At 62.5% G+C, this 57,671-nt stretch carries 46 protein-coding genes and 1 pseudogene (2 of these 47 only partly in view); 34 read left to right on the top strand and 13 right to left on the bottom strand.

Features of this window, described 5'->3' with window-relative positions; translation table 11 throughout:
• The 5 genes from ACVOLQ_RS01695 to ACVOLQ_RS01675 form a co-directional block, all read left to right on the top strand.
• Positions 1 to 228, top strand: partial view of an efflux RND transporter periplasmic adaptor subunit gene (locus tag ACVOLQ_RS01695; protein ID WP_481526832.1) — the end only. It extends 921 nt beyond the left edge of the window; the window shows 228 of its 1,149 coding nt (coding positions 922-1,149); its start codon lies off the left edge, out of view; it ends in the stop codon at positions 226 to 228.
• Between the two features lie 9 nt (positions 229 to 237).
• Positions 238 to 3,378: a multidrug efflux RND transporter permease subunit gene (locus ACVOLQ_RS01690; protein ID WP_481526831.1), complete on the top strand. Its 3,141-nt coding sequence runs from the start codon at positions 238 to 240 to the stop codon at positions 3,376 to 3,378.
• A gap of 81 nt (positions 3,379 to 3,459) precedes the next feature.
• A complete protein-coding gene (locus tag ACVOLQ_RS01685) occupies positions 3,460 to 3,759 on the top strand; it encodes a DUF2388 domain-containing protein (RefSeq protein ID WP_313171856.1) in 300 nt (99 codons plus the stop codon).
• Positions 3,759 to 5,639, top strand: a complete 1,881-nt coding sequence (locus tag ACVOLQ_RS01680) for a DUF7844 domain-containing protein (RefSeq protein ID WP_481526830.1) — start codon at positions 3,759 to 3,761, stop codon at positions 5,637 to 5,639. The genes ACVOLQ_RS01685 and ACVOLQ_RS01680 overlap by 1 nt, the downstream gene beginning before the upstream one ends.
• Complete coding sequence (locus tag ACVOLQ_RS01675; protein WP_313171860.1) at positions 5,636 to 6,781, top strand: two-component system sensor histidine kinase NtrB; 1,146 nt, start codon at positions 5,636 to 5,638, stop codon at positions 6,779 to 6,781. Before ACVOLQ_RS01680 ends, ACVOLQ_RS01675 begins: the two co-directional genes overlap by 4 nt.
• Before the next feature lie 151 nt (positions 6,782 to 6,932).
• Here the strand turns inward: ACVOLQ_RS01675 and yeiP are convergent, their stop codons facing one another.
• From yeiP to ACVOLQ_RS01650, 5 genes are all read right to left on the bottom strand, one after another.
• Positions 6,933 to 7,499 (bottom strand): elongation factor P-like protein YeiP, encoded by a 567-nt coding sequence (gene yeiP / locus ACVOLQ_RS01670; RefSeq protein ID WP_282270790.1) that lies wholly within the window; start codon positions 7,497 to 7,499, stop codon positions 6,933 to 6,935.
• Between the two features lie 118 nt (positions 7,500 to 7,617).
• A complete protein-coding gene (locus ACVOLQ_RS01665; protein ID WP_481526829.1) occupies positions 7,618 to 8,388 on the bottom strand; it encodes an SDR family NAD(P)-dependent oxidoreductase in 771 nt (256 codons plus the stop codon).
• A 267-nt stretch (positions 8,389 to 8,655) separates the two neighbouring features.
• Complete coding sequence (locus tag ACVOLQ_RS01660) at positions 8,656 to 11,241, bottom strand: sensor domain-containing protein (RefSeq protein ID WP_481526828.1); 2,586 nt, start codon at positions 11,239 to 11,241, stop codon at positions 8,656 to 8,658.
• Entirely contained in the window at positions 11,238 to 12,131 is an 894-nt protein-coding gene (locus ACVOLQ_RS01655) for a hydroxymethylglutaryl-CoA lyase (protein WP_481526827.1), read from the bottom strand. The genes ACVOLQ_RS01660 and ACVOLQ_RS01655 overlap by 4 nt, the downstream gene beginning before the upstream one ends.
• A 48-nt stretch (positions 12,132 to 12,179) precedes the next feature.
• Positions 12,180 to 12,968, bottom strand: a complete 789-nt coding sequence (locus ACVOLQ_RS01650) for an enoyl-CoA hydratase-related protein (protein ID WP_481526826.1) — start codon at positions 12,966 to 12,968, stop codon at positions 12,180 to 12,182.
• 125 nt (positions 12,969 to 13,093) lie between these two features.
• Here ACVOLQ_RS01650 and ACVOLQ_RS01645 point away from each other — a divergent pair, with 125 nt between their 5' ends.
• The 19 genes and pseudogenes from ACVOLQ_RS01645 to ACVOLQ_RS01555 all read left to right on the top strand — a co-directional run bounded on the left by ACVOLQ_RS01645 (position 13,094) and on the right by ACVOLQ_RS01555 (position 36,136).
• Complete coding sequence (locus tag ACVOLQ_RS01645) at positions 13,094 to 13,342, top strand: FeoA family protein (protein WP_313171925.1); 249 nt, start codon at positions 13,094 to 13,096, stop codon at positions 13,340 to 13,342.
• Positions 13,339 to 15,195, top strand: coding sequence for a ferrous iron transport protein B (gene feoB, locus ACVOLQ_RS01640; RefSeq protein ID WP_481526825.1), 1,857 nt, complete (start codon positions 13,339 to 13,341; stop codon positions 15,193 to 15,195). Before ACVOLQ_RS01645 ends, feoB begins: the two co-directional genes overlap by 4 nt.
• A complete protein-coding gene (locus ACVOLQ_RS01635) occupies positions 15,195 to 15,449 on the top strand; it encodes a DUF6587 family protein (protein ID WP_313171873.1) in 255 nt (84 codons plus the stop codon). Before feoB ends, ACVOLQ_RS01635 begins: the two co-directional genes overlap by 1 nt.
• A 344-nt stretch (positions 15,450 to 15,793) precedes the next feature.
• Complete coding sequence (locus tag ACVOLQ_RS01630; protein ID WP_481526824.1) at positions 15,794 to 16,300, top strand: hypothetical protein; 507 nt, start codon at positions 15,794 to 15,796, stop codon at positions 16,298 to 16,300.
• Between the two features lie 51 nt (positions 16,301 to 16,351).
• A complete protein-coding gene (gene dapB, locus ACVOLQ_RS01625) occupies positions 16,352 to 17,083 on the top strand; it encodes a 4-hydroxy-tetrahydrodipicolinate reductase (RefSeq protein WP_313171877.1) in 732 nt (243 codons plus the stop codon).
• Between the two features lie 237 nt (positions 17,084 to 17,320).
• Positions 17,321 to 18,451: a glutamine-hydrolyzing carbamoyl-phosphate synthase small subunit gene (gene carA / locus ACVOLQ_RS01620; RefSeq protein ID WP_481526823.1), complete on the top strand. Its 1,131-nt coding sequence runs from the start codon at positions 17,321 to 17,323 to the stop codon at positions 18,449 to 18,451.
• On the top strand, positions 18,448 to 19,008 hold the full coding sequence (locus tag ACVOLQ_RS01615; protein ID WP_481526822.1) for a DUF2059 domain-containing protein: 561 nt from the start codon (positions 18,448 to 18,450) through the stop codon (positions 19,006 to 19,008). Before carA ends, ACVOLQ_RS01615 begins: the two co-directional genes overlap by 4 nt.
• Before the next feature lie 54 nt (positions 19,009 to 19,062).
• Positions 19,063 to 22,305 carry a carbamoyl-phosphate synthase large subunit gene (gene carB, locus ACVOLQ_RS01610; protein ID WP_313171882.1) on the top strand — a complete coding sequence of 1,081 codons (3,243 nt, stop codon included), beginning with the start codon at positions 19,063 to 19,065 and terminating at the stop codon, positions 22,303 to 22,305.
• Positions 22,306 to 22,313: 8 nt separating this feature from the next.
• A complete protein-coding gene (greA, locus tag ACVOLQ_RS01605) occupies positions 22,314 to 22,778 on the top strand; it encodes a transcription elongation factor GreA (protein ID WP_481526841.1) in 465 nt (154 codons plus the stop codon).
• Positions 22,779 to 22,780: 2 nt separating this feature from the next.
• The gene (locus tag ACVOLQ_RS01600) at positions 22,781 to 23,704 is read left to right on the top strand and encodes a phosphoglycerate mutase (protein ID WP_313171885.1); all 924 of its coding nucleotides are present in this window, start codon (positions 22,781 to 22,783) and stop codon (positions 23,702 to 23,704) included.
• Positions 23,697 to 25,424, top strand: a complete 1,728-nt coding sequence (gene recJ, locus ACVOLQ_RS01595; protein ID WP_481526821.1) for a single-stranded-DNA-specific exonuclease RecJ — start codon at positions 23,697 to 23,699, stop codon at positions 25,422 to 25,424. The genes ACVOLQ_RS01600 and recJ overlap by 8 nt, the downstream gene beginning before the upstream one ends.
• Before the next feature lie 452 nt (positions 25,425 to 25,876).
• Entirely contained in the window at positions 25,877 to 28,123 is a 2,247-nt protein-coding gene (locus ACVOLQ_RS01590) for a type VI secretion system Vgr family protein (RefSeq protein ID WP_481526820.1), read from the top strand.
• Between the two features lie 18 nt (positions 28,124 to 28,141).
• On the top strand, positions 28,142 to 29,761 hold the full coding sequence (locus tag ACVOLQ_RS01585; RefSeq protein WP_481526819.1) for a hypothetical protein: 1,620 nt from the start codon (positions 28,142 to 28,144) through the stop codon (positions 29,759 to 29,761).
• Positions 29,758 to 29,889 carry a hypothetical protein gene (locus ACVOLQ_RS01580; RefSeq protein WP_275452865.1) on the top strand — a complete coding sequence of 44 codons (132 nt, stop codon included), beginning with the start codon at positions 29,758 to 29,760 and terminating at the stop codon, positions 29,887 to 29,889. The genes ACVOLQ_RS01585 and ACVOLQ_RS01580 overlap by 4 nt, the downstream gene beginning before the upstream one ends.
• 18 nt (positions 29,890 to 29,907) lie before the next feature.
• Positions 29,908 to 34,347, top strand: a complete 4,440-nt coding sequence (locus ACVOLQ_RS01575; RefSeq protein WP_481526818.1) for an RHS repeat-associated core domain-containing protein — start codon at positions 29,908 to 29,910, stop codon at positions 34,345 to 34,347.
• Entirely contained in the window at positions 34,335 to 34,880 is a 546-nt protein-coding gene (locus ACVOLQ_RS01570; protein WP_481526817.1) for a hypothetical protein, read from the top strand. The genes ACVOLQ_RS01575 and ACVOLQ_RS01570 overlap by 13 nt, the downstream gene beginning before the upstream one ends.
• A gap of 148 nt (positions 34,881 to 35,028) precedes the next feature.
• A pseudogene (locus ACVOLQ_RS01565) lies at positions 35,029 to 35,294 on the top strand (transposase).
• Between the two features lie 83 nt (positions 35,295 to 35,377).
• Positions 35,378 to 35,821: a DDE-type integrase/transposase/recombinase gene (locus ACVOLQ_RS01560; RefSeq protein ID WP_481526816.1), complete on the top strand. Its 444-nt coding sequence runs from the start codon at positions 35,378 to 35,380 to the stop codon at positions 35,819 to 35,821.
• Positions 35,822 to 35,893: 72 nt separating this feature from the next.
• Positions 35,894 to 36,136, top strand: a complete 243-nt coding sequence (locus tag ACVOLQ_RS01555; protein WP_481526815.1) for an integrase core domain-containing protein — start codon at positions 35,894 to 35,896, stop codon at positions 36,134 to 36,136.
• Positions 36,137 to 36,183: 47 nt separating this feature from the next.
• Here ACVOLQ_RS01555 and ACVOLQ_RS01550 read toward each other — a convergent pair whose 3' ends face one another.
• The 8 genes from ACVOLQ_RS01550 to tssJ form a co-directional block, all read right to left on the bottom strand.
• Complete coding sequence (locus ACVOLQ_RS01550; protein WP_481526814.1) at positions 36,184 to 36,705, bottom strand: DUF7738 domain-containing protein; 522 nt, start codon at positions 36,703 to 36,705, stop codon at positions 36,184 to 36,186.
• A gap of 277 nt (positions 36,706 to 36,982) precedes the next feature.
• The gene (locus ACVOLQ_RS01545; protein WP_481526813.1) at positions 36,983 to 37,564 is read right to left on the bottom strand and encodes a M949_RS01915 family surface polysaccharide biosynthesis protein; all 582 of its coding nucleotides are present in this window, start codon (positions 37,562 to 37,564) and stop codon (positions 36,983 to 36,985) included.
• A 130-nt stretch (positions 37,565 to 37,694) separates the two neighbouring features.
• Positions 37,695 to 39,575, bottom strand: coding sequence for a TIGR02594 family protein (locus ACVOLQ_RS01540; RefSeq protein ID WP_481526812.1), 1,881 nt, complete (start codon positions 39,573 to 39,575; stop codon positions 37,695 to 37,697).
• 11 nt (positions 39,576 to 39,586) lie between these two features.
• A complete protein-coding gene (locus ACVOLQ_RS01535) occupies positions 39,587 to 40,099 on the bottom strand; it encodes a hypothetical protein (RefSeq protein WP_313172281.1) in 513 nt (170 codons plus the stop codon).
• Positions 40,096 to 42,957 (bottom strand): type VI secretion system Vgr family protein, encoded by a 2,862-nt coding sequence (locus ACVOLQ_RS01530; RefSeq protein ID WP_481526811.1) that lies wholly within the window; start codon positions 42,955 to 42,957, stop codon positions 40,096 to 40,098. The genes ACVOLQ_RS01535 and ACVOLQ_RS01530 overlap by 4 nt, the downstream gene beginning before the upstream one ends.
• A 10-nt stretch (positions 42,958 to 42,967) precedes the next feature.
• Complete coding sequence (locus ACVOLQ_RS01525; protein ID WP_313172277.1) at positions 42,968 to 43,759, bottom strand: DotU family type IV/VI secretion system protein; 792 nt, start codon at positions 43,757 to 43,759, stop codon at positions 42,968 to 42,970.
• On the bottom strand, positions 43,759 to 45,093 hold the full coding sequence (gene tssK, locus ACVOLQ_RS01520; RefSeq protein WP_481526810.1) for a type VI secretion system baseplate subunit TssK: 1,335 nt from the start codon (positions 45,091 to 45,093) through the stop codon (positions 43,759 to 43,761). The genes ACVOLQ_RS01525 and tssK overlap by 1 nt, the downstream gene beginning before the upstream one ends.
• A gap of 221 nt (positions 45,094 to 45,314) precedes the next feature.
• Positions 45,315 to 45,926 carry a type VI secretion system lipoprotein TssJ gene (gene tssJ, locus ACVOLQ_RS01515; RefSeq protein ID WP_313172273.1) on the bottom strand — a complete coding sequence of 204 codons (612 nt, stop codon included), beginning with the start codon at positions 45,924 to 45,926 and terminating at the stop codon, positions 45,315 to 45,317.
• Between the two features lie 239 nt (positions 45,927 to 46,165).
• Here tssJ and ACVOLQ_RS01510 point away from each other — a divergent pair, with 239 nt between their 5' ends.
• From ACVOLQ_RS01510 to ACVOLQ_RS01465, 10 genes are all read left to right on the top strand, one after another.
• Positions 46,166 to 46,792 (top strand): tetratricopeptide repeat protein, encoded by a 627-nt coding sequence (locus tag ACVOLQ_RS01510; protein ID WP_481526809.1) that lies wholly within the window; start codon positions 46,166 to 46,168, stop codon positions 46,790 to 46,792.
• A gap of 32 nt (positions 46,793 to 46,824) precedes the next feature.
• On the top strand, positions 46,825 to 47,325 hold the full coding sequence (gene tssB / locus ACVOLQ_RS01505) for a type VI secretion system contractile sheath small subunit (protein ID WP_313172269.1): 501 nt from the start codon (positions 46,825 to 46,827) through the stop codon (positions 47,323 to 47,325).
• A gap of 3 nt (positions 47,326 to 47,328) precedes the next feature.
• Positions 47,329 to 48,819, top strand: a complete 1,491-nt coding sequence (tssC, locus tag ACVOLQ_RS01500; protein WP_313172267.1) for a type VI secretion system contractile sheath large subunit — start codon at positions 47,329 to 47,331, stop codon at positions 48,817 to 48,819.
• Positions 48,820 to 48,965: 146 nt separating this feature from the next.
• Complete coding sequence (locus ACVOLQ_RS01495) at positions 48,966 to 49,463, top strand: Hcp family type VI secretion system effector (RefSeq protein WP_057628616.1); 498 nt, start codon at positions 48,966 to 48,968, stop codon at positions 49,461 to 49,463.
• A 120-nt stretch (positions 49,464 to 49,583) separates the two neighbouring features.
• A complete protein-coding gene (gene tssE, locus ACVOLQ_RS01490) occupies positions 49,584 to 50,075 on the top strand; it encodes a type VI secretion system baseplate subunit TssE (protein ID WP_313172264.1) in 492 nt (163 codons plus the stop codon).
• Positions 50,075 to 51,910, top strand: coding sequence for a type VI secretion system baseplate subunit TssF (gene tssF / locus ACVOLQ_RS01485; RefSeq protein ID WP_481526808.1), 1,836 nt, complete (start codon positions 50,075 to 50,077; stop codon positions 51,908 to 51,910). The genes tssE and tssF overlap by 1 nt, the downstream gene beginning before the upstream one ends.
• Entirely contained in the window at positions 51,874 to 52,959 is a 1,086-nt protein-coding gene (gene tssG, locus ACVOLQ_RS01480; protein WP_313494784.1) for a type VI secretion system baseplate subunit TssG, read from the top strand. Before tssF ends, tssG begins: the two co-directional genes overlap by 37 nt.
• Before the next feature lie 66 nt (positions 52,960 to 53,025).
• Positions 53,026 to 55,776, top strand: coding sequence for a type VI secretion system ATPase TssH (tssH, locus tag ACVOLQ_RS01475; RefSeq protein ID WP_481526807.1), 2,751 nt, complete (start codon positions 53,026 to 53,028; stop codon positions 55,774 to 55,776).
• A 21-nt stretch (positions 55,777 to 55,797) separates the two neighbouring features.
• Positions 55,798 to 56,148: a hypothetical protein gene (locus tag ACVOLQ_RS01470; protein ID WP_313172254.1), complete on the top strand. Its 351-nt coding sequence runs from the start codon at positions 55,798 to 55,800 to the stop codon at positions 56,146 to 56,148.
• A 126-nt stretch (positions 56,149 to 56,274) separates the two neighbouring features.
• Positions 56,275 to 57,671 carry the 5' portion of a type VI secretion system Vgr family protein gene (locus tag ACVOLQ_RS01465; protein ID WP_481526806.1) on the top strand. 1,351 nt of this gene lie beyond the right edge of the window, so the window shows 1,397 of its 2,748 coding nt (coding positions 1-1,397); the start codon lies at positions 56,275 to 56,277; its stop codon lies beyond the right edge, outside the window.

The following is a 57,671-nucleotide window of genomic DNA, read 5'->3' as shown; positions in this document are numbered from 1 at the left end:
CAGACCTATGCCTGGGTGATCGATGGCGATGGCAAGGCGATCATCCGCACCCTTGAGCTGGATGGCAGTGTGGACCGGCAATGGATCGTGCGCAGTGGCCTGAAGCCTGGCGAGCAGGTGGTGGTGGAAGGGCAGGAGCGACTGCAGGAAGGGCGGCTGGTCGAAACCCTGCCCTGGCAGCCGGTGTCCGCGCTGGGCAAGGCCGCCGTCGCATCCCGCACCCATTGAAGGTAATCCATGGCCCGTTTCTTCATTGATCGCCCGGTATTCGCCTGGGTGCTGGCGATCTTCATCGTGTTGGCCGGTGTCCTGGCCATTCCGCAGTTGGCGGTGGAGCGCTACCCGGCGGTGGCACCCACCAGCGTCAGCATCTATGCCAGCTACCCGGGCGCCAGCCCCCAGACACTGGACGATTCGGTGGTCGGGCTGATCGAGCGCGAGCTGTCCAGCGTCAAGCACCTGCTCTATTTCGAATCCTCGGTGGATACCTCGGGCGAGGCGTCCATCACCGCCACCTTTGCCCCGGGTACCAACCCGGAGATGGCGCAGGTGGATGTGCAGAACCGGATCAAGGCGATCGAACCGCGCCTGCCGGCCAGCGTGCGGCAGAGCGGCCTGTTCGTGGAAGCGGCGGATTCCGGCTTCCTGATGCTGGTCGGGCTGAGGTCGCCGGACGGCAGCGTGGACGAAGCCCAACTGGGCGACTTCATGGCCCGCAACATCATCGACGAGCTGCGGCGCATCGACGGTGTTGGCCGGGTCCAGCTGTTCGGTGCCGAGCAGGCCATGCGGATCTGGCTGGATCCTTCGGCATTGGCTGGCTATGCACTGACGGTGGGTGATGTGGTTGCCGCCATCGAACAGCAGAACCAGAACATCGCGCCGGGCCGCATCGGTGATTCGCCCAGCGTAGCGGGCCAACGCATCACCGTCCCGCTGGTTGCCGATGGGCAGCTGAGCACGCCAGCGCAGTTCACGGGCATCGTTCTGCGCGCGCAGGACGATGGCTCGCGGGTGCTGCTGGGCGATGTGGCGCGGGTGGAGATGGGGGCACAGAGTTACGCCTGGGGTACCCGCGAGAACGGCCAGGTGGCCACCGCTGCCGGCGTCCAGTTGCGTCCCGGTGCGAATGCGGTGAGCACCTCGTCGGCCGTGCGTGCGCGCATCGCCGAGCTGCAATCACTGCTGCCGCCGGGTGTGGAAACCAGCATTCCCTTCGACACCGCGCCGTTCGTGAAGATATCCATCCAGAAGGTCCTGCAGACCTTGCTGGAGGCGATGTTGCTGGTGTTCGCGGTGATGTTCCTGTTCCTGCAGGATTGGCGTTACACCCTGGTGCCGGCTTTGGTAGCACCGATCGCGCTGCTGGGTACCTTCGCGGTGATGTTGGCGCTGGGGTTCTCGATCAACGTGTTGACCATGTTCGGAATGGTGTTGGCCATTGGCATCATCGTCGACGATGCCATCGTGGTGGTTGAAGGCGTTGAGCGGATCATGGCCGAGGAAGGGCTGGCGCCGCGCGAGGCGACGATCAAGGCGATGCGCGAGCTGACCAGTGCCGTGGTCGGCATCACCCTGGTGCTGACCGCCGTCTTCATTCCCATGGCCTTTGCCAGCGGTTCGGTGGGGGCAATCTATCGCCAGTTCACGGTGTCGATGGCGGTCGCGATCCTGATCTCGGCGGTGCTGGCATTGAGCCTGACCCCGGCGCTGTGCGCGACCCTGCTGCGTCCGCTCGCACATGAACGGCGTCAGTGGCGTTTCTTCGATGCATTCAATCGAGGATTCGCCCGCATGAGTGGGCGCTATCATCGGATGGTGGCTGCGGTGTTGCGCCGCGGTGGGCGGGTGATGGCGGTGTTCGCTGCGCTGGTGGTGGCGCTGTTGCTGGGCTTGCAATGGCTCCCCGGTGCCTTCTTGCCGGAAGAAGATCAGGGCTATTTCATCACCTCGATGCAACTGCCGGCCGAGGCCACGGCGGAACGCACCCTTGCCGTGGTACAGGCCTACGAGTCGCATATCGCTTCGCGACCCGGCATTGCTGGCAACCAGGTCATCACCGGCTACAGCTTTGCCGGCTCGGGGCCGAGTGCGGCCATGGCGTACACGATACTCAAGGACTGGGATGAGCGCGGTGGTGCAACCGCAGCTGGCGAGGTCGCTGCGACCCTGGAGGCGATGGCGACCATCCGCGAGGGCGAGGTGATCAGTGTGATGCCGCCGGCCATCGACAGCCTGGGTAACTCCTCCGGCTTCAGCCTGGCGCTGCAGGCGCGCAGTGGCCAGACCCAAGCGCAATTGCGTGCCGCCCAGAAGCAGCTGCTGACCCTGGCGCAGGCCAGCCCGCTGCTGGCCGAGGTACATGCCGATGGCCTGCCATCGGGCAGCAGCGTGCGGCTGCAGATAGATCGCGCCAAGGCCGAGGCGATGGGCGTTGGATTCACCGACATCAGCACGACCTTGTCGGTGGCCATGGGGTCGCAATATGTAAACGACTTCCCGAACGCGGGCCGCCTGCAGCAGGTGATCCTGCAGGCGGATGCGCGGTTCCGGATGGAGATCGAGGACGTGCTCCGCTTGCATGTCCGCAATGCGCACGTTGGCATGGTTGCACTTGCCGAGCTGGTCACGCCGCAATGGGAGGAGTCACCGTTGCAGTTGCAGCGCTACCTTGGGTTTCCCGCGCTGAATGTGTCCGGTGCGCCAGCCGAGGGCGTCTCGACCGGTCAGGCCATGGCCGAGATGGAACGCCTGGCGGGGCAGCTGCCGCCAGGTTTTGCATTGCAATGGACCAGCCAGTCGCTGCAGGAGAAGACATCGGGCGCACAGGCCCCTTGGCTGCTGCTGTTGTCGATGCTGGTGGTATTCCTGGTGTTGGCTGCCCTGTATGAAAGCTGGTCGATCCCGATGGCGGTGATGCTGGTGGTGCCGTTGGGGCTGCTGGGTGCGGTGGCCGCAGTACTGCTGCGGGGGATGCCCAACGACGTCTTCTTCAAGGTCGGCATGATCACGGTGATTGGCCTGTCGGCGAAGAACGCGATCCTGATTGTCGAGTTCGCGCGCCAGCTGCAGCGGCAGGGCTTTACCGCCGCGCAGGCGGCACTGCGAGCAGCGCGGATGCGTCTGCGGCCGATCCTGATGACATCCATGGCGTTTGCCCTCGGAGTGCTGCCGTTGATGCTGGCGCAGGGAGCATCGCGGGAAACCCAGCAGGCCATCGGTACCGGCGTGTTTGGCGGGATGGTGACGGCGACGGTGTTGGCGGTGTTCTTCGTGCCGGTGTTCTATGTGGTGGTGGATTCCAGCTGGCGCTGGTTGCGGCAGCGACTGCCGGGCAGGCAAGGGCCGGCCACCGCAGCGGATCATGAACGGATCTGATGGGCAGGGTGGTCGCTGGTTCCAACCAGCGGCCACGGTCGGTACTCTTGGCGTCCTTGTTCATCCGACATTGACACGCCAATGATCCGCTCGATCCTGCTCTGCGCCTTGATTGCCCTGCCGATGTCGGCATTCGCCTCCAGTTTTGCGGGCACTTCGGCCGGCTCCGCCTCGGGTGCATCGTCCAACTCTTCGGGCAGCTCTTCCGGGGACGACAAGGTGCTGCTGGATGCGCGGGAGGATGCGGCAGGTTTCGTCGCCAGCAATGGCCAGATCCGTGGCGCATGGCTGGAAGCGGCCTTGATCCAGTTGCGCGAGCGCGACGCTGCAGCGCGCGAGGCCAGCGACATGGCGCTGGCGCGGAAGATTCTGGCCCTGTGATGAATCACCGCTGGCTGCCGCCCACGCGGTGGCTGGCGATGTTGTTGCTGTTATGCGCTGCCGCACCATTGCAGGCAGCGCTGCGCATCGAACTGCGGACGCAGGCGCTGGATCCGGCGCAGCTGCAGGTCAGCCAACAGCTGATTGATGACGTACTGGCGCGCCTGCCTGCCACGATCGAGACCAATACCGCGCTGACATTGCAGTTGCGATGGCGCGCAGACCTGCCCGCGCATGTGCAGGGCAGGGCGCGGGGGCGGGAACTGGGTCTGGACGAACGCCTGTTGCATGGATTGGTGCAGGCCGGTGCCGCCCCCGCCCCCCTGCATTCCGCCCCGGCCTGGCAGCAGGCACGGGCCGCGTTGATCCATGAACTGGCACATGCCTTGGACCGCTCGCAGCATGGCGGCTGGTCGATGCAGTCACGCCTGCTGGACCTGGCCGGTTGGCAGCAGCGGCCGTTATGGCCGGGCCGCGGGCGCAATCACTTCCACCTGCGCAGCCCCGATCCCTATGAGCTGGAAAGTCCGGCCGAGTTCTTCGCGGTAAACCTTGAACACTATCTGCTGGATTCGGATTACCGCTGCCGACGTCCGCTGCTGCACGCTTGGTTTGCCGAGAATCTGGGCGAGCCACGACAGCTGGACGGGGCACACTGCGCGCAGACCCTGCCGTTCATGCAGGCCGGTGAGCAGGAAGGGCAGGCCGATCTGCTCGATCTGGATCCGGCGCGGGTCTATGAGGTCGACTACCTGCTGGCCGAAGGCAACGAGAAACTGATGAGCCGCTGGGGCCACAGCATGCTGCGGCTGGTGGTGTGCGCGCCGGGACGTGTGCCGGGGCCGGCGTGCCGAATGGACCTGCAACACCATCTGGTGCTGTCGTTCAGGGCGTTCGTGGGCGATGTGCAGATATCCAGCTGGCGTGGTTTGACCGGGGTCTATCCGTCACGCCTGTTCGTGCTGCCACTCAGTCGGGTCATCGAGGAATACACCAAGGTCGAGTTGCGCGGGGTATCGTCCACACCGTTGCGCCTGCAGCGCGGTGAGATCACCACACTGCTACAGCAGGCGGCGCGTCTGCACTGGGATTATGACGGCCGCTACTACTTCATCAGCAACAACTGCGCGGTAGAGACAGGCAAGCTGCTCAGTGATGGTGTGCCGCGGTTGGGTGCGGCCGATCTGCTGTCGATCACGCCGACAGGGCTGCTGGACGGCCTGCGGTCCAAGGCGCTGGTCGATCCGCCACGCGAGCGGACGATGGCAATGCGTGGCGGCTACTACTTCGAGTCGGCGGCCAATCATTACGCGACGGTGTTCGCGGTCGCGCGCAAGGCGCTGCCGCTGCCCGCCACCGATGTCGGGCAATGGTTGGCGCTGCCGCCTGCGCAGCGCCGGCTATGGATGCGACAGGCCGATGAGCAGGTGCTGGCCGCGATGCTGTTGCTGGAGCAGGCCGCCCGGCGACAGGCCGAGGTCGCGGCTGGCGATGTACTCAAGCGGCGCTTGCTGACACGTGGCAAGCCATTGCCTGAGCAAGACGATTTCAATGCGTTGATGGCACGGGCCGGTGCGTTGCTGGCGCCCGGAAGCCTGCTGGCGCATAGCCCCGGGTACGGCATCCCCGGTCCGGACGAGCTGGCGCAGTTGAAGGCGGATACCGCAGCGGGCACAGGGCAGGCCCAGCAACAGTGGGCCGCGTTGCACGCGGCGGCATTGGCAGCCTTGCCCGAGGCGCAGCGCGCCGACCTGGCCCAGATCGAATCGAACCTGCTGTACCTGCGCGAACGTCTGCGTTTAGGGTACGGTACGCAAACGGGGGAGGCGGCGGCGCGCGAACAGCGGCGGCCGGGTCAGTTTTCAGGAGAACGCGGTTGAGCAGCACAGAACAGCAGCAGGCGGCCGATGCAATGATGTTGGCTGGGGATGTAGTGAAATTGAGTTCCTGCGCCATCCTCCAGCTTGACCAGGACGGCCATGTGCGCAGCTGCAACGCGGGTGCTTCAACCGTCCTGGGATATGCCTGTGAGGAAATCCGCGGACGCCCCTTTTCGGTGTTGTTCAGTGCTGCGGATTCGCAGCGCGGTGCGGCCGAGCAGGCGGTGGCACGCACGCTCGAAGAGGGCATCGATCAGCTGAGCATGGCCATGGTGCGCAAGGATGGCGGGCGGTTCCGCGCATCGGTGATGCTGGAGCGGGTCGCCGATCAGCGCGGCGCACGGGTGCTGGTGCTCATCCGTGACATCACCGAGATTTTCCAGACCCAGAAGCGGGTGCGGGAGGCGCAGGAGGTAGCGTTGCGTGCGCAGCGCCTGGATGCGGTAGGCAAGCTCACCCTGGGCCTGTCGCACGACTTCAACAACCTGTTGTCGGTGATTGGCAACAGCCTGGACATGCTGTCGCTGCGCCGCTCCGGCGACGAGAGCGTGCGGCGCATTCTGGATATCGCCCATCGGGCGGTGGAACGTGGCACCCAGTTGACCCGGCAGATGCTGGCGTTCGGCCGCGGCCAAACGTTGGTGCCCCAGCTGAGCAGGGTGGATGACCTGGTCAATGCCTCGTTGGAGTTGTATCGCCGCGTTTGTGGCGAGACCATCCAGTTGAACGTGAACCTGGCCGAGAAGCTGCCGCCAATCTCGGTGGACGTTGGGCAATTGGAGGCTGCGCTGCTGAACCTGCTCAGCAATAGCCGCGATGCCATGCACGGTGTCGGCAAGGTGATGCTGTCGGCGCGGCTTGAAAGCATCATCGTGCCTTCAGGTAACGGTGAGGCTGGCCAGTTCGTCTGCATCTGCGTCGGTGACAGCGGGCCAGGGATCCAGGCGGAGCTGCAGGAGAGCGTGTTCGAACCATTCTTCACCACCAAGAGTGTCGGTGATGGCAGTGGCCTCGGGTTGAGCCAGGTCTACGGGTTTGCAGCGCAGTCCGGAGGCACGGCGACGATTGGTACCTCGGCGCTGGGCGGGGCCGCGGTGTCGCTGTATTTTCCGGTGGCAACAGACGTTGTGCGAGCGGCGTAAGCCGCGAAACCGGCTATCTGACAGGACGCCGGATCTCCATGGATCCAGGGATCTGAAGCCTTGTCTGCTTCGCGGCTTACGCCGCACCCACAACATCGTCCACGCAATGCGGCGTGCAGCCCCCTGCCATCTGGCAGGAGGCTGCAGTCAATCAGTCCGCGCGGCCGCCGAACTCACCGGTGGTGGTGTTCACCAGGATGCGTTCGCCGTTGACGATGTATTCCGGGACCATGATTTCCAGTCCGGTGCTGAGCTTGGCCGGCTTCGGGCGCTTGGTGGCGGTGCCGCCCTTCAGTTCCGGTGGGGTCTCGATCACTTCCAGGGTCACGTGCTGCGGCATCTGCACGGCGACCGGCTGGTCGTCGATGACCTGCACGTAGATGCCGGTCAGGCCTTCGGTGATGTAGCCGGCGTCATCGCCAATGACCTCGGCGTCCAGCGTGTACGGGGTGTAGTCCTCGTCATCCATGAACACGAAGGCATCGCCGTCCATGTAGGAGAAGGTGGACTGGCGGCGCAGCAGCTCGACTTCCGGCAGGTTGTCATCGGCATCGAAGCTGGCATCGAGCTTGTTGCCGCCCGGCACGCTGTACATGATGAAGCGGAAGCGGACGTTGCCGCCACGGCCCTGCGGCGAGCTGCGCTCGATGTCGCGGATCTGGTAGACGCCGTTGTTGTACTCGACGACGTTGCCTTTCTTGATGTCGTTGGCTTTCATGGATTGAGCGCTGGTATCAGGGAATCGGGATGGGAGATTCGCAAAACCAGAAGCGGGTCCCGGGGCTGATCGGGTAGCGCTTTCGCGCCGTTCCGAGTCCCCAAGCCCCGCTCCGGAGTCACTTCGGTGCCAAACGTACGGCGCCGTCGAGGCGAATAGTCTCACCGTTGAGGTAGGTATTGCCAATGATGTGGCCGACCAGGCTGGCGAAGTCGGCCGGCTGGCCCAGGCGCGACGGGAACGGGATGGAGGCAGCCAGGGATTCCTGCACATTCTGCGGCATGCCATCGACCATCGGGGTCCAGAAAACGCCGGGGGCAATGGTCAGCACGCGGATGCCGAAACGCGCCAGTTCGCGCGCCATCGGCAGGGTCATGCCGACCACGCCGCCCTTGGACGCCGAATACGCGGCCTGGCCGATCTGGCCTTCGTAGGCGGCCACCGAGGCGGTATTGATGATCACGCCGCGCTCGCCGTCGGCGTTGGCCTCGTTGTGCTGCATCAGCTCGGCGGCGGCCTTGGCCACGTTGAAGCTGCCGACCAGGTTGACCATCACCGTGGTCTGGAAGTTGGCCAGTGGCATCGCCGCTTCGCGGCCCAGCACGCGCCCGGCACCGAGGATGCCGGCGCAGTTCATCACCACGTTCAGGCCGCCCAGGAACTCACGGGCAGCGGCGAGGTTGGCGGCGACGCCGGCCTCGTCGGTGACATTGGTGGTGAAGTAGCGGGCATTGTCGGCACCCAGTTCGGCGACCGCGGCGGCGCCCTTTTCATCATTGAGGTCGAACAGGGCGACTTTGCCGCCATTGGCAACCAGGAACTGGGCGACGCCGAGGCCGAGGCCGGAGACGCCGCCGGTGATGACGGCACGAACGGAAGACAGCTGCATTGGAACAATCCTGCTGAGTGATCCGCCGATTCTAGCTGATGCCGATCCGCGGCTAACTGATGCGTGCAGACCTGTGGGGCAGGGCCTGATCCAGCGAGACCATGAGGCATTACTTCCTGTCCTCGCCGTCTAGGTAGCCCGGGTAAGCGCAGCGCACCCGGGGAACGGGATATTGGAGGGCCTGAATTTGCTGCTGCCGAGGGCCCCGGTTGCGCTGCGCTTACCCGCGCTACAGGGTCGTTGCCGGCCCCTGTCTGGCTACGACGATCAGGCGTGAGGTGTGGGGGCTGCCAGCTCAGCCCGGGTCAGTCGTCGGCTGAAGTCAGGCGGCGACAGGCCGGGGGCGAACAGGAAGCCCTGGCCAACCGGCACGCCGAGCCCAAGCAGGAACTGGCGCTGCGCTTCGGACTCGATGCCTTCGGCCACCAGTCCCAGGCCAAGGCTGCGGGCAATGCCGCAGACAGCCTCGCAGACAGCGACATCGGAGGGATTGTCGGGTACGCCACTGATGAACAGCTGGCTGAGCTTGAGGCCGTGGATGGGCAGGGTGCGCAGGTAGTTGAGCGCGCTATAGCCCTCGCCGAAGTCATCGATGGTCAATACCACGCCCATCGCGCGCAGCTCGGCAAAGGTGCGCAGGGTAGCCGGGGCATCCTCGATCAGTACCCGCTCGGTGAACTCCAGCTCCAGCGCGCTGCCGGGCAGGTGATAGTGGTCCAGCACCTCGCGCACCTGGCGGGCCAAGCGGTCGCCACTGAACTGGCGGTAGGAGACATTGATCGCCACCCGCATCAGGCCCAGGCCTTCGCGCTGCCATTCGCGGACCTGCCGGCAGGCCTGATGCAGCACCCATTCGCCGATGCGGACGATGTCGCCGGTGTTCTCCGCATGGCTGATGAAGATGTCCGGGCGCAGCTCGCCCAGTTGGCGGTTGCGCCAGCGGATCAGCGCTTCGCAGGCGATGATCTGGCCGCTGCGCAGGTCGACCTGCGGTTGGTAGACCAGCCGGAATTCGTCACGGTCCAGGGCTTTGCGCAGGCGTCGCTCGATCTGCAGGCGGTCGCGCTGGCGACGCGCCAGCTCCGGCGAGAACAGCTGCCAGCCATTGCGATCGCGCCGCTTGCATTCGTACATGGCAAGGTCGGCGTTCTGGATCAGCTGTTGCGGGCGCACGCCGTCCCTGGGCGCGCGGGCGATGCCGATGCTGGTGGTGACCGGGAACTCGTCCTTGCCGAATTGGAAGGGGGGGATGAAGGCGCGGGTGATCGCCTCGGCCAGTTTCTCCGGGCGTCCGGGCAGGTCGCGGGCGTCGCAGGTGACAACGAATTCATCGCCGCCAAAGCGTGCCAGCAAACCTTCGGTACCAATGGCGTCGGCGATGCGGCGGGTGGCTTCGATCAGCAGCAGGTCGCCGGCGTTGTGGCCAAGCACATCGTTGACGGTCTTGAAGCGGTCCAGGTCGATGTAAAGCACTGCCACTTCGGCGTGCGAGGGATTGCCCAGCCGCGCTTCGAGGTCGGTGAGTGCCGCGTCGCGGTTCATGATGCCGGTCAGGGGGTCGGTACGCGCCTGGTTCTTGAGGGTCTGCTCGGCGTGCTTGGGCTCGGTGATGTCCTGCAAGGTACCGGCGATGCGGGTGGAGGCGAGGTCGCCGGGCTCGACCTCGCCGATCATCCGTACCCAGAAGCTGTGGCCACTGGCGCGCTGGCCTTGCAGTTCCAGTTCAAAGCCGGTGTGTTGCTCGACCACCTGTTCCATTGCCTCCTGCAGTTGCAGCCGCGACAGGCTGTTCAGGCAGGCCAGCAGTTGATCCAGATCGGTTGGCGCCGATTGCTGGCCCAGGATGCGCTGCGCTTCGCCGGTGAGGTACAGGTGCTGCTGGCCACGGTCCCATTCCCAGCCACCGATATGGGCCAGCGATTGGGCGCGGTCAAACAAGGCATGGTCGCGCTTGAGTTCGGTGATGTCACTGAACAGGCAGAACACGTGGTCCGGCAGGTCGCAGCCCGCCGAGAACACCGGCACCGTGGTGATCGATATCCAGATCATCCGCCCGTTGGGGCGGTGGTACAGGCCGATGATGGTGCTGGGAATGATCCGGCCTTCGGCGAAGGCGCGGCTTACCGGCCATTGCTCGGGGCGGAGGCGCCGGCCATGCTCATCGACACTGATCCACTCGTCATTGTTCAGTGGCACCTTGGCCGGGGCAGCGCTGCCCAGGTTGAAGATGCGGTGTGCGGCAGGGTTGGCCGAGATGATGCCGAGGTGGCGATCAAACAACATCACCCCCTTGTCGATGGACTCCAGCAGCAGGCGATAGCGGGTTTCGGCCTGCCAGCGCCGGCTCAGGTCGCGGGCAACGGCAACGATGCAGTGTTCGCCATCGTGCTCGATGGTGGCCGAGTGCACTTCCACCGGGAAACGGCTGCCATCGCCGCGCATGTTGGTGACTTCCACCACATAGGTTTCGCCACGATTGAGGGTTTCCCAGACCGGCTCCAGGTGGTCGGCAGGCAGGTCCGGATTGAGCAGTTCGATGGGCTGGCCGACGATCGCTTCGCGGGTGCGGCCATAGGCCCGGACCCCGGCGCTGTTGACGTCCAGCACCACGCCGGTAGCGCTGAGGATGCTGACCGGGTCGGGTACCGCGTCGAACAGCGCGGCGTAACGGCGTTGGGCAACGCGCCGCTCGGCCATGGCCTCGGTCAAGGCCGAGCGTGCAGCCAGCAGCGCCTGTTGCAGGGCCAGTGGCAGCGGCTGCTGCAATGCATGTTCCAGTCCAGCCAGCGCGTCGACATGCGCGGCGCGATGATCGCCGTCGTCAGATACACCCAGCTGGCTGGTTCCGGTCATGACACTGTCAAAGCCCTGCCTGTCTTGCTGCCTGTCTGCCGGCCCAGTCGTTCTGCGAGCCAGTTCCCCGTAGCGGCCAACGCCGGCAGATCCACGCCGGTACGCATCCCCATGCCGTGCAGCATGTAAATAACATCTTCGCTGGCGACATTACCACTGGCGCCGCGCGCATAGGGGCAGCCGCCGGTGCCGGCCACCGCCGAGTCCACCACTCGCACGCCTTCCTCCAGGCAGCTGGCGATATTGGCCAAGGCTTGGCCATAGGTGTCATGGAAATGCACCGCCAGGGCGGTCACCGGCACTTCGGCAGCCACCGCCTGCAGCATCGCGCGGGCCTTGAGCGGGGTACCGACACCGATGGTGTCGCCCAGTGATATTTCATAGCAGCCCATGGCATGCAGGCGGGCAGCCACGCGGACCACGTCGGCCAACGGCACTTCGCCCTGGTAGGGGCAGCCCAGTACCGTGGAGACATAGCCGCGCACGCGCACGCCATCAGTCTTGGCACGGGCCAGGATCGGTTCGAAGCGCTGCAGCGACTCGTCGATGCCGGCATTGGTATTGGTGCGGTTGAACTGCTCCGATGCCGCAGTGAACACGGCAACCTCGCTGACGCCTACCGCCAGGGCACGTTCGTAACCCTGTTCGTTCGGCACCAGTACCGGGTAACTGACGCCGGGCTTGCGCTGGATACCGGTAAATACCTCGGCGGCGTCGGCCAGCTGCGGCACCCATTTCGGGCTGACGAAGCTGGTGGCTTCGATGCTGCGCAGGCCGGTAGCCGAGAGCCGGTCGATCAATTCGATCTTGTCGGCGGTGGCGACCTGCTGTTTCTCATTCTGCAGGCCGTCACGCGGGCCTACTTCGACGATGCGGACGAAATCATTCATGGAGCGGTCTTTGGCTGGAAGAGGGCGCGGGTTGGGCTGGAGCGCAGATTACTTCGCCACCCAGCGCGGGGGGCGCTTCTCAAGGAAGGCCGACAGCCCTTCGCGGCCCTCATCGGAGGCGCGCAGGGCGGCAATCAGGCCCGCATTGGCGCGGTCCAGTCCGTCGCGGTCACCCCCGGCGCCATGGACCTCGCGGACCAATACCTTGGCTGATGCGGCGGCAATCGGACCGGCCTTGCCCAGCAGGTTGAGCTGGGTCTGCACGGCGGCATCCAAGGCATCGGCGGCCACTACCTGGTGAACCAGGCCCATCTGCTGTGCGGTAAGGGCGTCGAAATGCTCGCCGGTGGCGAACCAGCGACGTGCCTGGCGCGGGCCGATTGCCGCAATCACGTAAGGAGAGATGACCGCGGGCAGCAGGCCGAGCCGGCTTTCGGTCAGCCCAAAGCGCGCGCTGTCAGCGGCAATGGCGATGTCGCAGCAGGCCACCAGGCCGACGCCGCCACCGAAGGCGGCGCCCTGTACGCGGGCGATGGTCGGCTTGGGCAGTTCGTCGAGGGTGCGCATCAGCCCAGCCAGTGCCAGTGAGTCGATGCGATTCTCCTCCTGGCTGGCGGTGGCCATCGCCCGCATCCACTGCAGGTCGGCACCGGCGGAGAAGGAGGGGCCGGTACTTGCCAGTACCACGGCTCGAACGCCCGGGTCGGCGCCCAGACTGGACAAGGTCTCGGTCAACGACTGGATCAGTGCCGCATCGAAGGCGTTGTGCAGGTCCGGTCGGTTCATCGAAAGGGTCGCTATCGCGCCCTGCTGCTGCACGAGCAGTGCATCGCTCATTGGTAATGCCTGTTTTAACGGAAATCCGGCGAATCATAGCGGTGCAGGGGTGGGACGCCATGACGCAGCGCGGCGATGCTAGAATTGATAACCATTCTTATCAACTCTACATAGGCGCCCATTCAGTGACGTTGTCAGATTTGCCGCTGCATGCTTCAGCGCGGGTGGAAAGCGTTCAGGACCTGCATGCAAACGATGCCATTGCGCGTCGTCTGCGCGAACTCGGCTTTGTGAACGGGGAGGAGGTCCGCTTGGTCGCACGTGGCCCGGTGGGCGGTGAGCCGCTGCTGTTCCAGGTGGGCTTCACCCGTTTTGCGCTGCGTCGTAGCGAGGCCGCACGGGTCCAGGTCAGCGCACAGGGAGCACAGGCATGAGTACCGCGATCGCCCGGCTGGCGCTGGTAGGTAACCCGAACAGCGGCAAGACCGCACTGTTCAACCAGCTCACCGGCAGCCGCCAGAAGGTGGCCAATTACACCGGCGTCACCGTGGAGCGCAAGGAAGGCCGCATGCGCGGACCGTCCGGGCAGGAATACGCGGTGCTGGATCTGCCCGGCGCCTACAGCCTGCATCCGGCCAGCCTGGATGAGGCCATCACCCGCGATCTGTGCCGGGGCTTCTACCCGGGCGAAGCTGCCCCGGATGCGCTGATCTGCGTGATCGACGCCACCAACCTGCGCCTGCACCTGCGCTTCGCGCTGGAAGTGCGCGAGCTCGGCAAGCCGATGGTGGTGGCGCTGAACATGGTCGATGCAGCACGCAAGCGCGGCATCGAGATCGACGTGCCGGCGCTGGAGAAGGCGCTGGGCGTGCCGGTGGTGGAAACCGTCGCGGTGCGCCACAACGGGGCACGCGCGCTGGTCGAGCGCATCGATACGCTGATGCCAAAGCTCGACGCCATGTCGGTGCATGCGGCCGAGCCCGGTGTGGATTACCACGTGCAGGTGCGCGACATCCTGGCCTCGGCGGTGCGCATGCCAGCGCCCACCGCCAAGGTGGACGACGCGTTGGACCGCTGGTTGCTGCACCCGATCTACGGCCTGCTGACCCTGGCGGTGGTGATGTTCCTGATCTTCCAGGCGGTGTATGCCTGGGCGACACCATTGATGGACGGCATCGAGGCAGCCTTTGGCTGGCTGGGACCGGTGGTGGCCGAGAAGCTGCCGGAAGGACCGCTGAGCAGCCTGCTGGTGGACGGCATCATTGCCGGTGTCGGCGGCGTGCTGGTGTTCCTGCCGCAGATCCTGATCCTGTTTGCATTCATCCTGGCATTGGAGGAGTCGGGCTATCTGCCGCGCGCTGCCTTCCTGCTGGATCGGATGATGGCCTCGGCCGGTTTGTCCGGGCGCTCGTTCATCCCGCTGCTGTCGAGTTTCGCTTGCGCGGTGCCGGGCATCATGTCCACCCGCTCGATCCAGGATCCGCGGGATCGCCTGGCCACCATCCTGGTGGCGCCGCTGATGACCTGCTCGGCGCGCTTGCCAGTGTACGCCTTGCTGATTGGTGCCTTCATCCCGGCCAAGACTGTGTGGGGCGTGTTCAACCAGCAGGGGCTGGTGCTGTTTGCCCTGTATGTGGCCGGCATCCTCAGTGCGTTGGTGATGTCGTGGACGATGAAGAAGTTCCGTCGCGACAAGAGCGAACATCCCTTGATGCTGGAGCTGCCGTCCTACCGCCTGCCCAATCCGCGCGACCTGCTGGTGGGTCTGTACGAGCGCGCGATGATCTTCCTCAAGCGCGTGGGCGGCATCATCCTGTCGCTGACCATCCTGCTGTGGTTCCTGCTGTCCTACCCGGGTGCGCCGGAGAATGCGACGATGCCGGCCATCGATTACAGCTTCGCCGGCCAGATCGGTCATGCGATGGCGGTGATCTTCGCCCCATTGGGTTTCAACTGGCAGATCTGCATTGCCTTGATTCCGGGCATGGGCGCGCGCGAGGTGGCGGTGTCTTCGCTGGCCACGATCTATGCCTTGTCGGCGGCCGATGACGACGCGGCCATCCAGGCACTGACCCCGGTGATCAGCGATGGCTGGAGCCTGGCGACCGGCTTGTCGCTGATGGTGTGGTTCATCTACGCGCCGATGTGTATCTCCACCCTGGCCACGATCAAGCGTGAGACCAACTCGTGGAAGCAGATGGCGTTTGCCACCGTTTACCTGTTTGGTGCGGCGTATCTGGCGGCATTTGTGACCTACCAGGTCGCCGTGGCCTTGGGGGCGGGCTGATGGACAAGGGGCTGCTGCTTCAGTACCTGATCATCGCTGTGGCGGTGTTGGTCAGTGCCTGGGTGGTGCTGAAGAAGCAGTTCCCGGGCGTATTGCGCAAACTGCGAGGCCTGCTGGCGCTATGGCTGGTCAGGCCGCAGCGTTCGCCGCGGTTGCAGGCCTGGGGGCGCCGATTGGCGCCACCGGCGACCAATAGCGGCGGTGCCTGTGGTGGCTGCAACAGCTGCGGACCAAGCGAGCCCAAGCAGCATTGAACACGTGGACGACGCCGGGGAACCCCGGCGTTGTTGCATTCGCGGGCGGGATGATCGGGCGACACACTGTAGTGAAGGCCGAATTTGACAGCGTCGTGGTCCGGGCGAGCCAAGCGCACCCGGGGCCCTTGGCTGACAGCTGAAAGGTCAGGAGACCCTCGCCCCCCGGTGCGCTGCGCTTATCCGGCTACGATCCTGCGCTTGCCCGGGCTTGAATCCTGTCCGCGCAGTGCCGGGCAATTCCGCCTTGCTGCCTGCCTCGTTGGCAGCGGGGCAGGGCTTGGCTACACGGCGCGCGCGGGTTGTACACTGCAGCGATTGCAGGAAGCAAACAGGGGGAAGGCATGAGGTCATTGCTTGGCGTTGTGGGGCTGGTGGTGGTGCTGGCCGTGGGCGGATCGATCTATCTGCATGGCGGCAACAAGATCACGGAATCGCAGGTGCGCGCTCTTTACCTGCGCGCCGATCAGGCGCTGGCGGCGGCTGATGACAAGCCGCTGTGCGAGATGCTGTCAAAGGATTATGTGCAGACCACGATCACCAAGACCGAAACCGAGCAGGTCGAGCAGCGCTACGACAGGGCACAGTACTGTGCTTCGCTGGTGGAGAGCATGGGCCAACTGCGCCAGTTCCGGGAAGCCTTTGGCGGTCGCATGCCGCTGCGTTACGAGCAGAAGGTAATCAGCATCAGCATAGCCAGCGATGGTCGTTCGGCTGAGGTCGAGGTTTCGGCCATCGTCGAGATGGCTGGCATTCGTATGGTCAGTCGGGGGCGTGACGCCGTGGAGCGCAGTCGTTGGCGCACTTACGTCACTGGCAGTCGCGCCACCACCCACGTCGGCAGGATGTAAACGCGCGCTGTGCGCTTGTGTGTTGGGCATCCGAGGCGTTAGCGTGCGGGCATGAATACGACTCCAACCCGTTTGCTGATCCACGGTGCCTCCGGGCGCATGGGCCAAGCCCTGCTGCGTCTGGCGGCAGAAGACTCCTCGTTGCAGGTGGTGGCCGCAGTAGTGCGCAAACCGCCGGCACAACGCGTGATCGAGGGCATCCCGCATTTCGCTGCCAGCGAGCTGTCCGGGGTGCCGGCCTTTGATGTAGCGATCGATTTCAGTCTGCCCGAAGGTTTCGATCCGATCCTGGCGCTGTGCGTGGAGCGTGGTGTGGGGCTGGTCTCCGGCACAACCGGCATCAGTGATGTGCAGCAGGCGGCGCTGGTCGCAGCCGCGGGCGGCATCCCCCTGGTGTGGGCGACCAACTTCAGCCTGGGTGTCGCCGTGTTGGCCGAGCTGGTGGAGCGGGCAGCGGCGGCATTGCCGGGCTGGGACTGCGACATCATCGAGTCCCATCACGTGCACAAGAAGGACGCCCCATCCGGTACTGCGTTGACACTGGGGGAGTCGGCCCAGCACGGCGGCGCGGAACCGCGTTATGCCAGTCTGCGTGCTGGCGACATCATCGGCGAGCACTTCGTCCAGTTCACAGGGCTCGGCGAGCGGGTGGAGCTGGTCCATCGGGCCACCAATCGGGACATTTTTGCGCGTGGGGCCCTGCATGCGGCCAAGCAGCTGCGCCAGCGCAGTCCGGGGCAATACCGGGTGAGGGACTTGGTCGGGACGTCCGAGCAGGCCTGAAATAGCTGAATGCGGAACACATTCCGTCCGGAACGTGGCTTCTGTAACCACTGAACAGCTGAAGGAAAGCGCACGGGGCGCTGGCGTTGGTGCCCCCTTGCCTTTACAATTCCGGCTCGCCGAAACACGTTAGCCGGACCGGTTCCCAGACCGCCGTCCGCGCTTTTTTGCAACCGGTTTTTGACCGTGAACGCAGGCGTGGCTTCGGAGTCCCCCGGTAGCCAAAGTGAGATTCCCGTGACCCAAGCCGCAATTCTCGTGCTCGAAGACGGCACCGTATTCGAGGGCGAATCCGTAGGCGCGCCCGGCCTATCCGTGGGTGAGGTGGTGTTCAACACCGCCATGACCGGTTACCAGGAAATGCTGACCGATCCGTCCTACGCCCGGCAGATGATCACCCTGACGTATCCGCATATCGGCAACACCGGTATGAACGACCAGGACGACGAAGCCTCCAAGGTATGGGCATCGGGCCTGATCGTTCGCGATGTGCCGCGTCGCCCGAGCAACTGGCGCAACCAGGTGTCGCTGCAGGATTGGTTGATCCAGCGCGGCGTGGTGGCCATCTCCGGCATCGATACCCGCAAGCTGACCCGCATCCTGCGTGAGCGCGGCGCCCAGAACGGCGCGCTGATGGCTGGCCCCGACATCGATGTCGAGAAGGCGCTGGAAGCTGCCCGCAAGTTCCCCGGCCTGAAGGGCATGGATCTGGCGAAGGTGGTCAGCACCGACAAGTCCTACGGTTGGACCGAAGGCCAGCTGGACCTGGACCGCAACGAATTCGTGCGCGCCGAACCGAAGTTCAAGGTTGTGGCCTACGACTTCGGCGTGAAGACCAACATCCTGCGCATGCTGGCCGAGCGCGGCTGCGAGTTGACCGTGGTGCCTGCCCAGACGCCCGCTGCCGAAGTGCTGGCGCTGAAGCCGGACGGCGTGTTCCTGTCCAATGGCCCGGGCGATCCGGAACCCTGCGATTACGCCATCAGCGCGATCAAGACCTTCGTCGAGCAGAAGATCCCGACCTTCGGCATCTGCCTGGGCCACCAGCTGTTGGGCCTGGCCGCAGGCGCCAAGACCATGAAGATGGGCCACGGCCACCACGGTGCCAACCACCCGGTGCAGGACATCGACGACGGTCGGGTGATGATCACCTCGCAGAACCACGGCTTCGCCATCGACGAAAGCGTGCTGCCGGCGAATGTGCGGGTCACCCACCGCTCGCTGTTCGACCAGACCATCCAGGGCATCGCGCTGACAGATGCGCCGGCGTTCTCCTTCCAGGGCCACCCGGAAGCTTCGCCGGGTCCGCGTGACGTGGCACCATTGTTCGACCGCTTCATCACCCTGATGGAAGGGGCCAAGGCGTGAGCAAGGCGCGCTGGCTGATGTTGCCGGCGCTGCTGGCCACCTCGGTGGCCAGCGCGGCGCCAGTGACCGCGCAGGAGATCCGCGATCTGCTGCCGCTGACCGGCTTCGAACGCATGGGCAATGATGCGGCCACGTCCATGCTGGCCAGTGTCGCGCTCTTCCAGCAGTTTCCAGCAGCACAACGCGAATGCATGGCCACGCCGATCGGCGAGGTGCTGAATGAAGCACTGGTGGATCGCCTGGTCGCCAAGCTTGGCAACGACGGGCAGCAGCACCTCAAGCGCTGGCAGACGTTCTATTCCAGCCAGGGTGGCAAGCGCATGGTCGCCAGCCAGCGCCAGATGATGTACGGCACGGCGTTGCCTGCCGAGTTCGAAGGCGAGCCCAGCGAGCTGGAGCGCAAGCAGGTAGGCGAGTTCATGGCCAGCGGCTCCTATGAAGCATTGGGCGCCGTGCTTGCGGAGCTGGGCGACATGCCCGATGGCCTGCCGCTGCGCATGAGCGAGCGCATCCAGAGCCAATGCGGTGTCACGATTGATCCAGAAGAGTTTTCCTGATCGACAGCGTGCGATCACTTCCCCCAGACACGCTGTACTGACTTAGAGAAGAAAATGCCAAAGCGCACCGACCTAAAAACCATCCTGATCATCGGCGCCGGCCCGATCGTCATCGGCCAAGCCTGTGAGTTCGACTACTCCGGCGCGCAGGCGTGCAAGGCGCTGCGTGACGAGGGTTACCGCGTGGTGTTGGTGAACTCCAACCCGGCCACGATCATGACCGACCCGGAGATGGCTGACGCCGTCTACATCGAGCCGATCAACTGGCAGACGGTCGAGAAGATCATCGACAAGGAGCGCCCCGACGCGTTGCTGCCGACCATGGGCGGCCAGACCGCGCTGAACTGCGCGCTGGACCTGGCTGACCACGGCGTGCTGGAGAAGTACAACGTCGAGCTGATCGGTGCCAAGCGCGAAGCCATCCGCATGGCCGAAGACCGCGAGCTGTTCCGCGTGGCGATGGGTGAGATCGGTCTGGAATGCCCGACCGCCGCCGTCGCCCACACGCTGGAAGAGGCGCTGGAAATCCAGACCCGCGTTGGCTACCCGACCATCATCCGTCCGTCCTTCACCCTCGGCGGCAGCGGCGGCGGCATCGCCTACAACCGCGAAGAGCTGATCGAGATCGTCGGCCGTGGCCTGGAACTGTCGCCGACCACCGAAGTGCTGGTCGAAGAATCGGTGCTGGGCTGGAAGGAATTCGAGATGGAAGTGGTTCGCGACACCGCGGACAACTGCATCATCGTCTGCTCGATCGAGAACCTCGATCCGATGGGCGTGCACACCGGTGACTCCATCACCGTGGCGCCGGCACAGACCCTGACCGACAAGGAATACCAGCGCCTGCGCGATGCCTCCATCGCCGTGCTGCGCAAGATCGGCGTGGATACCGGCGGTTCGAACGTGCAGTTCGGCATCAGCCCGACCACCGGCCGCGTGGTGGTGATCGAGATGAACCCGCGCGTGTCGCGTTCCTCGGCACTGGCCTCCAAGGCCACCGGCTTCCCGATCGCCAAGGTCGCAGCCAAGCTGGCGGTCGGTTACACCCTGGACGAATTGAAGAACGAAATCACCGGCGGCCTGACCCCGGCCTCGTTCGAGCCGTCCATCGACTACGTCGTCACCAAGATTCCGCGTTTTGCCTTCGAGAAGTTCCCGGCCGCCGACGCGCGCCTGACCACTCAGATGAAGTCGGTGGGCGAGGTGATGGCGATGGGCCGCACCTTCAAGGAATCGCTGCAGAAGGCGCTGCGTGGCTTGGAAACCGGCAAGGTCGGCCTCGACCCGACCGAGCTGGACTTGGGCAATGCCGACGACGTCGCCACCATGAAGCGCGAGCTCAAGGCCCCGGGCCCGGAGCGTCTGTTCTACGTGGGCGATGCCTTCCGCACCGGCATGAGCGTGGAAGAAATCTACGGCCTGTCGCACATCGACCCGTGGTTCCTCGACCAGATCGAAGAGATCATCGCTGACGAAAAGCAGGTCCATGCCGAAGGCATCGATTCGCTGAACGCTGCGCGCCTGCGCAAGCTCAAGCGCGCCGGTTTCTCCGACGCTCGCCTGGCGCAGCTGACTGGTACCAACGAAGCGGCCATCCGTGCACTGCGTCGTGCCCACAAGGTGCGTCCGGTCTACAAGCGCGTTGACTCCTGCGCCGGCGAATTCGCCACCGGCACCGCCTACCTGTACTCGACCTACGAGGACGAGTGCGAGGCCGCGCCGAGCAACCGTGACAAGATCATGATCCTGGGCGGCGGCCCGAACCGCATCGGCCAGGGCATCGAGTTTGACTACTGCTGCGTGCACGCTGCGCTCGCCCTGCGCGAGGATGGTTTCGAAACCATCATGGTCAACTGCAACCCGGAAACCGTTTCGACCGACTACGACACCTCCGACCGCCTGTATTTCGAGCCGCTGACGCTGGAAGACGTGCTGGAGATCGTCGAGCTGGAGCAGCCCAAGGGCGTGATCGTGCAGTACGGCGGGCAGACCCCGCTGAAGCTGGCACGTGCGCTGGAAGCCAATGGCGTGCCGGTGATCGGCACCTCGCCGGACTCCATCGACCTGGCCGAAGACCGCGAGCGCTTCCAGCAGCTGGTCGAGAAGCTCGGCCTGAAGCAGCCGCCGAACCGCATCGCCCGCAACGACCAGGAAGCCCTGCTGCTGGCCCGCGAGATCGGCTACCCGCTGGTGGTGCGCCCGAGCTACGTGCTTGGCGGCCGTGCGATGGAAATCGTCTACAGCGAAGCCGACCTGGCCCGCTACGTGCGCGACGCGGTCAAGGTGTCCAACGATTCGCCGGTGCTGCTGGACCACTTCCTCGACGCCGCGGTCGAAGCCGACGTCGACATCATCTGCGACAAGGACGGCAAGGTCCTGATCGGCGGCGTGATGGAGCACATCGAAGAAGCCGGCGTGCACTCCGGTGACTCGTCCTGCTCGCTGCCGCCGTACTCGCTGTCGGCTGAAACCCAGGCCGAACTGCGTCGCCAAGTCACCGAGCTGGCCAAGGCACTGCAGGTCGTCGGCCTGATGAACACCCAGTTCGCGATCCAGGCCGATGCCGATGGCAAGGACGTGATCTACCTGCTGGAAGTCAACCCGCGTGCCTCGCGCACCGTGCCGTTCGTGTCCAAGGCGACCGGCATGGCGCTGGCCAAGATCGCCGCCCGCTGCATGGCCGGCAAGACGCTGGCCGAGCAGGGCGCGACCAAGGAAATCGTGCCGGACTACTACTCGGTGAAGGAAGCCATCTTCCCGTTCGCCAAGTTCCAGGGCGTCGATCCGATCCTCGGGCCGGAGATGCGCTCCACCGGTGAAGTGATGGGCGTTGGTCGCACCTTCAGCGCCGCGTTTGCACGTGCGCAGGAAGCCGGCAGCATCAAGACCCCGCCGGTCGGCAAGGTCTTCATCTCGGTACGCGACGCTGACAAGCAGCGCGTGATGCCGGCGGTGCAAGGCCTGGTCGAACGTGGCTACTCGCTGGTCGCCACCCGCGGCACCGCTGCCTGGTTGCAGCAGCACGGTTACACCTGCGACGTGGTCAACAAGGTGGTTGAAGGCCGTCCGCACATCGTGGACAGCATCAAGAACGGCGAGATCGTCTACATCGTCAACACGACCGAAGGTCGTGCAGCGATCAACGACTCGTTCTCGATCCGCCGCGAGGCACTGCAGAACCGCATCACGTACTCCACCACCGTTGCTGGCGCCAAGGCGCTGGTACAGTCGCTGGAGTTCCGTGGCACCGGTCCGGTGTTGTCGTTGCAGGAACTGCACAAGGAGTTGAATGCATGAGAGCCCCCATCACGATGAAGGGCGCCAAGCGCCTGCGTGACGAACTCGATCACCTGAAGTCGGAAAAGCGTCCCAAGGTCATTGCCGCCATCGCCGAAGCACGCGAGCACGGTGACCTGAAGGAAAACGCCGAGTACCACGCCGCACGCGAAGAGCAGGGCTTCATCGAAGGCCGCATCAAGCAGCTGGAAGGCGAGCTGTCGCACTCGGAAGTCATCGACATCAGCAAGCTCAATGCTGGCAGCAAGGTGGTGTTCGGCGCGACGGTGACCCTGGCCGACGTGGAAACCGATGAAGAGAAGCGTTACCAGATCGTCGGTGACCTGGAAGCGGACATCAAGCTGGGCTTGATCGCCATTTCCTCGCCGGTGGCGCGTGCCCTGATCGGCAAGAACGAGGGCGACGCCATCGCCATCGATGCGCCGGCTGGCCAGCGTGAGTACGAAATCGTCAGCGTCGAATACCTCGACTGACGATGGCCAAAGCCACACTGCTGCTGCCCGCGCGCAGCCGTTTTCCGGCAGGCGAACTGCCGGCGCAGGTGGCTACGGCCCTGGGCCGTGCCGAGCGCTCGCTCGGTACAGCCGGTGAACTGGCGCAGCTGCGCCGTCACTTCAGCGTGCAGCCGGCCGACTGGTCGGCTGCCGCCTTGACCCGCCAGGCCGATGCCGGCGACGCCGCCGATGGCTTCTGGCTGCGCGCCGATCCGGCCAACATCGTGCCGGACATGCAAGGCGCGCGGCTGATGGCAGCGGCGGAAACGTTGCGCCTGGAACAGGCCGATGTGGATGCCTTGTTGCCCGCATTGCAGCCCTTGTTCGCCGGCTTCGGCTACCAGTTGGATGCGCCGACGCCGGCGCGTTGGTATCTGCATCTGCCGGACGACACGCCATTGCCTGCGTTCGCCGAACCCGATGTCGTCCTCGGCGATGACCTGTTTGCCCATCTGCCGAGCGGCGAGAACGGGCGCCGCTGGCGAGCGCTGCTCACTGAAGCACAGGTGGTACTACACCAGCACCCCTGGAACGAACAGCGCGTCGCGCAGGGCCAGCGTGCGGTGAACTCCGTGTGGTTCTGGGGGGCGGGAAAGCTGCCACAATCCGTGCAGACCGCACATGCGCAGGTGCGTAGCCGTGATGCCTTGCTGCAAGGCCTGGCTGCAATGGCCGGTGTACGTCTGGGCGGCGAGCAGAGCGTGGATGCATTGGTCGATCTACGCCAGTTGCGTTCACTGCAGCAGCTGACGCGTGACGCCATCGCTCCTTTGCTTGAAGCGCTTGCGCGTGGTGAGCTCAGCGAATTGCAGCTGGATTTCGAGGACGGCACGGGTTATCGCCTGACCCGCAGGCAGCGTTGGCGGCTGTGGAAGAAGCCCATTTCGACGCTGGCCGATGAGTGAGAGCTTGAAGATTGTTCGTCGTGACGCGGTCGTGGCCGACGACTGGAACGATGGGACGCTACCGTTGCTGCGCCGCATCTATGCCGCACGGGGGGCGACCACGCCTGAACAGGCACAGCCACGACTTGCGCAACTGCACGCGCCAGAACTGCTGGGTGGCATGCAGGCGGCGGTAAGCCTGTTGGCCGAGGCCATCGCCGGTGACAAGCGCATTCTGATCGTGGGCGACTTCGATTGTGATGGCGCTACCGCCTGCGCGGTGGGGGTGCGGGGACTGCGCATGCTTGGCGCGCGTGACGTGGTGCATGCGGTGCCGAACCGGATGCTGCATGGCTACGGTTTGTCGCCCTCCCTGGTGGCAGAGCTGGCGGCATTGCAGCCTGATGTATTGGTCACGGTCGATCACGGCATTGCCTGCCATGCTGGCGTGCGTGCGGCAAAGGCGCTGGGTTGGCAGGTGTTGGTCACCGACCATCACCTTCCGGGTGAGCAATTGCCACCGGCCGATGCAATTGTCGATCCGAACGTGGACGGCGACGCATTTCCCAGCAAGGCATTGGCAGGCGTCGGCGTCATTTTCTACGTGCTGATGGCGCTGCGTCGGCATCTGCGCGAACGCGCCGCATTCGCTGCGCAGCCCGAACCTGATCTGCTGACCTTGCTGGATCTGGTGGCGGTCGGCACCGTTGCCGACCTGGTGGCATTGGATGACAACAACCGCGCCCTGGTTTCCGCAGGCCTGCGCCGGCTGCGTGCTGGCAAGGCCTGCGCGGGTTTGCAGGCCTTGATCGAAGTAAGTGGTCGCGATCCGCGTCGGCTCAGTGCAAGCGACATCGGCTATGCCGTTGCGCCCCGCCTCAACGCGGCGGGGCGACTGGAAGACATGGCACTGGGCATCGAGCTGTTGCTTACCGAAGACCCGGCGCAGGCGCGGCACATCGCCACCTTGCTGGAGGAGATCAACGCCGAACGCCGCGCGGTGCAGCAGATCATGACCGACGATGCCGAGCGTGCCGTCGCCCGTGCGCTGTTGGATGACGGCATGCAACGTCCGGTCGCCGCCTGCCTGTTCGATGCCGAATGGCATCCGGGAGTGGTCGGCCTGGTCGCCTCCAAGATGAAGGATCGCCTGCATCGCCCGGTGATTGCCTTTGCCCCGGCCGAGCCGGGGGCTGATGCACTGCGTGGTTCGGCGCGCTCGATCAGTGGTTTCCACATCCGTGATGCCTTGGCCGCGATCAATGCCAGCCACCCGGGATTGATGGAGAAGTTCGGCGGTCATGCGATGGCGGCCGGGCTCAGCTTGCCGTTGGCCAATCTGCAGGCTTTCAAGCTTGCCTTCGAACAGCAGGTACAACGCAGCCTGGACCCGGCCTTGCTGCAGCAGCAACTGCTCAGTGATGGTGAGTTGTCTCCCGCAGAGCTGGATTTCCAGCACGCTGAAGCGCTGCGCATGGCCGGCCCATTTGGACAGGGCTTTGCCGAGCCGCTGTTCGATGGCGTATTCGAAGTACTTGAATGGCGCGTGCTCAAGGAACGCCATCTGAAGTTCGTATTGCGTCAGACCGGGAGTTCGGCGCGAATCAACGCGATCCATTTCAGCGGCTGGACCGGCACCGCACCCGCGCAGCACGTGCAGCTTGCCTACCGACTGGTGAGCGACGACTACCGCGGCGGCAAAGCCATCCAGCTGATAGTCGAGCACTGCGCAATCGTTTGATCGGGTGCAAGCATCCCTTGTAGTGCCGAGCCATGCTCGGCAGGGGCTTCACCGCGGATCCATCACAACGCGTAGCCCCGGTAAGCGGCGCACACCTGGGGCATTTGCGGCCAACTCGAATAATTCTGGTTCCTTGACCCCGGGTGCGCTCTGCTTACCCGGGCTTCGGTACTTGCATAGCTAGCTTTGTGTGATCTACATCACCAAAGACGAATCTCGAATGTCCAGACAACAAACGTCGTTTGGAAACCGACGATTGCAGAATCCGCGCAGTTCAACACCTGGCCACGCTTTGATTGCGTGAGGACTGCGTGATGAAGGCCATCCTCCACTAATACATTCCTACGAATTCAGTATTCAAAGGCCCGATATGGGTGTCAGAAAACTGGCGCGTTTCATAAAGCAATGGCAAAGTCGGGTTCTCGATCACGCATGGGACGACGGAACGCCCGATGTTCGCCGAATCACTTTCAGCAGCAGGCGGCTTGCAACGCCTGCATCAGGACCGCCGCCTGGTTCGTGTAGAGACCGCACTCGCACCAGAGACATTCCTGGTCAAACGTTTCGACGGCAACGAGTCGGTCTCCGCGCCTTTCCTCTACCACGTCGAATTGCTGTCCACCCAGCCTCGATTGGAGTTGAAACAGCTGGTCGGCCAGCCGTTGCGACTATTGCTCGGTGACGAGTTTGGCGGCCGCAGCGTGCATGGCTATGTGCGCGAATTCGCCAGCACCGGCCAGCAGGCGCAATTCAACAGCTACCGCGTCGAAGTCGCGCCGTGGTTCGCGTTCCTTGATTACACCAGCAACTGCCGCATCTTCCAGGACAAAAATGTCCTGGAGATCATTGAAGAAGTGTTTGCCGGTTACGAGCAGCTGGCACGCTATCGCTACGATCTCAATGCCGGCAAGCTGCCGCCATTGTCGTACTGCGTGCAGTACAACGAATCGGATTTCGCCTTCGTCAGTCGCCTGCTGGAAGATGCCGGCCTGTACTACAGCTTCGTGCATGATGACGAGGGGCATACGCTGGTCATCAGTGATGACTCCACGCTCAGTGTCGTGCATGGCGAGCCGGGCAGCGTTGCCTATGTCTCCGATCAGGGCACGTTGGCGCGTACTGGCCTGCATCGGTGGGGCGCACGACGCAGGGTCGGGCCGAGTGCACAGACCTTGCGCAGCTTCGATTTCAAGCAGCCCAAGCAACAGCTCGATGGCAACCAGGGCAACCAGGTGCCGATGGGCCTGTTGCCACCGCTCGAGCAGTACCGTTACGACGGTGCGGCGCGTTTTGCCAACAGTCGTGTCGGCGAGGCATTGGCGGCGGTGCGCAATGAAGAAGTCAGCTGGCCAACGAAGTTGTTCGAGTGCGCAGGCAACGCGGGCGAACTCGCCGCTGGCGCGTGCTTCAGCCTTGATCGCCACCCGGATTTCATCGGGCGCGACGAGGTGGATCGTCAGTTCTTCGTGGTGTCGATGCGGCGCGAGGGGCATAACAACTTCGCCAGTGATTTCTCCAGTGCCGAGTTGCCCAGCATGGAAATGCAGGCGCAGGTGTTGCGCCGACGAATTCCCTTCCGTCCTTTGCGACAGACGCCATGGCCGCGTATGCCAGGGCCACAGACTGCTACCGTGGTCGGTCCGCCGGGTGAGGAGCTGCATGCCGATGCCTACGGTCGGGTGAAGGTGCAGTTCCACTGGGACCGCAAGCTGGACCGTCGTGAAAATGCCTCGTGTTGGATACGTAGTGCCAGTCCGTGGGCCGGTGCTGACATGGGCGGCGTGTCGCCGCCGCGCATCGGCCAGGAAGTCATCGTCGACTTCCTCGACGGTGATCCGGATCGTCCGATCATCACGGGTCGGGTCTACAACGAACAGAACATGCCCCCGTTCGGCATGGAAGTCAGCGGGCTGAAGTCGAAGACAGTGAAGGGTTCGGGCTGGAACGAAGTGACCATGCACGACGGTGCCGGCGGGGAACTGCTGAACATGCGTGCGCAGCGCGACATGGTCACCACGGTGCTCAATGACCAGACTGCCAGCATCCTCAACAACAAGTCGACCAGCGTAACGGTTGATCACAGCATGACGGTGGGTGGTAACCAGACCATCGGCGTCACCGGCAACCGCGGGATCACTGTCACCGGTACCGACACCTCCACCGTGACCGGAACGCGCACCACGGACGTCACCGGTGCGGTCGGCGAAACGTATCACACCGGGCAGACCAAGACCATTCTCGCCGCCGGCTACACCGAAACCATCACCGGTCCCTTCACCACAACGCTGACCGGCAACTACATCAGCCAGCGCACCGGCACGTGGCAGCAGACCATCACCTCGACCTCGCTCGAACAGGTGCAGGGAAAGGTGACCGAACAATATCTTGCCGGGCGCGAAACCAGCATCACCGGCTTGGACAAGCGCGGAGTCACTGGTGCCGTCGAGGATGCCAACAAGGGACCACGCACCATCGGGGTGGAAGGTACGTTCGAGCAGGGGGTCACCGAAACCCACTCGCAGTTCTCCACTGGGGAAATGACCCTGTCGTCTGCGGCCAAACTGATCGCAGCCGTCGGCGAATCCTCCGCCATCGAGATCACGGCGGGTGAGATCAAGATCAGCGCCGGTGGTTCGGAAGTGGTGATCAATGCCAGCGGAGTCTCGGTCAACGGCAGCGAGATCAAGCTCAACTGCTAAGCAGAACGGAGATTCAGCATGCAGGACACCCCCATGTTGCGCGGCCTCGCTACCTTGCGCGAGGCGTGGCTGCAGGCAAGTTCCGACCCCTCCCGGCGATTGCTGATATGGCGCCTGCCGGCCAATGCCAGTCGTCTGCTGGCGGCCTTCTTCGAGATGCAGCGGCACGATGAAGGGCGCGATACGCCGGACTACTTCCTGCGCATCGATACCCGCTACGAACTGGGTTTCCGCTACAGCAGGCAGATCAAGCAGGACCTTCTGGAGCGCTATCTTGGCAGCCAGGACGAGTTGCGCGAGCAGGGTGTGACGCTGGGTTGGCGCGGCCCCAACGAAACCCATCCGGATTCTGCCGCGGGTGTCGTCGAGGTGCTGGCGAGCTTTGCCGAACATCACGGCGCGCATCTGCGCTTGATGGCAGCCGTACTGGAGCCCGAACGCTACGTGCCAGGTGATGGCTTCGAGCGCTGGGTTTCGGCTGCGCTGAACGCCAGGCCCAGCGCGCAGCTGCGTCTGGTGCTGGTGGATACCGAAGAGGATCCCCGTTGGCAGCCGCTGCTGGACAGGCATGCGGGTGTGGCCGCGCTGATCGGTGGCGACGTCGATATGTTTGGCATCGCCCGCGATACCGCGGCGCAATCCACCGGGCGCGGGCCGGAGGTGTTGTATCGACAGTTGCTGGCCGACTTGGTGCTGTTGATCGAGCGGGGTAGCCCCGCCCAGGTGGTCAGCCGGGCGGAGCGTGCGCAGGCACTGGCCACGCGCAATGGGTGGCATGACCAGCAGTCGGTGGTACAGATGATGGTGGCCGGTGCCTGGCTCAAGCACGGCGATCACGCCCAGGCGATCAATGCCTACCGCAATGCGCGCACTGCGGCTGAGAGTGCCAGGCTGGGCGGTAACGCCGCAGGTGCCGATCTGGTGACGCAAAGTTGGTTTGGCGAGGCGGGCTGCTGGTTGACGGCCAAGCAGCCTGAGCGCGCCGCGCAGACCTACCTGCAGGCCTCGACCTCGGCGGCGAGCATTCCGCACCCGATGTTCCAGCTGGAAGGGCAACGCATGGCCGGCTGGTGCCAGTTGCAGGCGGGCAACCGGGAGCTCGCGCGCACCCAGCTGCTGGAGGCTATTCGTATTGCCAAACCCTTGCCGCCAGCGGACCGCAAAACCACAACGCTGCCGCAGGCGCTGTGGGATCTGCTGCTGTTGCAGGACGCACGCCGCTGCCAGAAGTTGCAGGACGTCGCGGCCGAGTATGTGCAAGCCAGTGCGCGTGTGTTCGGCGATGCCGAAAACCATGCGATGGCCCTGGGGCCGCGGCCGGCACGGTCCGCACTCGATGCCATCGAGCGGCAATTGGACGTGGCGCTGGAGCAGGGCTTTCATCGTGCCCAGCAGGAACGTGAACGACTGATCCAGGCCGGTGATGAGTTCTTCCGCAAGATCGTCGCCGTGGGCCGGGATTTCCTTGATCCATCCTGGAACGGCATTCCAGCCATCGAACACCCCCTGGACCATGAGATCCCGGTATGGAGCGAGCCGCCGGCAATGCAGCCGTTACCGGATCCGTCGGAATTGTGGCAGGCGGCCGATACCGCGCGTAGCGCAGCACAGACAACAGCAGGAGCAGCACTGGCATGACGCCGAGCAGGAAAACAGCGGTGATGGCGGTGGCCATCGTGATTGGAATCATCGTGGTGGCCTGGATCAGTGCCGACTATCGCGATGAGGTCAAAGCCTTCCTGCGTGCGCTGTTGCGCGCCATCTAAGCGACAAGGAGTGTTGCCATGAGCATCGCTGCCAAGCATCTTGATCCGCAGTTGGGCATCGACATCCATATGTATGCGGTGCCGCCAAGCCCGCTGCCGACGCCGCATATCGGGCTGGTACTGGATCCTTTCGATTACATCCCGTTCATTGGCTCGACGATCAAGGTCAATGGTGTGCATCGCGCCACTGCGGGCACGGGTGGGCTGGACGTGCATATTCCCCTAGGGGTGTGGGCACCGCCGTTGGCCGCGCCGATGGGCCCGCAGTTCGATGGCGAGGAAATCTTCATGGGCAGCCGCACGGTGTCGGCAGACGGCGAGCCCTTCTCGCGGCTGGCCATGCCGGTGCTGGATTGCAACCTGGCCGGCATGATCAACCCGTTCCGGATGAAGAAGCCCAAGAAGCCGCTGCGGGCGATGTCCTTGCCGACGGGTTTGAACGTGGCCATCCCCACCAATGTAACGGTAGGTGGGCCGCCGACGATCTCATGGACAGCGATGGCATTTCGTGCAGCCTTCGCCGGACTTGGCAAGCTGCGCAAGACGAAGTTCTTCCAGGGCAAGATGGATGCCTTCAAGAAGTGGCGTCAAGGCAAGTGGGGCCATCTGCCGCCAGGCACGCTCAAGTGCAAGATCCTGCGCGCCGAGCCGGTGGATACCCGCGATGGCAGTGTGGTGGTCAGTCACCAGGATTTCGAGATTCCCGGTCGCCTGCCGCTGGTCTGGCAGCGCAGCTATAGCTCCGCGCAGATCGACCGTGGCGGTGCCTGTGGTATCGGTTGGCAGGCGCCTGCCGACATCATGCTGGAAGTGCTGGCCGACGGCTCGGTGTGGATGTCCGGGCCGGGGCAGGTTGCGTTCTTCCCCGAGCTGCCGCCAGTGGATGGCGAGGCGGCGGCGATACTCGATTTTGTCGATGGCGCGCGCCTGCTGCGCCGACAAGGCCAACTGCGGGTGCGCTTCAAGGGCGGGCTGGAGTATGTGTTCGGCAACGATCTGCCTGCAGGGGTTTCCCCGTTGCCTGCACATGGCAGCTTGGTGCTGCAGCGTATCGAAGACGCCAGCGGCAATTATTGGCGGTTCGAGCGCAACGACGGCCATCTGGTCCGTATCGTCGAAAGTGGTGTCGGTAGCCTGCAAGGCCGATTCATCGATGTGGACGCGCGCGGGGGCCGCATAGAGCGCATGGCCCTGCATGACCCGGCGACCGGGCTGGTGCATCCCCTGGTGAGCTACCGTTACAGCAATGATGGCGATCTGGTTGCCGCAATAGATCCTCTGGGCGCTGCACGCACGTTTGCGTATGGGCAACATCGGCTCATACAGCATACTGACCGCGTTGGCCTGTCGTTCTACTACACCTTTGATGCGCAGGGACGGGTAGTGCATTCCTGGGGTGATGGCGGGCTGTACGACTATCATTTCGAGTACGACGCATTGCTGCGCGAGACCCGCGTTATTGACTCGCTTGGCCACCTGAGCGTGATCAAGTTTGATGAGAACCAGTTGCCGCTTTGCGAGATTGATCCGCTCGACGGCGTCACCTTCTTTGAGTACGACGACTTCGGCCGCACGGTTGCGGTAACCGATCCGGAAGGCCTGCGTACCGGCTTTGCCTACGATGCACACGGCAACCTGTGCTGCCTGACGCGGGCCGATGGCAGCACGCTGCAGATGGAGTACGACGACAACGACAATATGCTTGCGCTGCGGTCGCCGGATGGCGCCGCGTGGCAGCAGGCTTATGACGCGCGTGGACTGATGGTTGCGCAGACCGATCCATTGGCGGCGACCACACGCTATGACTATGACGCCAGCGGGCAGTTGCTCGCGCAGACCAACGCGCGACAGGCCGTCACCCAGCTGCGCTACGACCGGCACGGACTGGTTGCCGCGGTTGTCGATGCGCTCGGGCATGAGAGTCGCTACGAGCAGGATGCGCTGGGCAATCTGCTGCGGCAGGTGGACCCGCTGGGCCAGGTAAGCCGCTATGAATATGACGCCAAAGGCCGGTTGCTGGCGACGATCACGCCCGACGGTGCCGGTGTGCGCTGCGAATACGATGCGGAAGATCAGCTGGTCCGTTACACCGACGAAGCCGGCGCGCAGACCCTGCTGGAGTATGTGGGTATAGGCCAGATCGGCAAGCGGCTGCAGGCTGATGGTCATACCGTGGAATACCGCTATGACAGCGAAGAACAGCTGGTCGCTGTCATCAATCAACGCGGTGAGACCTACCAACTCCTGCGCGACCCGCTCGGCCGCATCGTCGAGGAAGTCGACTATTGGGGCCAGGCGCGGCGCTACAACTACGACGCTGCCGGGCGGCTCACCACAACGGTCGACCCGCTCGGTCAGAAGATTGCCTTCAACACCGACAAGATGGGGCGGATCACCCGCAAGACCTTGCCGGATATCCGCCATCCCGGGCAGCAGCTGCAGGAGCACTTTGTCTACGACAAGCTCGGACAGCTGGTGGAAATGCGCAATCCCTCGCGTACGGTCAAGCGGCGTTACGACCCGGTCGGACAGCTGCTGGAAGAGCTGCAGGATGGCTTCCGCGTCGGCTATGGCTACGACGCGGTGGGCAACCGGGTGTCACGCGAAACCTCTGCCGGCAATCACCTGAGCATTGGTTACGACCTGCGTGATCAGGCGGTATCGATCACGATCAATGACGAATCGCCGATCCTGATGCAGCGCGACCCGCTGGGGCGGACCACGCAGGAAACCCTGAGCCCGCATCTGCAGCGCAACTTCAGCTATGACAGCCGCAACCTGCTGACCTCGCAGTCCATCCTCAAGGACGCGGCGCCGCTGTTTGAAACCAACTACGACTACGACCGCAGCGGCAACCTGACCCGACGCAGTGACAGCGGCCAAGGCGTGGACGAATACCGTTATGACGCTATTGGGCGCTTGCTGCAGCACACCGACCCGAAAGGCAAGATAGAACGCTTCTTCAATGACCCGGCGGGCGACCGCCTACGCACCGAGATCAAGCAGGTGCAGGCACGTAAAGTGGTGGGCGGCGACAACGATGAGCTGGTCACTTGGACGCGCGAAGGTACGTACCAGGGCGTGCACTACGTATTTGACAGGGCAGGCGACCTGATACGCAAAGGCGCACCGCACGGCGACGCTCCCGACGATCTGACCTTGATCTGGGATGCCAACCACCGTTTGGCCGAAAGCCGGCGCAATGGACAAGTTACGCACTACGGTTACGACCCTCTAGGTCGAAGGGTATTCAAGCGCAATCCAACGCAGACGACGTGGTTCTTCTGGGATGGTGACGCGATGCTGGGCGAGGTGCAGCAGGCTAACGACGCGGAAGACGCGGCATCGGTTTGGGTGGGGAATGTTGCGAACTTGGTTGAGGTGAGAGCGCGGCAGCAGAAGTTGGCAGCGTTGTATGGTCGGTTGCGGGAGCACGTCTATTACCCGGAAACCTTTGTGCCTTTGCTTTTTTTTGAGCGTGAGAGAAGTCGAGATCCATCTGGCGAAAAGATTGGGCCAGATGGAAATAAAGCACTCAGTTCACGTGCATTGGAGCAAAACTGCACGCTATCGCGCTCAAGTGTGGCTGGATTTGGGGTGCTGGGTAGTGCGGTTCTCGGTGGGGAAGGTGCTGGTAACAGCTTGTACACGCTGACGCAAGAGGTGGAGGGACAGTCCGGGTCAAGCATCGGCGAGAGGGGCGTGGTTGAGTGTGTGGATGTTGGTAAGCAAACTACATTTTTTTATGAAGTGGATCCTAATGGATGCCCCTCTCGCGTGACGGATGCCGAAGGCTCCGTTGTCTGGTGTCTGGACTCGCCGCTATGGCGTGGCCAAAACGGCAAGGCGTTATTCAATAATGTTCTTGATTGCGCTCTGCGCTATCAGGGGCAGTACTTTGATGATGAAACTGGATTTGCATACAATCGCAATCGTTTCTTCGATTCCGATATAGGTTCGTTCATAAGTCAGGATCCTTTGGGTTTGGATGGTGGAGATAATCTTTACCTATATGGGGATTCTCCGCTGATGGATATCGATCCTCTTGGTCTCAAGCGGATAAAGATTATTCAAGACCCGAATGGACAGACTATTCTAGAAATAGACAGTAGCAAGTACGCCGCCGGAACGCCCGAGCACAGGCAGCTTCAGCGGTTTGTCCGAGCTTGGAATAGCGAGATTCAGAAAGCTGGAGGATCATTGACTAAACGGAGTTCGATATCCGCGGTTGAGGAGGCGGCGTCTGCCACGTGGAAGCGAAATTTGAGGAAGAAATATCCCCGCCGTTTTCTTAACAAGGTTGTCGGGCATACTCCAGATGCGATCATGGGTGGGCGGATAGCAGGCGGTAGAGCGATGGCGCTTCTCAGGTCTGTAAATTCTTATCTTGGCGGAATAGCCAAGGGAGTTCCCGCGGGAACGGTTTATCACAAGGTGACATTGAAATGCAGAAAATAGCGCCAGTTGACAATGAGGTTATTTTTATTTTCGAGACGTTACGGAAGTCTTACCCAGAGAGGGCGGAGGAGGTAAAAGTAATTTTGCGGGGCGCGGGAATGACAGAGAAGGAGATTGATGCTTCTTTGAAAATGAAAGTTGGCCGACCCGATGCTGCGCCGCCGAGCGAGTATCCCATGTTGGATGCTAGCTTTCGTCCCACCACTCCGATGTTGCGGGCGAGATATAGCTTTGCTTCTTCTATCGTAGACGTCGCTTGGCGATTTCCGTCTATGAAAGAACTAGCTAAATTATTGGCTTCAAAACAACTTAAGGCGGTCGCAGCGTCTCAGCGGGAGAGTTGGGATGGTTCTGCTCCAGATGCTTTCGATGAGTCCAGTATCTCTCTATTTGCATATACCAGTTTGGATGACGGTGATGTTGCCTGGCTGGTTTGGAATAAGGGTGATGAGCCTGAGGTCTGGACATACCAGGGGCAGCGCGAAAATAAGTACAAGAATATCAAGGAATTCATTTCATACATTATTTCGTGATCGCGGCCTATTTTGGGTGCGAACTATTGTCCCGGTTTTATTTAATTGATTATTTCGGCGATAGCTGCCGTGGGAGTGTCGCCTTACCGTAAGCTTGATTCAGGTGTTTTAGAGGTCTCCGGACAAACTAGCCTCAAGGAGACCCCCGATGCGCAAGAGCAAATTCACTGAGAGTCAGATCGTTACCACCTTGAAGCAGGTTGAGGCCGGAAGGCAGGTCAAGGATGTCGCCGTGAGCTTGGGATTTCCGATGCGACGTGCTACGTATGGAACTCCAAGTGCGGCGGCATGGAAGCTTCGGACGTGCATCGGTTGCGCGACGTAGAAGCCGAGCACGCAAAGCTCAAGCGGATGTACGCCGAACTGGCGATGGAGAATCATGCGTTGAAGGATCTGATTGCAAGAAAGCTTTAGACCCGGCGCATAAGCGCCCGCTCTTGGCCTGGCTGTAGGACCGCCACGGCTGGAGCGAGCGCTGGGCCTGTGCTGCGATTGGGATGCCTCGCTCAACGGTACGCTACCGCCATCGGCCAGATCGGGACGAAGAGGTAATCACGTTACTGGCCGAGCTCTCTGAGCGCTTTCCGGAGCGCGGCTTCGGCAAGCTATTTCAACTGATTCGTCGCCGCGGTTTGGTCTGGAATCACAAGCGTGTCTGGCGTGTGTATTGCTTAATGAAGTTCAACCAGCGTCGGCGAGGGAAGAAGCGCCTTCCAAACCGACACCCGAGGCCGTTGGTGGCCGGTGAGCGGATCAACGGCAGTTGGTCGATCGACTTCATTTCCGACGCGCTTTGGGATAGGTGGCGGTTCCGGACATTCAACGTAATCGACGATTTCAGTCGCAAGGCTTTGGCCATCGAAGTTGATCTGAATTTACCGGCTACGCGGGTCATACGCACTTTGGAACGAATTGCGGCGTGGCGAGGCTATCCGGCATAGCTTCGCCTGGACAATGGCCCCGAGTTCATCGCTTTGGCTTTGGCGGATTGGGCGGAGCGAAAGAACATCGCGTTGGATTTCATCGAGCCAGGACGACCGACGCAGAACGGCTTCATCGAACGCTTCAATGGCAGCTTTCGACGTGGCGTGCTGGATATGCCCGTCTTCCGCAATCTCGCCGAAGTATGTGAACAAGCGGGACAGTGGTTGGCCGATTACAACACCGAGATATCTCACGACAGCCTTGCCGGGCTGACGCCTGCCGAGTTCCGCCAATACGACGAACCGGAAACCTCTAATTTAGCCTGGCTTTGAATTATGGGGAGTCGACACTAACGCTCTGTTTGCCGATGGCGGGTTGGTTATTGCGGCGCAGCCTGCTGCAGCTCCACCGCGTAGATCACACTGTCCTCGATCCGGCCGTCAACGGCGAACGCGATGGATAGCTGGTCAGGCGCAAGATCGGTGCGGTGAGTGAAGCACGTGGCTACACCTTTGGTGCAACTGAAATCCCAAGCTTCACCGCCTGCAACGCGCAGATCGCCCACCGTCGTTCGGTTCGTGATCACCAATCCTTGCAAGGATAGCGGCTGACTGAAGACGTGTAGCGGTTCCAGCTCGGTGCCGGGCGCAGCGACTTCAAAGCCAGCAGCTTCGCGGTCCATATGGTTCAGGACAATGGTGACGATGGTGGCATTGGGGCTTTTGCCGTTGTCGGGATAGACACGGATGCCAAGCTTGTCCCAAACCAGTACGGTAAGGCCGGGGCTTGGCTGGGTGCTTCGATAGTCTTGGCCCAGCGCTTGTATCCATTCGCTCATCGGTGCGCCGAGATTCATTGCGTTGCCTTGATAGACCAAACCAGTTGGCGTGGTTTCGATCAAAGGTCCTGCGCTGGCAGCTGCGGCGGTAGTTGCTGCCGCAGGAGACTGAGCACGGGAAGATCTCGCATCGCAGCCGACGAGTGCGATACCAAGCGTGGCGGCTGTGAGTAGACGTCTGCCGACTTCTTGCCGCGTCACTTGACCTCGTTCTCCTTGCTGAGAATGTCTTTGTAGACGTCTGCGATGTTGTCCCGGCTGCCGTCACTGACGCAACTGTGCGCATGCGCCTGGCTAGAGCTTTGGTGGTGAACGACAGCCTGGTCCGGGCGAGCCCTGTTCAATGAGTAGATCCGCGTTTGATCGCCGTCCAGACGTTGTCCAGGTGTGCCCGAATTTGCGGCAATGCTTTGGCTACGTTCGGATCATCACGGCGTTCGCCACCGAATGGTGGGTCGCCTTCGATCTCCACGAGCGAGTCGCCGTTCACCACAAAGTGTTGCTGATCACCTTGGCGTAGATCGATACGCAGTTGCTGAGGGTCGATGCCTCCTCCGCAGAAACTGTGGGTAGCGAACGTCAGCTCTGCACGGCCATCTGCATCCAGGTCTGTTGCCTGCGTCTGCTCCAGGAAATAGCCGGCGTCAAGATCAAGGCCTTCGCATGAGATGGACTGCTCAACCTGCCAGCGCGAGGTCCATGGCGCGTCAGCGGTAGTGCGAATGAACTGTTCCGCAATCAAGGTGATATGGCCGACGGACTCTTCAGTGGCGTCCTCTTGCAGTGTTTCCTCATTGCGTGAAAGCAGAAGTAGTCCGTGACCATCTTTGTCGTCGAACGCGAGCTGCTTTACAAGCGTGCCTTTGAACATGCGCTTTAGTTGGTCCAGAGGAAGATCGGCGCGTACCTGCACCTTCGCCATGCGCTCCGGCTTCACCGCGGCTACTGCCTTTGCTCTTGAAACTTCTGCTGTGTCAACTGACGTGGGTGAACTACAGCCTGGTGTGGCGAATACCGATAGAAGCGCTACTGCCAACGCTAACAGAGCTGTCTCAGCGCGTATTGCCCCCGGCTTTTTTGGCGACGACGATGCCGAGGGCGGTGTTGAGATCAGCAGCAGCCAGTTCATCGAGCTTGGATTCCTTTAGTTCCTTCTGAGCGAAGGGCAGATAGCTTGTCGGTACGTAATAGCGCAGGGTCGCAGGGTTGAATCGGACGAAGTTGATCTGATCGCTTTGGTTCCCGCCCAGGAGAACAGGCCGCTCGCGATCCATCGAATAGACGAAGCCGACGTGCGAAGTTCCTACCAGACCTATAGCGCCATACACGGGTTCGTCGATCTGGTTGAAATTGGTAGTATCCGCGGCGAAGGACCGCGCACGGTAGGGGTACGGCGAAGAAATGGGATAACCCGCGCTGCGTAGGCACCAGTTCACGAACGAGGCGCACCAAGCGTTGGCGCTACCCGACAGACTGGTGAATTGCCGACCGTAGCCTAGTTCGGAATGGAAATTCACAGTCTGGCTGATCTCGTCTTCTTTCTTTCCCGCCCACTTGCTAGCCTGGGTGTAGGCGTGTTCGATCCACGGCGCACGCGTTTGCGAAAAAGGAATGATCGCAATGGGATGGCCTTGGCCTTCCCGGCTACGGGTATCGCGCGCTTGCAAGATAGGTGCAGGCGCGCTGCGGCTGGTCGCTGGCGGCGGTGTGCGGGGGCGGGTTCTGATCAACGAAGGAGGGGATGTGGCTCGCGCTCCAGTCGCATTATCCGCAGCGCGTGTTCCGCTGGAAGTGGGCTTCGCGCCTGCCGGTAGCGTCAGCTTCTGTCCGGGACTGATCCGGTTGGCGTTGCTGATGGAGGGGTTGGCTGCCATCAAAGCCTGCACACTGGTGCCATGTTGATCGGCGATCTTGCCCATCGTGTCGCCAGAACGGACGCTGTATACGATGGGCTGTGGCTTGGGCGGGGCCGCCGGTCCGGGATCATTGGCGGCTGTGGTCTGCGGCTTGCCGTAGATCCAGACAACGTGGCCGGGATAGATGCGGTTGGGGTTGCGGATCTGGTTGTTTGCTGTCAGCTCGCCGACAGATGTCTTGAATCGCGCCGCGATTGAAGCGAGCGTGTCGCCCGGCTGCACCACGTAGCGCAGGGGAGCACGGCTACCGTCGGCAGTACGGGTGGGGTTATGGGGTTGCGAGTTGCCACCAATGGTCATCAACTGGCGGGCAAAAATCAGCGAGGACGAGGCTTTTTGCAAAGCAAATTCGCCAATCTTTGTGCCGAGCTTGCCGGATTCGTCCAGGAACAGTTCGATCAATTCGCCTGGTTGGCGGGTAACGAAAGTCGGGAGTACACCATTCTGGTTGGTAGAGGTCTTCCTCTCACCTGTGGCGCTGCTGCGGACGATAACGGGGGTGGCAGGCAATGGCCTGGCGCCGTCTGACAACGTGACTTGAGTAGCGTGAACGATGCGTTCTTTGCGCGAATCAGCATTGGCATTGAAACCCTCATACTGCTCCATGGCGGCGACCATGCCGTTGAACTGCTCCGGTGTCATGTCTTTGATGACGGTGTCGTCAGTAGCACCAGAGCGGTTCCGGACAAACGCGAGATAGGCAGCAGTATCGTTCTCGTCCTCTGGTGCGTAGACATGCATGGCATCGTGCAATGTCATTTCGTTGTACTTGCGCCGCAGCAAGGCTCGCTTCTCATCCCGTCCGTCTTCAGCAGTCGGAAAGATGGCGAATTTCCCACTTTTGGTGTCGGCCTCGCCTATCATTTTCTGGTACTTGCCGCCGGGCCGCAGGTTGCCTGGATTGTTCAGTAACCAAGCCAGCGTGCCGCCACTGCGGATGAGCTTGTCGCCGGTGTCGGCGGTGAACTCCACGGTCCGTGTTTCCCTGTCGAAAGTTGCGCTGATATAGGTGGTCATCCGGTATCCGCCTATCGATTGGAAATTCTGGTCAACGCCTGCGTGACATTCACGCCCTTTGGAAGCAGTCGGGTGGTGTCGAGCACCCACACCCAGCGTTCTTCATCTGGTTGCTGCTTCAGCAGATAGCGGTACATCTCAACAGTGCTGTCTTCGTCGTACGGCGTTGTCTTGAACTTCAATTGTGCGACGTACAAGGCAACGTCATTTGACTCAACGACTACGCGCGCGTCGCGCAACGGAAAGTCTGCGGTAGCAGTGACTTTGACGAGGAATTCGGTAGGGGGTGCTTCGGAGCTTGGTAGCAGTGGCAGCTGATTCCACACCGCACCATCGGACGCAGGGTGATACTGGAAAGTGTAGACGTGAAAGCTGTGGGCATTGAAATGGCTGACGTAGCCAGAGTTGACGCGCAGGGTGCCTTGGGAGGTTCTGATGTCGGTGTTGCCGGAGGCGTACTGTTGCGCTTGGGCGGCCGGTACCCAGCTCAGGCACAGAAGCATGAGGAGCGAAAATATCTTCATGTGGATGCCGGAGATTCGTTGAGGAGTTCGAGGATCTGCTCTGAAGTGAGCGAGCCGGTGGGTGGGTCGCTTGGCTGGCCAAGGAATGGATCTACGCCTTCGAAGTCAGGGTTGTCGCCGTCATTCTCTGGCGGCAAACCTGCACTGGAAGCAATTTTGTCCCAACTATCCTCGCCAACCTGCAATGTCAAAGGGCGACCCAGACCGTCGGCCATGACGCGTGGCAGGCGGCCATCCTCGCCAACGGTGCCGCTGGTAACTTCTTTGCCATCGGCATCGTTGATGCGGAACGGTTTGCCTTTCCAGCCCAGGTCCGCGGCCAACGCATCACTGCCTTCCAGAGCGAAACGTAGGCTTTCCTTGAACGCGAAAAGGCCGGCGGGAAGTGCCGGCAAGGCCGGTGCATCGCTGCTGCCGCCCAGGAATGGATGCTCGCCCGCCTTGACCTTGAACTCCCCAGGGCAGCTGAAGGTGATATCGCCACCTTCCAGGGTGATTGCGCTGCTGCCTGCCTGCAGGACCACCTTGCTCTTGGCGAGTACATCGATGCGCTGGTCGGTGGCGGTGACGGTAATGGCCTGGTCGGCCAGCAGTTCCAGTTCGCCGTCGTTGGCCTGCAGGCTGACGGGGCCGTTGGCAGCAATCAACCGCACCGGGCCGGCTTGCGCGAACAGCGAAACCTGGCCGCCGGAGACCGCAGCGATGGTTTCCCCGCTGCTGGCGTGCAGGTCTTGTTGTACGGTCAATTGCAGGTTCTGCCCGGCGAACGCAATCGCGCTTGCGGGTGTGGTCCAGGCGATATGATTGGGTGCTTCAGCCAGCAACAGCGGCTTGGCGAAGCGCTCAACCGCTTTGTCGCCGGGTGTACGGCCATCGTTGGGCTTGAACTGGGACTGGCCATTCACTACGCCTTGGAAGCGGCCGTCCACGCTGGGATCGATCTGCTCGCGCAACTGACCAGTGTGCTGCCACGCGTTGAGGCCCGGGACCTGCTGTTGCTGCAGTGTCTGCTGCATCTGCTCCAGGCTGCGTTCGGCACCCCTGAGCTGGGCAACGACCTCGGCATTGTCCATCACCGTTGACGCTGCGCGCTCCTGGGTACTGGCGGACAACAGCAAGCCCTCGGCTGCATGCACATTGCCCCAGCCCTGCGTCGCCAGTTCAAAACCTTCGCCACGCAATGCGCCGCGCTCCGTGTTCTGATGTTGGATCAGGTAGCCCAGTTCAAGCCGGCTGTCGGCAAGTGAACTGTGCAGGCGTGTGCGTAGCTGGCCGGGGGTGTCGTCGATCAGCCACTGCTGGCTCCCGCTGCCATCGTGCGCTTGTGTATGCAGCCCGCTGAGTACACCTGGATGCTTTGCGTTGTCGTCAATGCCGCCGCCAAAGGGAGGCGCAACATTGCCGTTGTACAACTGGCCGGTGATGCGCGGCTGATCGATGTCGCCGTGCAGGAATTCCACCAGTACTTCGCTGCCGATGCGGGGAAGAAAGGCGGTACCCCAGTTGGGGCCGGCAATCCATTCGGCGACGGACACCCAGCTGCCGCTGGATTGGTCGCCGGGCGCGTGGCCGGCTTGGGCGCTGCCGGTTTCGCTCAATCCGCCGGCGTTCGGGGCGCTGCCACGCTGCCAGCCGAACTGGACGCGCACCTGGTGTTCGCGGTTGGGAGTGAGTGCGGCATCAGCGATGCCAACCACGCGGGCGGTCTGCGGGCCGTGCAGGGTAGGGCGGTCATGCGGTAGCGCACGCACCGGCACACTGGCCGCGGTCGCGATGAAGTTGTTGCGATAGCTGCCGCGCTCCAGGGCGGTATCGCCAAGCAGCTCGGCAATGCCGCTTTCCAGGTTGTTCACGGCGGCGTGGGCGACGACCAGCACCTGGAACTGGCTGCCCTCATGTTGCGGGTGCTGGGTCAGGTTGAAACGTGCGCCCGCCGCCATGCGGCGTTCGCTGCTGCTGCCGTTATGCAGCAGTTGGGCAACCTGCAACGCGTCCAGTCGCGCCTGGGCCTCGTTCTGCGCCCAGGTGGACTCGTTGAAGCGGCCAGCCCGCGGCTGCACATACACTTCCAGCGGCGGAACGTCACCGCTTTGTGCGTTGGCTTGCCCTGCAATCGCGTTGAGTTTGTCGGCATGCCAACTGGCAACGGTACTGCTGTTGGGAACCAGTTGCTGCTGCTCGCTGAAACCGGTTATGCCGTCACTGGATTCGCTGGCGGCAATGCGATGAAAGCGGATGTTGCCGAGGTCAGGCAATTCGGCCTGAGGCTCAAACACCACGAAGGTATGTGCGCCATCGCCGTCCTGGGTTTGCTCGATGCGCCAGCCCAAGCCACTTTCAGCCAATAGCCGACTGATGAATTCCCAATCGCTCTCGCGGTATTGCGTGGTGATTGGGCGCTGTGGCAAGGCGGCTTCGATATCGAAGCGATAGGACGCCTGCGGGTAATCATCAAAAATCTGCCCGCAGATCGCGCGTACATCCAGGTCTTGGAAGATCACCGCGTTGCGGCGCAAGCGTAGCAGTGCCGTCCACGGTTCGAGCGTGAGCTGGTAGCGGGCAAGGCCACCGTCGCTGCCCAGCTGCGCCACGTCGGTACACAAGCCGTGCCACTGTCGCGGCGACCCGTCCGGCAGCTGAAGCTGCAGGGTCAGTGGCTGTTCCAGCCAACCATCTGTCTCCAGGTACGCGTCGGTGCAGAGGCAGTCGATCTGCAGCCGCGTGACGCCGCACAGGGCCTCCTGGCCCTCGAAGCGCTCAACCACCAGGCCCTCATGCGGGGCCTGCAGTTTGATCAGACGATTCTGGTGTGACAGCGCGGCGAGCGCGGCAGACAACGAGGAGCTCGGGATGTCCATATCGACAGGCTCATGGCAAGGTGATCGTGATGTGTGCAGTGCGCTCGGGCATTTGCACGACGTTGTTGTAGGCCGCCAACTGCTGGCGGGTATCGTGACCCATGTAGGTGCGCAGGCCGATGAAGGCCAGCACGCCGAAGCAACCAACAACTGCGGCTGGCAACCACAACGGGATGACCCGGCGCAGCTGGTTCCGGATATTGTCCGGTGGCAATGCATGCGGGGCGAAGCCGTGGCGTTTGCCCTTGAGGTAGACGATCTCATCGCCAAGTCGCGCGGTGAGATAACCGAGCTTCTCTGTACCTTCTAGGCGATACTTGCCTTCGAAGCCCATCAGCAGGCAGTAGTGGTACACCTCCAGTGACGGCAGGCGTGGACCACCCTGGCGGCGCAACTCCTCAAGCTTGTCGAAGAAATGCTCGCCGGCAAGATGCTCGCCGAACATGCGCAACTGCAGCGGGCTGCGTTCCCATACTTCATGCAGTGGCGAAGGCTGGGAGAGGATGGCTTCGTCCACCGCAGCGCAGAACGCATACTTGGAGGCATATACGTCCTCTGCTGCGATCCCAAGGCGCATCGCATTGCGTTCGACGCCGTCGAGGAACTTCTGCACGGTCTGCACGAAGCCCTCGGCGTCGTTGGGCAACTGCCCGCGCTTCAGTAACAACAGCAGGTAGAAACCATCGGACATCAGATCCTGCAGGCTTTGCGGAGCCGCCGTGATCGGAGTGCTGTTGGCCATGGCCGCATTGCCGGTCAGTGACGGCATCGGGCCCGGGGTGGGAGGCAGGTGTGAATTCATCAGGTGGTCACCGCAACGAGTTCCAGTTTCAGGTCGGCAATGCCGGCCGGGACGTAGATCATCAGCGACTGCGATTTGAGCATGCGCTCGTACAGCGCGCCGCGCGGATCAATTTCGAAATAGTGACTGCCAGGCCGTACCGGAATAGCGGCCGGTACCTGCGCGGCGTGGGTGAGCTTCACGCCGGGCAGCGCAGAAAGAACGCATTTCTCCACATCATCCGGTGCGCCGATCTTGAAGCGGATCGGGACGGTCTGGATGAGGTCCTGCGCCGGCATGGAAGCCGACACGGACAGATAGAACGACGCTTCGCCGTCGATGCGCTGCGAATCGAGCCGGCCAAGATGATAGGACGGCTTGATCTCGTTCAGCGCGATCTTGAAATAACGCGTGGAGATCACCGTCTCAAGCAGGGCGCGTACGATTTCCAGCAGCTTGCGGAACGAGGCTTCCGGCTGGTCGTGGCGATACACCGGAAGATCGTTCAACTGATAGGTGTTGGAGAAGGTGAGCAGGGCGCCGGCCATGCGCAGCAATTCCTGGTGCAGGCGCTCCGGGTGCAGCTGCGGGTGATGCAGCAGATGCGCCAGGGCACTGAACGACGAGTTGATCGTATGCAGCAGCCAGAACGAGGCGATATCGCCTGAGCGGAATTCGATGATGTTCTGCGAGGTCTGCCGATGCAGGCCGTACAGCGCATCCACCTTGGCCTGCAACGCATCCAGCACCGAGCGCAGCTCGCGATGCAGGAAGGGGGAGGCCTGCAGCTGTGCGCACGGCGGGATGAATTCATCATCAAGCTCGAAGCCGCCGCTTGACGTGCGGCGCACGCGTGCAACCGGTACGGTGGTGTAGGCGTCCTTGGGCTGATCGTCGGTGAGCAGCTTCACCGCCTTGCTGAGGTAAGCCAGCTCAGCCTCGGCCGCATCGGTGAACAAGTCATCCGAAACCCGGTTGGCTTGCCGGTAACGCGCCAGCACACTGCCCTCGGCGTCGGCGCAATTGCGACCATCATCACGCAACAGCGGTAATGCGAGATACACAATCGTCGCCTGTACCCCCGCTGGCAGGTCCTGCAGCGAGACAGCGTCGGGCAGGCTGTCATGCACCGGCGCGTCGTAGGTCTCACCGTCGGGGAACACTGCGGACAGGTCCAGCGGTCGCAAGGTTCCACCGGTCAACGCATGCGGATCGAAACGTACACGCCTTGCGCCCCAGGCATAGGGGTGCAGCGTCTGGGACAGGTCCTGCAGACGTGCCTCGTGATAGGCGTCCTGACGCTGGAAGTGCTGTGGGCGCAGGAACAAACCTTCACCCCATAAAACCTTCGACATCCTGCTTACGTAAGCCACATTTCAATCCTTGGAAATCCTGTCGGCGCGTTGCATCCAGCATGCTGCTCAAGCCGCTTGATTCGCGTTGTTGGCAGCTTTGCAGCGTGATGTGAAAACTCCATTCACATCATGATTTTCATCACAGCTTGTGGTGCGAACGCGAAAGATACTAGCGCATGCCTGCGCTGCAATGTTGAGGTTGCCGCAAAAATGCGGGCCGTTCAGCGGGCGCCGGCACAACGCACCGAGGCCAAACTGCCGGGGTCCCCCGAGATGCGTGAGCTCAACGCACTGCTATCGGTAGTGAGTGCGCAGGCGTGGACACCAATGGTTATGCCATCGCTGGGCAGGTTCTTCGTGCGCGCGTCAAAGGCCATGCGCCAACGGTTCTCGGCCGGGGAGCGGAACAGTGCAACGACGCCAATCACGGCGGTGCCATCGCTTAGTTGTTCGGACAATTCCTGCCGTACACCCGGTGTCAGTACTACTTCGTTGACCGATAGCAGATCCGCTCCCAGTGCAGCCTGTTCGCCGGCCTGGTCGAGGAATGCATTGAAGGTGGCCTGCTCGAAACGCTGTGCGCTGCGCAGGTGATAGATCTTGAGAACCGCAGCACTGGCGCGCTTGTCATTGCCGGCATTGAGATTGGTCCCGGCGTAGATTTTCAGCGGAACTACCGGAGGTTTCTCAGGCTTGGCTTCACGCAGGCCAACTGCTTGCAGTGTACTGTCCATGGCCTTGCCCAGTTTGCTGCCGGATGCACAGCCACCTAACCCGATGGTGCTAACAAGGATGAAAGTTGGGAGTGAAACCACACGCAAAAGTTTGCTCATGTACGCATTCATTTAGTGATGGGCGCCAAGAAAGCAGCGGGTGAACGATGACATCTGGTTGCGAGTGCAACACGACGATGTGAAGGAAATGTTCAGAACAAACAGATCGCGATTTCGAAAATGACTATACCGGCGCGCATTCCCGAATGTACACTGCCGCCGCTGGGACTGGATTCCCGCGAGTTGTATCGGCGGAAATGCGGCTCCCTTTAGGAACTTATTTCGACGAAGGAATCACTATGGATGTGAAGGTGTTTGGGGCGGCAACACGTCGTTCGATTTTGGCGTTGGCATTGGTGTCGGGGTTGGGCGCTTGTGCATCCACGCCGAAGAAGGCAGCAGAAGTTCCTTTCGATGTAACGCTGGCCAATGCCGAGGCGCAGGTGTCGACGGCAGGTGCCGATGCAGCGATCAGCGCATTTGAGCTCGCTGCGAAAGCCGATCCCACGCGCAAGGAGCCGTGGGTACGTATCGCCCAGCTGCAGTTCGACCAGAACCGCTATGCACGCGCGATCGTGGCAGCGGAAGAAGTGCTGCAACGCGATCCCGATGATCTTGTCGCCGACGGCGTGCTGACTGTCGCCGGCTTCCGTATCGCCAATGAGTCGTTGCAGCGCCTGGATGGGCGCGGCGCGCTGGCCTCGGAAACCGCACAGCGCGAAGCACAGACCCTGGTCACCACGCTGCGCTCCACCATGGGCGACGCCATTCTTGAAACCGGCAAGCCGAAGCCGCGCGCCACGCGACAGGCTACGCGTTCCACCGCCGCCGGGCGCCGCGCTACGCCGCCGGCAGCTGCCCAGCCTGCACCGGCGCGTCCGGCACGCGACAACGGCGCCGATCCCTTCCAGAACATTGGCAATTAAGCCGGATCAACAGGACCAGTCAGGAGACACCCATGGCCAAGAAGGACAGCGTTCAAAAGCGGCTACAGAAGATCCGGCCGCCGCGCGTGCAGCTTACTTATGACGTAGAGAAGGGCGACGCGATCGAGCAGAAAGAGCTGCCGTTTGTGGTTGGTGTGATGGGTGACTTCAGTGGCACGCCGGAAAACCCGCTCCCCAAGGTCAAGGATCGCAAGTTCGTCAACGTCGACCTCGACAACTTCGACGAAGTGATGGAAGCCGCCGGTCCGCGCGCGGTCTATCGCGTGCCGAACAAGATCAGCGAGAGCGGCGGCGAGTTCGGCGTGGAGTTGAAGTTCAACTCGATCGAGGATTTCCGCCCTGAATCCGTGGTCCAGCAGATCGATCCGCTGCGCCGCCTGCTGGAGTCGCGCACCAAGCTGGCCGATCTGCGCAACAAGTTGGCGGGCAATGAAAAGCTCGAGGACCTGTTGACGGATGTGCTCAACAACACCGAGCAACTCAAGAAGCTCGGCGCGGCGAAGGAGGAATAAGCGATGGCATCTGAAGCCACACAGCTGGCCGCGCAGGAAGCGGTCACCGAAGAGATCGATCTTCTCGACCAGATCGTTGAAAAGAGCAAGGTTGCCAAGTCGCGCACGGAGCACGAGCGTGCCAAGGACATCATCTCCGCGCTGGCGCAGGAGGTCATGGACGGCACGGTGGTGGTGTCGGACAACCTCAACCTGACCCTTGATGCGCGCATCGCCGAGATCGACCGGATCATTTCCGAGCAGCTCAGCGCGGTGATGCATGCCCAGGAATTCCAGGCGCTGGAAGGCAGCTGGCGCGGCCTGCACTACCTGTGCTCGCAGACCTCAACTGGGCCGAACATGAAGATCAAGGTCTTCAATTCGCCGAAGAAGGACCTGGTCAAGGACTTCAAGTCCGCGATTGATTTCGACCAGAGCGCACTGTTCAAGAAGGTCTACGAAGAAGAGTTCGGCACCTTCGGTGGTGCGCCGTTCGGCGCGCTGATCGGCGACTATTATCTCGGTCGTCAGCCGGAAGACATGTACTTCATCGAGCAGATGTCGCATGTGGCTGCTGCCGCACACGCGCCGTTCCTGTCTGCTGCCAGCGAAGGCATGTTCGGTCTGGAGTCGTTTACTGACCTGGGCAAGCCACGCGACCTGGCCAAGGTGTTCGACACGGTTGAGTACGCCAAGTGGAAGTCGTTCCGCGAGAGCGAGGACAGCCGCTACGTTGGCCTGACACTGCCGCGTTTCCTCGGCCGCCTGCCGTACAACCCCAAGGATGGCACCACGGTCGAGGGCTTCAACTTCGTCGAGGAGATCGAAGCCGCGGATCACAGCAAGTTCCTGTGGTGCAACACCGCCTATGCGGCGGGTGCACGCCTTACCCAGGCGTTCGAAAGCTACGGCTGGTGTGCTGCGATTCGTGGCGTTGAAGGTGGTGGTCTGGTCGAGGATCTGCCGACCCACACCTTCCGTACCGATGACGGTGAGGTGGCGCTGAAGTGCCCGACCGAAGTGGCCATCACCGATCGTCGTGAGAAAGAGCTCAGCGACCTCGGCTTCATGCCGCTTGTTCACTGTAAAAATACCGACTACGCCGCATTTTTTGGCGCGCAGTCGGCACAGAAGCCGAAGAAGTACAACACCGATTCGGCCAATGCCAACGCGATCCTGTCTGCGCAGCTGCAGTACATTTTCGCGGTTTCGCGCATCGCTCACTACCTCAAGGCGATGATGCGCGAAAAGATCGGCAGCTTTGCCTCCGCGGGCAACGTCGAGGAATTCCTGAATCGTTGGATCGCCCAGTACGTATTGTTGGACGACAACGCCAGCCAGGAAGCCAAGGCGCAGTTCCCGTTGCGCGAAGCGTCTGTGCAGGTTTCGGAAGTGCCGGGCAAGCCCGGTGTCTACCGCGCGGTGGCCTTCATCAGGCCGCATTTCCAGCTCGATGAGCTGTCTGTTTCGTTGCGACTGGTCGCCGAATTGCCGGCGTCCGCGAAAAAGTCGTGATGTTTTGATGTTGCTGTAGCGTCGGGTAGGGACCTCGGTCCCTTCCTCGCGGTGGCGCACATTTCTAGAGGGCGAAGCCCCCCTCAACCGCCAGGCCCCCGCCTGGCAAACAATCTCACGGAAGAACGGAATTTAGGAGACCAGATATGCAGCACGCTTTTCTTTCCATTGACACCATCAAGGGTGAGTCGCACGACGACAAGCACAAGGATTGGATTGAAATCCAGTCTTTCTCGCAGGACCTGCTGCAGCCGCGTTCGGCGACTGCTTCCACCTCCGGTGGTACCACGGCAGCCCGCGTGAACCTGTCGCCGATCGAAATCATCAAGTCGATCGACCTCGCATCCACGGCACTTAACCAGGCCGCTGCAAACGGCACCACCTTCCCCAAGGCACGCGTTGAGTTCATGCGCGCTGACAAGGACGGCAACGCGATCAATTACTACCTGGTCGAGCTGCTGAACGTGCTGGTACACCGCGTCACCACTACGGTTGACAAGGAAGGTATGCCGCAGGAAGTGGTGCAGTTGAGCTTTGGTGCCATCAAGTGGACTTACCAGCAGCAGAAGCCGGAAGGCGGCGTTGGTGGCAAGACCGTGGCGCAGTGGAGCGCAACCAAGAACATCCCGAACTACACCGTTTGATGATGTGTTCTGCGATGGCGCGTCATGCGCCATCGCAGTCTCAATCCCGGCAAGGCCAGGAAAGGCCCTGCAGTTGCATCGCTGCCGTAACGCACGGATGCCCAGCTACCGGAAACAACGATGAAGGGACTCGAACCCAGCCTGTTGGAAAAACTGTTTGACGATAATCCGCGCAGTGCGGGTGCCGGGCCGATCTTCAAGTCCGTATCGCTGGAACAGTACAAGGAATCCATCGCACGAGACCTGGAGGGGCTGCTGAACTCGCGCGCCGCATTCCAGGAGAGCGATATGGCCGAGTTCCCCAATTGCCGCCAGTCGCTGCTGACCTATGGGCTGGGCGATTTCTCGGCAATGAGCCTGGCCAACGCCTACGACCGCTCCGCCATTTGCCGCTCGCTGGAGCAGGCCGTTGGCCGTCATGAGCGCCGCTTGAAGAATGTCAGTGTGCAGCTCGATGCTGGCAAACAGTTCGCCGGCGGGCTGCATTTCACCATTCACGCGCTGCTGGACCTCGAGCCTGCGCGTGAACCGGTAAGTTTCGACGCAATGCTGCAGCCGTCCACATTGCAGTATCAGGTCACCCGCGCCCGTCGCACGCAACAGGCGCTCTGATGCAGGATCTGCTGCCCTTCTATGAGCGTGAACTCGCCTACCTGCGTCGCTACGGGCGCGAGTTCGCCGAACGTTATCCCAAGATCGCCGGTCGCCTGCAGCTGTCCGCCGATGGCAGCCAGGATCCGCATGTCGAACGCCTGATCGAGGCCTTCGCGCTGCTGACCGCGCGTGTATCCAAGCGTATCGATGACGACTACCCGGAGTTCACCGATGCGCTGCTGGACGTGCTTTACCCGCACTACCTGCGACCATTCCCGGCCTGCTCGATTGCCTACTTCGACATGGAAGGGGTGGCGTCCAAGCTGAGCGCGCCGGTGCGGATTCCACGTGGTACGTCGTTGCAGAGCAGGGCGGTTCGCGGGGTGCCCTGTGATTTCCGCACCAGCTATGACGTTGTGCTTGCGCCGATCAGCATTGCCTCCGTTGCGTATCGCGCGGTGGCCGATGCACCCATGGCAACGGCGTTGCCGGCGGGGAGCGGTGCGCAGATTTCGCTGGGATTCCAGCTGCTGTCCGATCAGCTTGGCTTCGGCCAACTGGGCACCGACAAGCTGCGCTTGTTCCTCGATGGCGAGCCGTCGGTGCGTGCAGCCTTGCGTGATGCCTTGCTGCTCGGGGTAAAGGCGGCCTATGTTGAATCCGATGGTGATGGGCGTTGGCGTCGTCTGGATTCCGTGCCGATCACTCCGGTGGGCTTTGCTGACAGCGAGGCATTGATCGACTTCCCGGCCCGGTCGCATCCCGCCTATCGGCTGCTCACCGAATTGTTCGGTTACCCGGAAAAGTTCGGCTTCGTTGACCTTGATCTTGCCACCACCAGTGCTGGCGCCAGCCGTCGCTTCACCTTGCACCTGATCCTGCCGGCGGGCCAACAGGAACGCGCCAATGCAATGGTGCTGGAAGACATAGGCCTGCATAACGTGCGGCTGGGCTGCACGCCCATTGTCAACCTGTTCAAGATCAATGGTGAGCCTATCCGGGTCACCCATCGCACGGTGAATTATCCTGTCCTGGCGGACGCGCGCCGCGCATTTGCCTACGAAGTGCATTCCATCGATTCGGTGCACCGTATCCGCCAGACGCCACAAGGGGAGGCGATTCACGAATTCCGGCCGTTCTATTCGCTGCATCATGGCGAGGACCCGGACCGCACCGGCCAATACTGGGTGGCTCGCCGTGACGAGAACATCGCGCGCGAGAGCCCGGGCTTCGAGATGGAGATCAGCTTCGTTGACCTGTCCTTCAATCCGGTGTTGCCGCAGACCGATACCGTCAGTCTTGAGCTGACCTGCAGCAATCGTGATCTGCCGCATCAGCTTGCCCATGGCGTGACCGGCGGTGATCTGAGCATCGAGGGAGGCAGCCCGGCCAAGGCGATCACCCTGCTGCGCAAGCCGACCCGACCGCTGCGTTTCCGTCACGGCCGCAGTGCGCAATGGCGGTTGATATCGCACCTCTCGCTGAACCAGTTGTCGCTGAGTGGAAGCGGGCTGGCCGCGCTCAAGGAGATGCTGCGTTTGTACGACTTGTCCGGCAGCAATGTGTCCGCGCGGCAGGTGGATGGCATCCTCGCACTGGAGCAGGTGCCGGCAACGACCTGGATGTCCGGTCGCCAGTTCGCCTCCGTCGTGCGTGGCCTGGAGATTCGCCTGACCATCAACGAGGCCCATTTCGTCGGTACCGGCGTGGCCGCGTTCGCGCAGGTGATGGATCATTTCTTCGCACTGTATGTGCACGCCAATAGTTTCACCCGACTGGTGCTGATTTCCGGCGACAGCGGGGAGGAGATCGTCCGATGCCAAGCGCGCAGCGGCGAATCGATCCTGGCGTAGCGCAGCAGCTGCTCGCCCAGCCGCACCGCTTCGAATTTTTCCAGGCGGTGCGGTTGCTTGAGCAGGTGTTCGAGCGGCAAGGCGTCAAGTCGGGCCAGGCCATCCCGATGCGGGTGCGCTTCCGCAACAACCTGTCGCTGGGCTTCCCGGCCACCGAGTTGTCAGCTGACGGAGAGGTGTACTCGCTGGCCGGCGATCGCCTGCAGGAGCCCGAGGCCATTGACCAGGCCTTGTCCGCCGAGACCCTGGGCGAGGTGCACCTGACCCCGCAGTTCATGGGCTTGCTGGGTACGGCCGGTGCACTTCCGCTGCATTACACCGAGACCCTGCAGGTTCGCGAGCTGTATGAGCGCGACCGTACCGCGCGCGCGTTCCTGGATATCTTTTCAACCCGTGCCGTAGCGCTGCACTACGCGGCGTGGAAGAAGCATCGGCTGGCGCTGCAGTACGAGCTGGATCGACGTGAGCGCTTCCTGCCGTTGGTGCTGTCGCTGCTCGGCATGGGCATGCATGAGTTGCGCGACCGCCTGCATGACGGCGAAGGCGACATCTTCGATCAGGCCGTGGCGTACTACGCCGGTGCGATTCGGCAGCGGCCGGTATCGGCGGCGCTGATGCAGCGCGTGCTTTCCGACTATTTCCAGGTTCCGCTTGAAGTGGAGCAGTTTGTCGGTGCCTGGTACCGCGTGCCGGCGGGACAGGCGACCCGACTGGGACAAGCCAACGCCGTGCTTGGCGCGAGTGCGCTGGCGGGTGATCGTGTCTGGCAGCGTGATCTGCGCCTGCGGCTGCGCATAGGCCCGCTTTCAAAGAAAGCGTTTGATGACTTCCTGCCCGGTGGCAATGCGGCCTTGGCCTTGGCCAAGTGGTTGGCCTTGCTGACCGGCGGGACGCTTGAGTATGAGGTGCGGCTGGTGCTGCGTGCCGAGGATGTCCAAGGTAGCGCACTGGGAAATGGCGCGCGCTTGGGTTGGGACAGCTATATGTGCACACGTGGGCAATCTGCCTCCCGCGATGACACCACCTATGGCATCCATACATTGCAATGACGAGGCGCCGGTGGCGACAACGCTGCCGGTATTTGAACGGTTTCAGCAGGGAGTGCGTGGTTCCGCATGAGCATCAACCTCAAAACACTTATCAGCAAGTTGGACGACACCTGCCGCCAGGCTACCCAGCGCGCAGCCAATCTGTGCATGGCGCGTGGCAACTATGAGGTGGACCTGGAGCACCTGTTCCTGGCCCTGCTGGAGCAGCCCAAGAGTGACTTCGTGCTGATCGCGCAGCGCAGCGGTATTTCCCCAGAGTCGCTTGAACGTGACCTCAGTGATGAAATCAGCCAGTTCAAGACCGGCAATACCCGCACCCCGGTGTTCTCACAGCATCTGCCTGCCTTGTTTGAGCACGCATGGTTGATTGCCTCGCTGGATTCGGAAACCACCCGCATCCGCAGCGGCCATCTGCTGCTGGCCCTGCTGACCGAGCCGGATCTGTCGCAGCTGGCCTACCGCGGCTCCAAATTGTTCGTTCGCTTCAAGCGTGAAGAGCTCAAGCATGATTTCGCCAAGCTGACCGAGGGCTCGCAGGAAGCACAGACTGTACGCTTCGCTGATGCCGCTGCTTCGGACGGGGCTGATGACGGTGCTGACGCGGTACCCGGTGAGGTCAAGGGGGGCTTGTCCAAGACGCCGGCGCTGGATCAGTTCACCACCAATCTCACCCAGCGTGCACGCGATGGCAAGATCGACCCGGTTATCGGTCGCGACGCCGAAATCCGCCAGGTAGTCGACATCCTGATGCGCCGTCGCCAGAACAACCCCATCCTCACGGGTGAGGCGGGCGTGGGCAAGACCGCGGTTGTGGAAGGCCTGGCCCGCCGCATTGCCGAGAAGGATGTGCCTGAGGTGTTGCAGGGTGTTGAACTGCATACCCTGGACATGGGCCTGTTGCAGGCCGGTGCCAGCGTCAAGGGTGAGTTCGAGAACCGCTTGAAGAACGTGATCGACGAGGTCAAGAAGAGCCCGCATCCGATCATCCTGTTCATCGATGAAGCCCATACGATGATTGGTGCTGGCGGCTCGGCGGGCCAGAACGACGCCGCCAACCTGCTCAAGCCGGCATTGGCGCGCGGTGAGCTGCGCACCATCGCAGCGACGACCTGGAGTGAGTACAAGAAGTACTTTGAGAAGGACGCTGCCCTGGCGCGTCGTTTCCAGGTTGTGAAGGTGGAAGAGCCCAGCGAAGTGCTGGCCGCTGCGATGTTGCGCGGCATGGTCGGCCTGATGGAGGCACATTTCGGTATCCGTGTGCTGGACGAAGCGGTCACCGAGGCGGTGCGTCTGTCACATCGCTACATCAGTGGCCGCCAGCTGCCGGACAAGGCGGTCAGCGTGCTGGACACCGCCTGCGCCAAGGTCGCCCTTGGGCAAAGCGCGACGCCGGCCATCATCGAAGACACGCGCAAGCATCTGGATCGGCTTGAGGCCGAACTGCTTGCCCTGCAGCGCGAGACCGCAGGTGGCAGCACCCAGCATGAAGAGCGCCTTGCCGAACTGAAGGCGCAGCAGATCGAGGCGCAGGCGGTGCTTGCCAGCAATGAGCAGCGCTTGGGCGTCGAGCGCGAACTCGCCGGACGGGTGGCTGCTTTGCGCCAGCAGCTTGAACAAGGGCAGACGGGCGAGGGTGAGGCGGATGCCTCGGCAGAGGGTCAGGCCGATGTGGCGGTCGCCAAGGCCACCGGCAAGCGCAGCAAGGCTGCCGCCCGCGAGCTGTCGCCACAACATGCAGAACTCGCCAAGCTGCAGGCGGAGCTGCGTGAGCTGCAGGGCGAGACTCCGATGGTGCCATTGCAGGTGGATGGCACTGTGGTCGCAGAAATCGTGTCGGCGTGGACCGGCGTGCCGCTGGGCCGCATGGTCAAGGACGAAATCCGCACCATCCGCTCGCTTGGCGCGCTGCTGCAAGAGCGGGTCATCGGCCAGGACCACGCACTCGATGCCATCGCCCAGCGTGTGCGTACCGCGACCGCGAAGTTGGAAGACCCGAACAAGCCACGCGGCGTGTTCATGTTTGTCGGCCCCTCCGGCGTCGGCAAGACGGAGACCGCACTGGCGCTGGCCGACATCCTCTACGGCGGTGAGCGCAAACTGATCACCATCAACATGAGCGAGTACCAGGAAGCGCACAGCGTATCCGGCCTGAAGGGCTCGCCGCCGGGCTATGTAGGCTATGGTGAGGGCGGGGTGCTGACTGAGGCCGTGCGCCGTAATCCGTACAGCGTGGTGTTGCTTGACGAGGTGGAGAAAGCCCATCCGGATGTGCTGGAAATGTTCTTCCAGGTGTTCGACAAGGGCATGATGGATGATGCCGAGGGGCGCGAGATCGACTTCCGCAATACCTTGATCATCCTCACCTCCAATATCGGTTCCTCGCAGATCATGCAGTCCTGCCTGAACAAACCGGCTGAAGAGATCCCCGGCGCCGAAGCGCTGAGCGAGGCACTGCGGCCCATCCTGATGCGCACGTTCAAGCCTGCGTTCCTGGGCCGTATGAAAGTCGTGCCGTACTACCCGATCAGCGACGACGTGCTGGCGCGCATCATCACGCTCAAGCTCGGCCGCATCCGCGACCGCGTCAGCGTCAACCACAAGGCCAGCTTCAGTTGGGACGAAGGCCTGGTGGAGGCCGTATTGGCACGCTGCACCGAGGTGGACTCGGGTGCACGCAATGTCGACCACATTCTCAACGGCACCCTGTTGCCGGAAATTGCAGAGAACGTGTTGACGGCCATGGCCGAAGGCACGCGCATCAACAGCATCAAGGTCAGCGCCGGCAAGAAGGGCGACTTCAAGTACAAAGTTTCTTGATTACGGACGAAGGAGAACACCATGGATTTTTTCGGATTTGACCGCCAGGCAGCACTGAACCACTGCGACAGCCTGGAGCTGGGCCTGGGACGCGACCTCGACCGCGTGCGCGCATGGAACCGCCTGCGCCCGGAGCACATCATCGAACTGCTGGATAGCGCGGTGCCGGCGGCACGCCAGGACGCCCGTAATGTGGCTGGCCAGATCAGCCGCGGCTCCTGGCGTATCCATATGGATAGCGCCCCGGTGGGTAAGCCGCAGTTGGTGAGCAATATGCGCGAAGTGCTTGTTTCCGCGGGTGGACGTGACTATCGCCTGCAGATCAGCGAAGGCGTACGCCTGCGTCTTGAGGAAATCGTGCAGAGCGCTTGATGCACCCGCAACAAGCTCGTTCCAGCGCCGGCGGGCGCTGGAATGAGTGGCGACAAATGGATGTACCCAACCGTTTTCAGTCCGGGGTGTAGCGCGCACTACACTCCATGAAGGCAGATCACCACCATGGATTTGGTAAACAATGTATTGGCGGCCTTGGCCGGGCCCGCACAGACACAGCGCTTCCTGCGGCTGCATACCGCGCTGGGCAGCGATGTGCTGATTGCGGAAACCCTGGATGGCATCGAGCAGATCGATGGCATCGGCTTTCAATGGACGATCACTGCGCTCTCGGTTGATGCAGGTTTGCAGCTGCAGCCATTGATCGGCAAGCCGGCACTGCTCCAGCTCCAGCAGGCCGATGGCAGCCATCGACCGCTACATGGCCGCATCACGGCAGCCGAGCGAATTGGCAGCAATGGTGGACTTGCCCGTTATCGTCTGCGCCTGCAACCGTGGTTGGCGTTCCTGTCGCAGCGCGTGGATAGCTACGTATTCCATGACAAAACGGTGGTCGAGATCGTCGAAGACATCTTCGCCGACTACGGCAGCTTGGCACCCGAGTGGCGCTGGGCGCTTACGGATGCTGGCCAATACGCCAAACGCAGCCTGACCACGCAGTACCAAGAGAGCGACCTTGCATTTGTGCAGCGCCTGCTGGCCGAAGAGGGCATCTTCTTCTGGTTTGAGCACGAAGGCGATGCAGATGCATCCACGTTCGGCAAACATAGTCTGGTGCTGGCCGATCACGCGCACGATGTCACCGATCTTGGCAGCGTTCGCTTTCACCGTAGCAATGAGAGTGAGCGTAGCGATGCGATCCAGAACTGGCAGGAAGGCCGCAGCTGGTGCACCACGAAAGTGGAGCGCGCCACCTGGGATTACCGAAGCCTCGAGCGTCGACAAGCGAGCGCCGAAGCGGAGCAGGGCGGCGATCTGGGTATCGTCGATCAGGACACCAGCGGACCCTATGGCTGGCAGGACAACGCCCGCGGCCAGCGCCGCGCACAGCAGCACCTGGATGCATTGCGGGTACGCGCGCACCTGATCGAGGGGGCGGGCCAATGGCGCGCGCTCGCCGCCGGCGCAAAGCTGGCACTGTCGCAGCATCCGCAGGTGCCCGGTGACGCAGCATTCCTTTGCATCTCGGTGCGGCACCAGGCGCGCAACAACCTGGACGCCGATGTATTCGATGCACTGGAGCAGACACTGGGTCCGATCAACCAGCGCACTTTGGCGCTGCCAACTGCATTGGCAGGCATCGGCATAGTTGCCGAACGCAATGACATCGACACAGGCTACTACGACAACCAGTTCGCGGTGATTCCGGCCGAGGTGAGTTACCGCCCACAGACCGAGGATGGCCACGGCGTGCACCTGCATCCACGCCCCAGCATTACAGGCACCTTGAGCGCGATCGTGGTCAGCGACGGCGATCCATTGCTGTCCGACCGTGACCACCGTATCAAAGTGCAGTTTCCGTGGCAGCGCGGTGGCAATGCCAGCAACGGTCTATCGCACCC

The sequence above is a fragment of the Stenotrophomonas sp. STEN031 genome (genome assembly GCF_056759975.1).
Note: the sequence above shows the minus strand (reverse complement) of the source record. Positions and strands in the feature narration are given on the sequence as shown.

Coding starts and splice junctions, on each gene's coding strand:
- ACVOLQ_RS01690 (WP_481526831.1), top strand. CDS start 238: ATGGCCCGTTTCTTCATTGATCGCCCGGTATTCGCCTGGGTGCTGGCG.
- ACVOLQ_RS01685 (WP_313171856.1), top strand. CDS start 3,460: ATGATCCGCTCGATCCTGCTCTGCGCCTTGATTGCCCTGCCGATGTCG.
- ACVOLQ_RS01680 (WP_481526830.1), top strand. CDS start 3,759: ATGAATCACCGCTGGCTGCCGCCCACGCGGTGGCTGGCGATGTTGTTG.
- yeiP (WP_282270790.1), bottom strand. CDS start 7,499: ATGAAAGCCAACGACATCAAGAAAGGCAACGTCGTCGAGTACAACAAC.
- ACVOLQ_RS01665 (WP_481526829.1), bottom strand. CDS start 8,388: ATGCAGCTGTCTTCCGTTCGTGCCGTCATCACCGGCGGCGTCTCCGGC.
- ACVOLQ_RS01660 (WP_481526828.1), bottom strand. CDS start 11,241: ATGACCGGAACCAGCCAGCTGGGTGTATCTGACGACGGCGATCATCGC.
- ACVOLQ_RS01655 (WP_481526827.1), bottom strand. CDS start 12,131: ATGAATGATTTCGTCCGCATCGTCGAAGTAGGCCCGCGTGACGGCCTG.
- ACVOLQ_RS01650 (WP_481526826.1), bottom strand. CDS start 12,968: ATGAGCGATGCACTGCTCGTGCAGCAGCAGGGCGCGATAGCGACCCTT.
- feoB (WP_481526825.1), top strand. CDS start 13,339: ATGAGTACCGCGATCGCCCGGCTGGCGCTGGTAGGTAACCCGAACAGC.
- ACVOLQ_RS01635 (WP_313171873.1), top strand. CDS start 15,195: ATGGACAAGGGGCTGCTGCTTCAGTACCTGATCATCGCTGTGGCGGTG.
- ACVOLQ_RS01630 (WP_481526824.1), top strand. CDS start 15,794: ATGAGGTCATTGCTTGGCGTTGTGGGGCTGGTGGTGGTGCTGGCCGTG.
- dapB (WP_313171877.1), top strand. CDS start 16,352: ATGAATACGACTCCAACCCGTTTGCTGATCCACGGTGCCTCCGGGCGC.
- carB (WP_313171882.1), top strand. CDS start 19,063: ATGCCAAAGCGCACCGACCTAAAAACCATCCTGATCATCGGCGCCGGC.
- ACVOLQ_RS01600 (WP_313171885.1), top strand. CDS start 22,781: ATGGCCAAAGCCACACTGCTGCTGCCCGCGCGCAGCCGTTTTCCGGCA.
- recJ (WP_481526821.1), top strand. CDS start 23,697: ATGAGTGAGAGCTTGAAGATTGTTCGTCGTGACGCGGTCGTGGCCGAC.
- ACVOLQ_RS01590 (WP_481526820.1), top strand. CDS start 25,877: ATGTTCGCCGAATCACTTTCAGCAGCAGGCGGCTTGCAACGCCTGCAT.
- ACVOLQ_RS01585 (WP_481526819.1), top strand. CDS start 28,142: ATGCAGGACACCCCCATGTTGCGCGGCCTCGCTACCTTGCGCGAGGCG.
- ACVOLQ_RS01580 (WP_275452865.1), top strand. CDS start 29,758: ATGACGCCGAGCAGGAAAACAGCGGTGATGGCGGTGGCCATCGTGATT.
- ACVOLQ_RS01575 (WP_481526818.1), top strand. CDS start 29,908: ATGAGCATCGCTGCCAAGCATCTTGATCCGCAGTTGGGCATCGACATC.
- ACVOLQ_RS01570 (WP_481526817.1), top strand. CDS start 34,335: ATGCAGAAAATAGCGCCAGTTGACAATGAGGTTATTTTTATTTTCGAG.
- ACVOLQ_RS01560 (WP_481526816.1), top strand. CDS start 35,378: ATGCCTCGCTCAACGGTACGCTACCGCCATCGGCCAGATCGGGACGAA.
- ACVOLQ_RS01545 (WP_481526813.1), bottom strand. CDS start 37,564: ATGGCGAAGGTGCAGGTACGCGCCGATCTTCCTCTGGACCAACTAAAG.
- ACVOLQ_RS01540 (WP_481526812.1), bottom strand. CDS start 39,575: ATGACCACCTATATCAGCGCAACTTTCGACAGGGAAACACGGACCGTG.
- ACVOLQ_RS01535 (WP_313172281.1), bottom strand. CDS start 40,099: ATGAAGATATTTTCGCTCCTCATGCTTCTGTGCCTGAGCTGGGTACCG.
- ACVOLQ_RS01530 (WP_481526811.1), bottom strand. CDS start 42,957: ATGGACATCCCGAGCTCCTCGTTGTCTGCCGCGCTCGCCGCGCTGTCA.
- ACVOLQ_RS01525 (WP_313172277.1), bottom strand. CDS start 43,759: ATGAATTCACACCTGCCTCCCACCCCGGGCCCGATGCCGTCACTGACC.
- tssK (WP_481526810.1), bottom strand. CDS start 45,093: ATGTCGAAGGTTTTATGGGGTGAAGGTTTGTTCCTGCGCCCACAGCAC.
- tssJ (WP_313172273.1), bottom strand. CDS start 45,926: ATGAGCAAACTTTTGCGTGTGGTTTCACTCCCAACTTTCATCCTTGTT.
- ACVOLQ_RS01510 (WP_481526809.1), top strand. CDS start 46,166: ATGGATGTGAAGGTGTTTGGGGCGGCAACACGTCGTTCGATTTTGGCG.
- tssB (WP_313172269.1), top strand. CDS start 46,825: ATGGCCAAGAAGGACAGCGTTCAAAAGCGGCTACAGAAGATCCGGCCG.
- tssC (WP_313172267.1), top strand. CDS start 47,329: ATGGCATCTGAAGCCACACAGCTGGCCGCGCAGGAAGCGGTCACCGAA.
- ACVOLQ_RS01495 (WP_057628616.1), top strand. CDS start 48,966: ATGCAGCACGCTTTTCTTTCCATTGACACCATCAAGGGTGAGTCGCAC.
- tssE (WP_313172264.1), top strand. CDS start 49,584: ATGAAGGGACTCGAACCCAGCCTGTTGGAAAAACTGTTTGACGATAAT.
- tssF (WP_481526808.1), top strand. CDS start 50,075: ATGCAGGATCTGCTGCCCTTCTATGAGCGTGAACTCGCCTACCTGCGT.
- tssG (WP_313494784.1), top strand. CDS start 51,874: ATGCCAAGCGCGCAGCGGCGAATCGATCCTGGCGTAGCGCAGCAGCTG.
- tssH (WP_481526807.1), top strand. CDS start 53,026: ATGAGCATCAACCTCAAAACACTTATCAGCAAGTTGGACGACACCTGC.
- ACVOLQ_RS01470 (WP_313172254.1), top strand. CDS start 55,798: ATGGATTTTTTCGGATTTGACCGCCAGGCAGCACTGAACCACTGCGAC.